The 57,671-nt window shown below is 61.7% G+C and carries 32 protein-coding genes (2 of these 32 cut by a window edge); 14 read left to right on the forward strand and 18 right to left on the reverse strand.

Annotated elements, in window-relative coordinates; translation table 11 throughout:
- A protein-coding gene (locus tag ACM1ZW_RS30855) for a MacB family efflux pump subunit (RefSeq protein ID WP_416739957.1) crosses the window boundary here: on the forward strand, positions 1–1,943 show its 3' portion. The gene continues 31 nt to the left of window position 1, outside the view; the window shows 1,943 of its 1,974 coding nt (coding positions 32–1,974); its start codon lies off the left edge, out of view; it ends in the stop codon at positions 1,941–1,943.
- 7 nt (positions 1,944–1,950) lie between these two features.
- Entirely contained in the window at positions 1,951–3,345 is a 1,395-nt protein-coding gene (locus ACM1ZW_RS30860; protein WP_416739958.1) for an efflux transporter outer membrane subunit, read from the forward strand.
- Between the two features lie 137 nt (positions 3,346–3,482).
- Here the strand turns inward: ACM1ZW_RS30860 and ACM1ZW_RS30865 are convergent, their stop codons facing one another.
- On the reverse strand, positions 3,483–5,111 hold the full coding sequence (locus ACM1ZW_RS30865; protein WP_416739959.1) for a PvdJ/PvdD/PvdP-like protein: 1,629 nt from the start codon (positions 5,109–5,111) through the stop codon (positions 3,483–3,485).
- A gap of 251 nt (positions 5,112–5,362) precedes the next feature.
- On the opposite strand from ACM1ZW_RS30865, the gene pvdM reads away from it, so the two are divergent.
- From pvdM to ACM1ZW_RS30890, 5 genes are all read left to right on the forward strand, one after another.
- A complete protein-coding gene (gene pvdM, locus ACM1ZW_RS30870; RefSeq protein ID WP_017337604.1) occupies positions 5,363–6,712 on the forward strand; it encodes a pyoverdine-tailoring dipeptidase-like protein PvdM in 1,350 nt (449 codons plus the stop codon).
- Between the two features lie 29 nt (positions 6,713–6,741).
- Positions 6,742–8,022 carry an aminotransferase class V-fold PLP-dependent enzyme gene (locus ACM1ZW_RS30875; protein WP_416739960.1) on the forward strand — a complete coding sequence of 427 codons (1,281 nt, stop codon included), beginning with the start codon at positions 6,742–6,744 and terminating at the stop codon, positions 8,020–8,022.
- A gap of 29 nt (positions 8,023–8,051) precedes the next feature.
- Positions 8,052–8,957 (forward strand): formylglycine-generating enzyme family protein, encoded by a 906-nt coding sequence (locus ACM1ZW_RS30880; protein ID WP_416739961.1) that lies wholly within the window; start codon positions 8,052–8,054, stop codon positions 8,955–8,957.
- 103 nt (positions 8,958–9,060) lie between these two features.
- Positions 9,061–10,722 carry a cyclic peptide export ABC transporter gene (locus ACM1ZW_RS30885; protein ID WP_017337601.1) on the forward strand — a complete coding sequence of 554 codons (1,662 nt, stop codon included), beginning with the start codon at positions 9,061–9,063 and terminating at the stop codon, positions 10,720–10,722.
- A 124-nt stretch (positions 10,723–10,846) separates the two neighbouring features.
- Complete coding sequence (locus tag ACM1ZW_RS30890) at positions 10,847–13,264, forward strand: TonB-dependent siderophore receptor (protein ID WP_017337600.1); 2,418 nt, start codon at positions 10,847–10,849, stop codon at positions 13,262–13,264.
- A gap of 125 nt (positions 13,265–13,389) precedes the next feature.
- Here ACM1ZW_RS30890 and ACM1ZW_RS30895 read toward each other — a convergent pair whose 3' ends face one another.
- The 3 genes from ACM1ZW_RS30895 to ACM1ZW_RS30905 are packed head-to-tail and all read right to left on the reverse strand — an operon-like array spanning position 13,390 to position 15,038.
- Positions 13,390–14,280 carry a DUF5677 domain-containing protein gene (locus ACM1ZW_RS30895; RefSeq protein ID WP_416739962.1) on the reverse strand — a complete coding sequence of 297 codons (891 nt, stop codon included), beginning with the start codon at positions 14,278–14,280 and terminating at the stop codon, positions 13,390–13,392.
- A gap of 57 nt (positions 14,281–14,337) precedes the next feature.
- A complete protein-coding gene (locus tag ACM1ZW_RS30900; protein WP_414879173.1) occupies positions 14,338–14,793 on the reverse strand; it encodes a GNAT family N-acetyltransferase in 456 nt (151 codons plus the stop codon).
- A 56-nt stretch (positions 14,794–14,849) separates the two neighbouring features.
- Entirely contained in the window at positions 14,850–15,038 is a 189-nt protein-coding gene (locus ACM1ZW_RS30905; protein WP_416740864.1) for an antitoxin, read from the reverse strand.
- Between the two features lie 513 nt (positions 15,039–15,551).
- Here ACM1ZW_RS30905 and ACM1ZW_RS30910 point away from each other — a divergent pair.
- Entirely contained in the window at positions 15,552–15,905 is a 354-nt protein-coding gene (locus tag ACM1ZW_RS30910; protein ID WP_017337595.1) for a DUF6124 family protein, read from the forward strand.
- 49 nt (positions 15,906–15,954) lie between these two features.
- Here ACM1ZW_RS30910 and ACM1ZW_RS30915 read toward each other — a convergent pair whose 3' ends face one another.
- The 7 genes from ACM1ZW_RS30915 to ACM1ZW_RS30945 form a co-directional block, all read right to left on the reverse strand.
- Entirely contained in the window at positions 15,955–16,920 is a 966-nt protein-coding gene (locus tag ACM1ZW_RS30915) for an alpha/beta hydrolase (protein ID WP_416739963.1), read from the reverse strand.
- A gap of 212 nt (positions 16,921–17,132) precedes the next feature.
- The gene (locus ACM1ZW_RS30920; protein WP_416739964.1) at positions 17,133–28,940 is read right to left on the reverse strand and encodes an amino acid adenylation domain-containing protein; all 11,808 of its coding nucleotides are present in this window, start codon (positions 28,938–28,940) and stop codon (positions 17,133–17,135) included.
- Positions 28,937–32,035: a non-ribosomal peptide synthetase gene (locus tag ACM1ZW_RS30925; RefSeq protein WP_416739965.1), complete on the reverse strand. Its 3,099-nt coding sequence runs from the start codon at positions 32,033–32,035 to the stop codon at positions 28,937–28,939. The genes ACM1ZW_RS30920 and ACM1ZW_RS30925 overlap by 4 nt, the downstream gene beginning before the upstream one ends.
- Before the next feature lie 11 nt (positions 32,036–32,046).
- Positions 32,047–33,105: a TauD/TfdA family dioxygenase gene (locus ACM1ZW_RS30930; protein WP_414879169.1), complete on the reverse strand. Its 1,059-nt coding sequence runs from the start codon at positions 33,103–33,105 to the stop codon at positions 32,047–32,049.
- A 54-nt stretch (positions 33,106–33,159) separates the two neighbouring features.
- A complete protein-coding gene (locus ACM1ZW_RS30935) occupies positions 33,160–42,402 on the reverse strand; it encodes an amino acid adenylation domain-containing protein (protein WP_416739966.1) in 9,243 nt (3,080 codons plus the stop codon).
- A gap of 238 nt (positions 42,403–42,640) precedes the next feature.
- Positions 42,641–43,375, reverse strand: a complete 735-nt coding sequence (locus ACM1ZW_RS30940) for a thioesterase II family protein (protein ID WP_416739967.1) — start codon at positions 43,373–43,375, stop codon at positions 42,641–42,643.
- 220 nt (positions 43,376–43,595) lie between these two features.
- Positions 43,596–44,768: an MFS transporter gene (locus ACM1ZW_RS30945; RefSeq protein ID WP_416739968.1), complete on the reverse strand. Its 1,173-nt coding sequence runs from the start codon at positions 44,766–44,768 to the stop codon at positions 43,596–43,598.
- 202 nt (positions 44,769–44,970) lie between these two features.
- Between ACM1ZW_RS30945 and ACM1ZW_RS30950 the strand changes: the two genes are divergently transcribed.
- Positions 44,971–46,797 (forward strand): glycoside hydrolase family 15 protein, encoded by a 1,827-nt coding sequence (locus ACM1ZW_RS30950; protein ID WP_416739969.1) that lies wholly within the window; start codon positions 44,971–44,973, stop codon positions 46,795–46,797.
- A gap of 320 nt (positions 46,798–47,117) precedes the next feature.
- Positions 47,118–47,507, forward strand: a complete 390-nt coding sequence (locus tag ACM1ZW_RS30955; protein ID WP_017337586.1) for a hypothetical protein — start codon at positions 47,118–47,120, stop codon at positions 47,505–47,507.
- Positions 47,508–47,592: 85 nt separating this feature from the next.
- On the opposite strand, the gene ACM1ZW_RS30960 is transcribed toward ACM1ZW_RS30955, so the two are convergent.
- Entirely contained in the window at positions 47,593–48,576 is a 984-nt protein-coding gene (locus tag ACM1ZW_RS30960) for a GlxA family transcriptional regulator (protein WP_017337585.1), read from the reverse strand.
- 90 nt (positions 48,577–48,666) lie between these two features.
- On the opposite strand from ACM1ZW_RS30960, the gene inhA reads away from it, so the two are divergent.
- Positions 48,667–49,362, forward strand: coding sequence for an isonitrile hydratase (gene inhA / locus ACM1ZW_RS30965; protein ID WP_416739970.1), 696 nt, complete (start codon positions 48,667–48,669; stop codon positions 49,360–49,362).
- A gap of 682 nt (positions 49,363–50,044) precedes the next feature.
- Here inhA and ACM1ZW_RS30970 read toward each other — a convergent pair.
- Positions 50,045–50,533, reverse strand: coding sequence for an SRPBCC family protein (locus tag ACM1ZW_RS30970; protein WP_017339910.1), 489 nt, complete (start codon positions 50,531–50,533; stop codon positions 50,045–50,047).
- 266 nt (positions 50,534–50,799) lie between these two features.
- On the opposite strand from ACM1ZW_RS30970, the gene ACM1ZW_RS30975 reads away from it, so the two are divergent.
- Positions 50,800–51,201, forward strand: a complete 402-nt coding sequence (locus ACM1ZW_RS30975; protein WP_017339911.1) for a lysozyme inhibitor LprI family protein — start codon at positions 50,800–50,802, stop codon at positions 51,199–51,201.
- 70 nt (positions 51,202–51,271) lie between these two features.
- Here the strand turns inward: ACM1ZW_RS30975 and peaD are convergent, their stop codons facing one another.
- From peaD to peaA, 4 genes are all read right to left on the reverse strand, one after another.
- Positions 51,272–52,390 (reverse strand): quinohemoprotein amine dehydrogenase subunit beta, encoded by a 1,119-nt coding sequence (peaD, locus tag ACM1ZW_RS30980; protein ID WP_416739971.1) that lies wholly within the window; start codon positions 52,388–52,390, stop codon positions 51,272–51,274.
- 23 nt (positions 52,391–52,413) lie between these two features.
- Entirely contained in the window at positions 52,414–52,737 is a 324-nt protein-coding gene (gene qhpC, locus ACM1ZW_RS30985) for a quinohemoprotein amine dehydrogenase subunit gamma (RefSeq protein WP_008027961.1), read from the reverse strand.
- Between the two features lies 1 nt (position 52,738).
- Entirely contained in the window at positions 52,739–54,169 is a 1,431-nt protein-coding gene (peaB, locus tag ACM1ZW_RS30990) for a quinohemoprotein amine dehydrogenase maturation protein (RefSeq protein WP_416739972.1), read from the reverse strand.
- An 82-nt stretch (positions 54,170–54,251) separates the two neighbouring features.
- On the reverse strand, positions 54,252–55,832 hold the full coding sequence (gene peaA / locus ACM1ZW_RS30995; protein WP_414879164.1) for a quinohemoprotein amine dehydrogenase subunit alpha: 1,581 nt from the start codon (positions 55,830–55,832) through the stop codon (positions 54,252–54,254).
- A 344-nt stretch (positions 55,833–56,176) separates the two neighbouring features.
- Between peaA and ACM1ZW_RS31000 the strand changes: the two genes are divergently transcribed.
- Positions 56,177–56,533, forward strand: a complete 357-nt coding sequence (locus tag ACM1ZW_RS31000) for a hypothetical protein (protein WP_017339916.1) — start codon at positions 56,177–56,179, stop codon at positions 56,531–56,533.
- A gap of 48 nt (positions 56,534–56,581) precedes the next feature.
- On the opposite strand, the gene ACM1ZW_RS31005 is transcribed toward ACM1ZW_RS31000, so the two are convergent.
- Complete coding sequence (locus ACM1ZW_RS31005; RefSeq protein ID WP_017339917.1) at positions 56,582–56,836, reverse strand: DUF1652 domain-containing protein; 255 nt, start codon at positions 56,834–56,836, stop codon at positions 56,582–56,584.
- A gap of 187 nt (positions 56,837–57,023) precedes the next feature.
- On the opposite strand from ACM1ZW_RS31005, the gene ACM1ZW_RS31010 reads away from it, so the two are divergent.
- On the forward strand, positions 57,024–57,671 hold the 5' portion of the coding sequence (locus ACM1ZW_RS31010) for a hypothetical protein (protein WP_017339918.1). 81 nt of this gene lie beyond the right edge of the window; only the first 648 of its 729 coding nucleotides appear in the window; its start codon is at positions 57,024–57,026; its stop codon lies beyond the right edge, outside the window.

Genomic DNA, 57,671 nt, shown 5'->3' on the forward strand with positions numbered 1-57,671 from the left:
TCCGCAAATCCTACGGCGGCGGCGATTCACCGCAGGTTCACGTGTTGCGCGGCATCGACCTGTCGATCCATGCCGGTGAATTCGTCGCGATTGTCGGCGCGTCCGGCTCCGGCAAGTCGACGCTGATGAACATCCTCGGCTGCCTCGACCGCCCGACTTCGGGCGAATACCGCTTCGCCGGGGAAAACGTCGCCGCACTCGACAGCGACGAACTGGCCTGGCTGCGTCGCGAAGCCTTTGGCTTTGTGTTCCAGGGCTACCACCTGATCCCGTCCGGCTCGGCCCAGGAAAACGTCGAGATGCCGGCCATCTACGCGGGCCTGCCGGCCGCCGAGCGCCATGCCCGCGCCGCCGCCCTGCTCGATCGCCTCGGCCTCGCCTCGCGTACCGGCAACCGCCCGCATCAACTCTCCGGCGGCCAACAGCAACGCGTCTCCATCGCCCGCGCCTTGATGAACGGCGGGCACATCATCCTCGCAGACGAGCCCACCGGCGCCCTCGACAGCCACAGCGGCGCCGAGGTCATGACGCTGCTCGATGAACTGGCGAGCCAGGGCCACGTGGTCATCCTCATCACCCACGACCGCGAAGTCGCGGCCCGGGCCAAACGCATCATCGAAATCCGCGACGGGCTGATCATCAGCGACAGCGCCCATGACAACCCGGACGTGCACACCTCGGCCAACCCCGGCGCACTGCAAGCTGTCGATCTGCGTAAGCGCCTGAGCGAAGGCGCTGAAGCCACCGGTGCCTGGAAAGGCGAATTGGTGGACGCGGTGCACGCCGCGTGGCGGGTGATGTGGATCAACAGGTTTCGCACCGCCCTGACGCTGCTCGGGATCATCATCGGCGTCGCGTCGGTGGTGGTGATGCTGGCCGTCGGTGAAGGCAGCAAGCGTCAGGTGATGGCGCAAATGGGCGCGTTCGGCTCGAACATCATTTACCTCAGCGGCTCGGCCCCGAACCCGCGAACGCCGCCGGGCATCATCACCCTCGATGACGTCGCGGCGGTGGGCAGCCTGCCGCAAGTGACGCGCATCATGCCGGTCAACGGCGAGGAAGCCGGGGTGCGTTTCGGCAACCTCGATCACTTGAGCTACGTCGGCGGCAACGACACCCACTTTCCGGCGATCTTCAACTGGCCCGTGGTGGAAGGCAGCTATTTCACCCAGGAAGATGAACGCAACGCAGCGGCTGTCGCGGTGATCGGCCACAAGGTGCGGACCAAATTGCTCAAGGACGTGGCCAACCCGATCGGCCAATACATCCTGATCGAAAACGTGCCGTTCCAGGTGGTCGGCGTGCTTGCGGAAAAAGGCGCCAGCTCCGGCGACACCGACAGCGACGACCGCATCGCCATCCCGTATTCCGCCGCCAGCGTCCGGTTGTTCGGCACTCACAATCCGGAATACGTGGCCATCGCGGCAGCTGATGCACGCAAGGTCAACGAAACAGAAATGGCCATCGAGCAGCTGATGTTGCGTCTGCACGACGGCAAAAAGGATTTCGAGCTGACCAACAACGCGGCGATGATCCAGGCCGAAGCACGCACGCAAAATACTCTGTCGCTGATGCTCGGTTCGATCGCCGCGATTTCGCTGTTGGTGGGCGGGATTGGCGTGATGAACATCATGCTCATGACCGTGCGCGAACGTACCCGCGAGATCGGCATCCGCATGGCCACCGGCGCCCGGCAACGCGACATCCTGCGGCAGTTCCTCACCGAAGCGGTGATGCTATCGGTGGTTGGCGGCCTCGCCGGGATTGCCCTGGCGCTGATCGTCGGTGGTGTGCTGATCCTCAGCGAAGTCGCGGTCGCGTTCTCCTTGATAGCGGTACTCGGTGCCTTCGGCTGCGCCCTGGTCACCGGTGTTGTCTTCGGCTTCATGCCGGCCCGCAAAGCTGCCCGGCTCGACCCGGTCACGGCCCTTACCAGTGAATGATCGATCTATGAAAGCGCCACTCAGCCTGTTGACCCTCTGCGTGTTGCTCAGCGCGTGCGCCAGCCCGGACCCGCGTCAGGACAGTGGCCTGCAGGCGCCGCCCGCCTGGCAGTCGGCGCACCGTGAAAACGCTGTGTTGAGCAACGCCCGGTGGTGGACGCACTTTGGCAGCCCGCAGCTCGATCAACTGATCGAACAGGCCCGCGTCGGCAGCTATGACCTGGCGGCGGCACTGACGCGGGTTCGTCAGGCCCGGGCGACGACGGTGATTGCGGGCGGCTCGCTGCTGCCGGAAGTGAAGGGAGCGATGAACGCCAATCGCCAGAAGCTGATGCGCGGCAACGGCTATAGCCAACTGGATGCCGACGACAGTAACAAGGCGGTGGATTACTTCGACGCCAGCCTCAGCGCCAGTTATGAAATCGATTTCTGGGGCGGCCAGCGCGCCTCCCGCGACAGTGCGCAATTCGGCCTGCGGGCCAGTGAGTTCGATCGCGACACGGTGGAATTGACGCTGCTCAGCGCGGTCGCCAGCACCTATGCGCAAGCCCTGTCGCTGCAAGAGCAGCACCGTATCGCGCAGCTCAATCTGGCGAATGCGCAAAAGGTGTTGAGCCTGGTACAAACCCGCTTCGACTCAGGCTCGGCCACCGCCCTGGAGCTGGCCCAGCAAAAGAGCCTGGTGGCCGCGCAACAACGGCAGTTGCCGCTGGTTCAGCAACAAGCCGACGAAGCGCGGATCACCCTCGCTGCCCTCCTCGGCCGTCCGGTTCAGGAGTTGAAGCTCGACGATCAGCGCTTCGAACAGCTCTGTTGGCCGGCCATCGGCGCGGGCGTGCCCAGCGACTTGCTCAATCGGCGCCCGGACATTGCCCGTGCCGAGGCGCAGTTGGCGGCGGCCCGGGCCGACGTGACCGTGGCCCGGGCGAAAATGCTGCCCACGGTGACATTGAGCGCCCAGATCGGCTCTGGCGCCGACACCTTCAACGATGTGCTGCGCAGCCCGTTCTACAACCTCACCGCCGGATTGGTCGCGCCGATTTTCAACAATGGCCGCCTCGGCGCCGAACGCGACAAAGCCACGGCGCGCCAGGAAGAACTGCTGGAAACCTACCGTGGTGCAATCATCAACGGCTTTGCCGACGTGGAAAAAGCCCTGACCGGTATCCGCGGACTGGATGCCCAGCGCCAATGGCAAAGTGAAGAGTTGAGCCAGGCACAAACGGCGTTCGACATTGCGCAAAGCCGCTATCAGGCCGGGGCCGAGGATTTGCTGACGGTGCTGGAGACGCAGCGCACGTTGTATGCGGCGCAGGATTTGAATGTGCAACTGCGGTTGTCGAGGTTGCAGGCGAGTATTGCGCTGTACAAGGCGCTTGGGGGTGGGTGGCAGGTTTTGTGAATTGCAGCGCCAGTGAGTCCGCCATCGCGAGCAGGCTCGCTCCCACAGGTTATGTGCCATGCCCCAATCATGCGGCACATCGAAATCCTGCGGGAGCGAGCCTGCTCGCGATTGAACGATAACGCGGTATCTCTGGCTTAACTGGTCATCGGCTTGGCCTTCAGGTTTCGCGCATACCACGGCCGTTGCGGCACCTTTCTAAACAGATCCTCCAGCTTCTTCTCATCTTCACCAAAGGTAATCCGCAGTGCCAGCTTCATGGTTTCCGGGTCCATTTCCACCGACTTGCCCGCCTGCAACCCCGGCGTGGTGTTGCAACCGTGGGTGCTCGGACCCAGCCAAGGATCGTCGATTTCGACCCAGCGACCGGGCGCAAACCAAGGCACGCCATTGACTTCCAGGCGACTCACTTCCCCCGGATGAAAGCGCTCATGCGCCCGGAACCAGTCCTCGAGACGGTCGTCGATCCAGCCGTGAAAATGCCAGAACACCGGGTTTACATGGGAGGAAAACGGGTCGCCAAGGAAGTCGTTTTCCGCCGCGAACCAACGGGCGGAGAAGTCCGCCGTGTCGCGGGCAAATGGCACGGGCTGGCCGTTGGACGGATCGCGAGGCACCGATGCCCAGCGCATGTGCAGCCAGTCATGCAGGCCCAGTTCGACCTCGGAACCGAACTGCCCCAAGGTCAGTTTCGACAAGTAACGCGGGTCACGGTAGCGCGATTCCCAGACCTGAAAATTGCTGTGATAGGTCTCGGCGGTCTTGAGATCGGCGACCCACTGCGAGTACTCGTCATCGTCTTCGGCGCGCCAGGCCGGTGGCAGCGCGGTGCCGTCGTGGTTGTCGAAGTAACGGGCAAAACCCTGGCGATCACGCACCAACTCCGGTTGCGGCAACGGAAACTGCTGCCAGGATGGCAGGTCCTGCAAGGAGCGCGCGGTGCCGAGCATATGCCGGTGCATGAAGAAAAAGTCGATGCCCGAGCCATTGCGGTCCTTGCGCGGCCCCCGCGCATCGCGCTCCTTGTCCCGCCGCCCCGGCTGCCAGCCGATACCACGCAAGGCGTTGCGTTTGTCCTCGGGCAAGGTGTGCCATTTGTCTCGCGAAGCGTGCCAGAGCTGGTGAAACAAGCGGTGCTCGGGCGAAATCAGCCACCCCAGCAACGCCGGACCCAGGCCTGTGCGTTCGCGCGCCTCAGGGAACACTTGTTTGACTGCGACGAAGCGATTGTCCTGAGCGGTCAAGGCCAGCGGACGATCCAGACGCAGCACGCGCCCACTCAATGTGCCGCTGCCGGCATTGCCGAACGCGGCCCAGACTTCGTCCAGCGTGAAGGTGAATTCATAGTCCGGCGTCCCCGTCGGGGATCGGCTATCGATCAGGCGCCAGCTCAACTCGGTGGTGTTCGTGCCGGCCAGATCGCCGAGGACGCGATAGCGCGGTGTCGGTTCGCCGCGCAGCGCATCAAAGGTATCGAGAAAGCCATTGAGCCCACGGCCCTTGTGGCCGATATCGAGCAACACCTGCAGCCCCTCGCGAGGCAACCCATCGAGGCCGGCGTCACGGCCTTCGAAACGAATGTTCCAGACACCCTGCAGCGAGTTGGCCAACCGCTGCCCGGCCACATCCGCGACATCGAATGACGCTTCGCCGGGGGTAATCGTCGGGTCCGGTTTTGTCAGTTCGCGATGCCCGTAATACGCCGCAGGCACGGCGGCGCCGGTCAGTGCCAGACCCGCCAGGAACCATCGTCGAGAAATCGTCATTGCCCTACCTGTGTCAGCCATGGAGCAGGCTTTATCCAAGCTAGAACGTTTGTTGACTCGACAAATTTAGAAGCATCGCGAGCTGCCTCGCTCCCACAGGTGATCTTGCGTTCACTCAATCAGTGTGGGAGCGAGCCTGCTCGCGATGACGCTCGCACAAACGACTAAATTCTGGCCTTGGCCACTCGTTCTTCCCAGATAGCAAAGGCTCCGCGCCTGCACCCTCGACGGCGAACCTGACTGAGATGGCAATGACAAAACCTCGTTCGAAAAAGGCTCTTTTCATTGGCCTGCCCCTGGCGCTGGCCATCGCCGGCGCGGCAGGATTTGCGGCCTGGGACTATTGGCTCAACGACAACCCCGGCTACCCGGTCGCGGTAATGAAACAGGCCGATGAACTGCAAGAGCGCATCCTCTCGTTCGACAGCCACATCACCGTTCCGATGGATTTCGGCACCGCCGAAAACGAGGCCGACAAGGACGGCAGCGGCCAGTTCGACCTGGTCAAGGCCGCACGCGGTCGCCTGTCAGGCGCGGCGCTGACCATTTTCGGCTGGCCGGAAATCTGGAACGGCGATAACGCCCCGCATCGTCCAACGGCCGGGTTCATCGACGAAGCCCGTCACGAGCAGGAAACCCGCTACAAAATCATCAACACCCTGGTGCGCGACTTCCCCAATCAGGTCGCCATCGCCTACACCCCGGACGATTTCCGGCGCCTGCACGGCGAGGGCAAGTTCGCCGTGTTCATCAGCATGCTCAACGCCTACCCGCTGGGTAACGACGTCAACGCGCTGGACAAGTGGGCCGCCCGCGGGATGCGCATGTTCGGCTTCAGTTACGTGGGCAATAACGCCTGGGCCGATTCGTCCCGGCCGCTGCCGTTTTTCAATGATTCCCGTGACGCCCTGGGCGGTTTGTCGGCGCTGGGCAAGCAAGCGGTGCATCGCCTGAACGACCTCGGCGTGATCATTGACGTGTCGCAAATGTCGACCAAAGCGCTTGAGCAAGTCAGTCAATTGAGCCGCGCGCCGATGGTCGCCTCGCACTCGGCGCCACGGGCGCTGGTGGACATCCCGCGCAACCTCAGCGACCAGGAAATGCAGTTGATCAAGAACAGCGGCGGCGTGGTGCAGATCGTCGGCTTCCCGACCTACATCAAGCCGTTGAGCCAAGACACTCAAGACAAACTCAACGCCCTGCGCGCCCGTTTCGACCTGCAACCGCTGCAAGGCCTGGAGATGGCGCTGATGCCGGGCGACCCGGTGATCACCGTGTGGTCGGAACAGCGTTTCGGCGAATACGCCAGTCAGCTCTACGGCATCATCGATGAAGAACCCAAGGCCACGCTCAAGGATTACGGCGACGCCATCGACTATGCGGTAAAGAAAATCGGCATCGATCACGTCGGCATCAGCTCCGACTTCAACGACGGTGGCGGCCTGAACGGCTGGAAAGACGTAAGCGAGGCACGCAACGTGACCGCCGAGTTGATCAGTCGCGGCTACAGCGAGGCCGACATTGCCAAGCTCTGGGGCGGCAATTTCCTGCGGGTCTGGGACCAGGTGCAGAAGTCTTCCCGGCCTGTCGCCAAACACTGACATTCACCTTTGCCAAGCGAACCGAATTCATGACCAACCGTCGTACCTTCCTCAAGCAGGCTGGCGTTATCGCGGCCGGCATCCCCCTGAGCTCCGCCGTCAGCCTGCCCGCGCTGGCCGCCATGCCGGCGCCGCTGCCCAAAGACAAATGGGCGCAGTTCCGTCAGCTGTTCGACCAGGACCCCGATTACCTGCACTTCGCCAACTTTCTGGTGACCTCACACCCCCGGCCGGTGCGCGAGGCGATCGAGATGCACCGCGCCAACCTCGACCGTAACCCGGGCCTGGCGATGGACTGGCATCGCGGCGAGACCGAACGCCGCGAAGAAGAAGTCCGCGTGTGGGCCGGCCGTTACCTGAAAGCCAAGCCGTCGCAGATCGCCCTGACCGGCAGCACCACCGAAGGTCTGGCAATGATTTACGCCGGCATCCATGTGCGCCCGGATCAGGAAATCCTGACCAGCGAACATGAGCACTACGCCGCCAACAGCGTGTTTGAATTCCGCACACAAAAGGACGGCACCCAGGTTCGCAAAATCAAATTGTTCGAAGACCCGTCCAAGGTTTCGACCGACGAAATATTGGCTTCGATTGCCCGCAACATCCGCCCCGAAACCCGCGTGCTCGGCATGACCTGGGTGCACTCCGGCAGCGGTGTGAAGCTGCCCATCGGCGAGATCGGCAAACTGGTCGCCGAGAAAAACCGCGACCGTGAGGAAAAGGATCGCATCCTTTATGTGGTCGATGGCGTCCACGGTTTCGGCGTGGAAAACCTCGACTTCCCGGACATGCATTGCGACTACTTCATCGCCGGCACCCACAAATGGATGTTCGGCCCACGGGGCACCGGGATCATTTGCGCGCGCTCGGACGAGATGAAGGACATCACGCCGACCATTCCGACGTTCTCCGAAGCCACCACGTTTTCGACCGTGATGACCTACGGCGGCTATCACTCGTTTGAACACCGCTGGGCGCTGACCGAAGCGTTCAAATTGCATCTGGACCTGGGCAAGGCCGAGGTTCAGGCGCGCATTCACGAGATCAACAGCTACCTGAAAAGGCGCTTGCAGGAACATTCGTCGGTGGAGCTCGTCACGCCGCTGTCGCTCGAGTATTCCGCCGGCTTCACGTTCTTCCGGATCAAGAACCGCGACTGCGAGGAAGTCGCCAACTTCCTGATGGACCAGCGCGTGGTCTGTGATGCCGTCGACCGCGATGTCGGCCCGATCATTCGTCTGTCCCCAGGTCTGCTCAACACCGAGGCGCACATCGATCGCGTCATGGCGCTGTTGGGCAGCACACTCTGAAACGCAGATTTCCTTTAGCGAGAATGCTCATGAAAAACATCCTGCACAGACTCGGAGCGCCGAACCCGCAATGGCGGGCGCTGACCCTGCTGGCATTGCTCGGCCCCGCGTTGCCCGGCGCAGCCCTGGCTTCCACTGCGCCGCTGCCGGGCACAGTGTTCAAGGACTGCCGCAACTGCCCGGAAATGGTGGTGCTGCCCGCCGGCACCTTCACCATGGGCACGCCGGAAGGTGAAGTCGGTCGCGAGCCCGATGAAGGCCCGATGCACGAAGTGACGTTCGCCAAGCCGTTCGCCATGAGCCGTTACCAGATCACCGCCGGTGAATGGGACCAATACATGAAGGAAACCGGGATCACCCTTCCCGGTGGCGACACCCGCCCCGGCCGCGAGTGCATCAACAGCAAGCCACGTTATCCACAGGGCCCGCGTCAGCCGGCGGTGTGCATGAACTTCGCCGAGGTCAGCGCGTATGTCGCGTGGCTGTCGCTCAAGACCGGCCAGCATTACCACATCGTCAGCGAGGCCCAGCGCGAGTACGCCGCCCGAGCCGGTTCAACGGGGCCGTTCCCGTTCCCGTTCGACGAAGGCACCGAGTACAGCATCGCCACCCATGCCAATACTTACGGGCCAACCGACGGCTACAGCTACACCTCCCCGGCCGGCAGCTTCCCACCCAACGCCTTCGGCCTGTACGACATGCACGGCAACGTCTACGAGTGGATCGCCGACTGCGAACACAGCGATTACGTCGGCGCCCCCACCGATGGCAGCGCGTGGGTCGAACCCAACTGCGAAGCCCTGCAGATTCGCGGCAACGACTGGGGCGAAGCGCCGGTGTTCTCGCGTTCCGGCAACCGCAACAACATCTACCCGCAAACCCGTGGCGACTGGATCGGTTTCCGTGTGGTGCGCGAGCTGCCGTCCAAAGGCTGAGCCCCCTCCCCCTGCGGCCGCCGCCAGTCGGCGGCCGTCTAAATTAAACGCCTGACCACACGTTCTACTGGGTATGCCTCACGACCCAAGGGACCGTCCTCAAATGCATTTCCTCAAGACCCAGCCTGCGCGCGGTGCAATTCATGAATTGTTCACCCTCCTGAAACCGTTCCGGCTGGTGGTCAGCCTGTCGATCATTCTGGGCATGGTGGGCGGTCTGAGCGTGACGGTGCTGCTGGCCACGATCAACAACGCGCTGCATTCGCAAAGCGGCCTGACCCAAGGCGTGGTTGCGCTGTTCGGCGGCCTTTGCCTGCTGGCCCTGGCGAGTTCGATCTGCTCGGACATCGGCACCAACTATGTCGGCCAGCACATCATTGCCAAGCTGCGCAAAGAGCTGGGGGAAAAGGTTCTTTCGGCCCCCATCGAACAGATCGAACGCTATCGCAGCCACCGCTTGATCCCGGTGCTGACCCATGACGTCGACACCATCAGCGACTTCGCCTTCGCCTTCGCGCCGCTGGCCATTTCCCTGACCGTAACCCTCGGTTGCATGGGCTACCTTGCGCTGCTGTCGTGGCCGATGTTCCTGATGATGGTGCTGGCGATTGCCATCGGCACCGGCATCCAGTTCTACGCACAGGCCAAGGGCATCAAAGGCTTCATGGCCGCCCGCGACGCCGAAGACGAATTGCAAAAGCACTACAACGCCATCGCCGGCGGCGCCAAGGAACTGCGCATTCACCGTCCGCGCCGCCAGCGCATGTTCACCTCGGGTATCCAGGGCACGGCCGACTTCATCTGCAACACCCAAGTGCGCTCGATCAATACCTTCGTGATCGCCAAGACCCTGGGGTCGATGCTGTTCTTCGTGGTCATCGGCCTGGCGCTGGCCCTGCAATCGTTCTGGCCGAGCGCCGACAAGTCGGTGATGAGCGGCTTCGTCCTGGTGCTGCTGTACATGAAAGGCCCGATCGAGCATCTGGTGGGCACCTTGCCGGTGGTCAGCCGGGCGCGGATTGCCTTCCGCCGCATCGCCGAACTGTCGAACCAGTTCTCTTCGCCCGAACCGCACCTGCTGCTCAACGATACCGGCAAGAAACCTGCCGTGGTCAACAGCCTGCAACTGGACAACGTCAGCTATGCCTTCCCCGCCGCACCAGGCAGCGAAGCGTTCCGCCTCGGGCCGGTGAACCTGACCATCGAACAGGGCGACATCATTTTCATCGTCGGCGAAAACGGCTGCGGCAAGACCACGCTGATCAAATTGCTGCTCGGCCTGTATGCGCCGCAACAGGGCGCCATCCTGCTCAACGGCGACAGCATCGACGCGCAGAACCGTGACGACTACCGCCAATTGTTCACCACGATTTTTGCCGACTACTACCTGTTCGATGACGTGGTGCAGGGCGACCAGCACATCCCCGAAGACGCCAACACCTACCTGCAACGTCTGGAAATCGCGCACAAGGTCAGCGTCAAGGACGGCAGTTTCACCACCACCGACCTGTCCACCGGCCAGCGTAAACGCCTGGCGCTGGTCAATGCCTGGCTGGAGGAACGGCCGGTGCTGGTGTTCGACGAATGGGCGGCCGACCAGGACCCGACCTTCCGCCGGATCTTCTACACAGAGCTGCTTCCGGACCTCAAGCGCCTGGGCAAAACCATCATCGTCATCTCCCACGACGATCGCTATTTCGACATGGCCGATCAGCTGGTGCGCATGGAGTCGGGCCGCGTGGTGACTGAGCGGGCAACCGCCTGAGTTCGGCTGAAATCGCATCGCCTGACGATTTTTCGGAGTTTGTTTTCCGGTTTCACCGCGGCGACGCGTCTAATAATAATTATCATTAACTAAAAAACTGCACACCTCAGGAGCGATTTGAGCAATGCAAAGCCCTACCCTGTCCCGCGCGCCGTTGGCAATGGCCATCGCGTCGCAAAAGAAATTCCGAACAGTCGTACCGGGTGCGTTGCTGACCCTGTTGCTGCTGGGCACGTCTGAAGTCCAGGCAGCGCCGGTGAACGTCAACGTTCCTTCGCAGTCGCTGGCCAGCGCCCTGCAGCAACTGGGTCAACAGACCGACCTGCAAATCCTGTACAGCCAGGACATGGTCAACGGCCTCAAATCGACGGCGGTCTCCGGCAATCTGGAGCCGGAACAGGCATTGAACACATTGCTGCTGGGGAGCGGCATTACGTTTCAACTGACTGGCAACACTGTCTCGCTGGTTCCAATTGCGGGAAACTCCAGCGCGCTGCAACTGGGCGCGACCGCGATTTCCGGCGTGGCACCGGGGCCGACGACTGAAGGCACGCATTCCTACACGTCCGATGAAGTCAGCATCGGCAAGGGCAATATCAAGCTCAAGGACATCCCGCAGTCGGTGTCCGTCGTCACGCGCCAGCGCATGGACGACCAGAACATGAACAGCCTGCAAGACGCGATGCGCCAGGTCACCGGTGTCACCATCAAGACGTACAACTCCGGTTCCAGCCTGAACGACGTCTACATGCGCGGCTTCCTCGTCGACCAGGTGCAGGTTGACGGCGTGTCGCAACCGACCGGCCAGGGCGACATGGGCACCAGCTTCGACCTCGCCATGTACGACCGCGTCGAAGTGCTGCGTGGCCCGTCGGGCCTGTATCAAGGCGCTGGCGAACCTGGGGGCACCATCAACGTGGTGCGCAAGCGCGCCCTGAACAAATTCGCCCTCGGCGGCGAACTGGGCGCAGGTTCCTATGACCACTACCGCTCCATGGTGGACGTCACCGGCCCGTTGAACGATCAGGGCACCGTGCGCGGTCGCTTCATCACCGCTTACGAGAACAACAAATCCTTCGTCGACTCCGCCCAGAACGAACGCCCGATGGTCTATGGTCGCCTGGAATTCGACCTCGACCCGTCCACTACCCTGTCGGTCGGCGGCGCCTACCAGCAAAACCACTCCACGCCAGCGTTCGGTTTGCCAGCCTTTGCCGACGGCAAGTTGCTGGACGTGTCGCGCTCGACCTTCGTCGATGCCAAGTGGAACACCCTGAACGAGAAAGTCTGGGAATCCTTCGCCGAGGTCGATCACGCGCTGGACAACGGCGGTCAGTTCAAGACCACCGTCACCTACCGCGACGCTGAAACGCCGCAGCGAAACTTCACCTGGGCCGACGGTACGGTCGATCCGGCTACGGGTGATAGCTCGGCCGTGGCGTACGACTACTACACCCACATCAAGACCATCGGCGTCGACAGCTTCGTGACCACGCCATTCGAGTTTGCTGATCGCCAGCACGAGTTCACCGTGGGCGCCGAGTATCAGCACTTGGACAAAGACTTCGAATACGGTGGCGGCGAGTACTTCCCGATCAACGTCTACAACCCGGGCAGTATCGATATTCCCAAGAACGACTATGAGCGGGTCAACGGTAACTGGTCCAAATCCGACCAGTACGGCCTCTACACCCGCGCCAAGTTCAACGTCACCGACTGGCTCGACGTGATCGGTGGCAGCCGCGTGACCTGGTACGAAAGCGACGCCAAGAACGCCAACGCCTTCTTCAACAATTTCGGCGAGGCCCACACCAGCATCAACCGCAAGGTCGTGCCATACGGCGCCATCATCGCCAAGCTGACCCCGGAACTGTCGGCCTACGCCAGCTACACCGGTGTGTTCAAGCCACAAAGCGAACTCGGCAGCGACAACACGCCCATCGGACCGCGAAAAGGCAAGCAATATGAAATCGGCCTCAAGCGCGAATTCTACGACGGCCGCCTGAACGCCAGCATCGCGATGTTCCGCATCTACGATGAAAACCGCGCCGAGTTCAACGCCGATACAGGAGGAAACGAAGCACAAGGCAAGGCACGCAGCCAGGGCTGGGAAACCGAGTTGAGCGGTAACCTGACCGACAACTGGAGCATCGTCACCGGCTACGCCTTCACCAGCACCAAATTGGTGAAATCTGACGACGCCACCGAAGGCAACACCTTCAGCACCATCACGCCTAAACACAACTTCAACCTGTGGACCAAATACGACTTCACCGATGGCGCGCTCAAAGACTTCAGCGTCGGCGGCGGCGTGCGCGTTGTCAGCAAGACCTGGTACCAGCGTGATGTGCGCTTCGAACAAAGCGGCTACGGCATCGCCACCGCGCAGGTGGGCTACAAGTTCAACGAGAACCTGTCGGCGACACTGACTGGCAACAACCTGTTTGATCGCAAGTACTATGATCGCGTGGATGGGTCGTGGGGGACTAACTTCTATGGGGATCCGCGGAATTTGACGTTGACGTTGCGGGCTCAGTACTGAGTTTCGGGATCGTCAAAAACCTACATACCACCGGGCCGCTTGCGGCCCGGTTTTGTTTTTGAGGTTGGATATGTTGGAGCGGGATAAATTCTGGTGGAGGGAAAGTGTTTTTCTTTCGACGGCAATCAATTAGTTGCTGGAGCGTTTTTATCTATCTTTCCGTAGTAAGCAGCAGTCAGCTCTTCATGCTCGCTGATTAGCTTGAACAATTTCTCTCGAACATCAAAAAGTTTTCCCGCCACGTCTTCGTTCTCCATTTTCAATGACAACTTGAACACTGCCTCACAATAAAGAAGAATCGCGTTTGTAGCCAAATAATAGGCAAACGATGTTTTTTCAGCATTGTAACTGTTAAACATTTTCTGCCTGAATTGAACTGGCACGAACTCAACGTACGTAAGATTGTAAACATCTTCAGAAAACCCGTGCACGGCATTAGACGAAGGTGCGAATAACACATGATAAAGATTTTCGATTCCGACAGCTCTGAAGCGAGCACGCGCGTCGGGCCACCCTTTCACATTCGGGTCGTTGAAGAACGTCAGAAAGGTTTTGGCTGTCTTTAGCGTTTCGAGAAAAGTGTTTGCCCGGTCTTCGGCAACGCTATCCCTCTCAATAACTGAATACTTAAGCCATTTCTCTCCTCTTTCCCGAGAAGATGTCACATAACTTTTTAGCAGGGATTTGGCTCTGAACGTATCGTCCTCGCCACAGATATACATGACATTTATTGCGTTTTCGATAGCAACCCTGGACAAGGCTTCCACTGAAGAATATAAGCCTTTCGACAACGACGATATTAGGCTGCTATTAAGGTCTTCTAAAATCCCCAGAAGGCTTTGCGCCTGAATTTTAATCAGGAATGGAAGCGAATTATCATGTCCCACATGTAAATCCTCGACACTACCTGCAACTTCCCTGAAGTACACTCCCAGGTTTTCAAGGTGCTTTTTATGTTCAAGATGTTCTTCTGAAAATTTTTGCAGGTGCTCGATAAAGGTTTGTTCTTCATTCATCATTAACTCCCCACGCAACGGTTTTCAAACTGATTGTTTGCAGAGCAGAAGCGTGAACTACTGCTCCAACCCCTTTTCCATGATGATCGTGCGCTCGGTGCCGTGAAATTCGTCCCGCACTTTTTTGAAGCCAAGCGATGCGTAAAAGCCTTCTGCGGTGATTGAAGAAGGAACGCGCAGAAATTTGACTTCACCGCTGGCGGCGGTTGACTGAATCATCACCATCAACTGTTTTCCGATACCCTGCCTCTGATAGAGCGGGTCGACGAATACGCTTCGAACAACGTCCTTATTAAGGCTGGCGGTTGCAACAACGTGATGGTCGACTGTTGCCACGTAAACCTGGCGTTGAGTCAGTAAGCGAAGAATGGCCTCCGGGGAGAAGCTTTGTTCCACTTGTTCGATGATTGCTGCCGTGTAGTCCTGGGCGTTGGTTTCGCGTAGCGCGTCAATAATGACTCGGCTTATGGCGGTTGCATCTTCGCTTGTGGCGATTCGAATCAGGCAGTCCATATGAGTGCGTCTTTCCGTGTATTTGCTGATCGTAAAGGGAGGTGGCGAACCGATATTCAACCATCATCACGCTTGTGGCGCTTTGATTCGATCAGCGCTCGCATCTCAGTCATCACCTGTGCGGGGACGTTCAAGCGTGGATCATCGAGCGAAGCTTGCACCCTGGCACGGAACCAACGGTTATAGCTGACGGCTTGCTCTTTGGTTTCGAACGCTGAAACGATGGGGGAAAAGTCGGCGCTAATATTCACCTCCGGTGAGACGAAGTACACCTCTACCCGCGAATAGGGGAGCCACCACGCTACACGCCGAACTTCCGACCGCCAAGCCTAAAAACATGTCGGAAATTTCCCCGATATTTACGCGATTTACCTTGGGTGTAGGAACCGTGCAGCCGCTTATTAATGCTGTTCGGCATAGTTTGTTTAAGCGGCCTACAGGTTACTTCGTGAAAGCTACATCACCTTGCGTCGTTGCCTACAGGTACGCCAGAATCCGCCGGCTTGTGCGTCATGGGTCCTCTCTATAACTTTATTCCTGTCACTGCCCATCAGTGATCGGGTTTAGTAGCCCGAGGCTTAATCTAAGACGTACAACGCGCTATCAATCAGGTTTACTCCTGCATTTTGATGGTAGCTGTACGCAGGGTGCCCTCGGGCACGCCGGCTTCTTAGATTCCCCGGTCTACTAACCTGCGTACAGCTGCCACCCCTTCTTTTAGTAGAGAAGAGGTTCCGGCCCACAACAGGAATCTAAATATGCCCAAGGTCACACCAAACCCGCCGGAAACCGATCCGGCCTCCCCCAAAGAAAACCTCGACTCACCCACCGCCCCCACTCCTGATTTCCAACCCTCAATCGCCGACATCAAACCCACCCCGCGCACACTCAGCACAATGTTCATCGTCAATCCGGAATTCGATATCGAAACCCTGCTGGGTTATGCGTGTGAATCGTTGGCCTCGGCCGAGGTGATGGCCAATGATCTGGCTGATCATATGACGGGGTCGTCGCGCAATTCACTGCTGGGCATTTCGCAGGTGATCATGCTGGCGGAGTTGACGGTGAATCGGGCATTGGACCATCTGGATCCGATAGAGGACACGCATTAGTCCGGTGACATGATCGTTCCCACCAGAGCGTGGGAACGATTCCTGCCCATCAACCCAGACTTTCAGTAATCTGCCCCGCCAGTTGCTCCAGCATCCCCGGCACTTCCTGAACCATCTCCCCCATCCGCGCGAAGTCGTGGGTCATGCCCGCTTTCACGTCCAGCACCACAGGCTGCCCCGCCGCACGCAATTTTTCGGCCCAGGCCAGGCCTTCGTCGAGCAGCGGGTCGTATTCGGCCAGCCACAACACCGTCGGCGTCAGACCTTGCAAGGTCTCGGCAAACAACGGTGAAAAGCGCCAGTCGCGGCGATCATCGGCGTTGCGTTGATACTGCTGGTAGAACCATTCCAGCGTGGTTGCTTCCAGCAGATAGCCATCGGCAAAACGTGCGAGGGACGGGCGTTTTTCCACGGCGTCGATCACCGGGTACAACAACGCTTGCAGCCGTGGCGTCAGCGGCCAGGCTTGTGGATTCTGCGCGATGGCGATCGACAACGAGGCCACCAGGCTGCCACCGACGCTGTCCCCCGCCAATGCGATGCGCATGGCGTCCAGCCCCAAAGCACTGGCGCCGGTAGTCGCAAGCCAGCGTGTCACGTCCTCGGCATCGTGGTAAGCGGTAGGGAAACGGTGTTCCGGGGCCAGTCGATAATCCGCCGACAGCACTGCAAAACCACCCGCCAATGCCAGGCGCCGGCACAGGGTGTCATGGGAATCGAGGCTGCCGACCACGTATCCGCCGCCATGGAAATACAGCAGCACCGGACGCTCCTGCGTGCCCAGCGACGGGCGAGCGTAGAGGCGCGCGTTGAGCAGATGGCCGTCGCGGGCCGGAATGCTCACCGCAGTCACGGTCAGCGCGCCCATCGGTGCAGCATCGAGCAGCTGCGAGGTTTGCTCGAACTGCTGGCGCGCGTCGGTCGGACTCAGCTCGTGCATGGGCAGGCTTTTTCCGGTGAGGCGGCCGAACTCGGCCAGTTCAAGAAACCCTTCGATGTCCGGGTGCAGTGCCATGGGCAGTCGTCTCCAAAAAATAAAAAGCTCGCCCTATAAACGAACGGTGAAGGCCGTTCATTAGGGCACACAAGCACAATGCTCTTCTGTGGCGAGGGAGCTTGCTCCCGCTGGGCTGCGCAGCAGTCCTTTTTTGGGGCCGCTTCGCGACCCAGCGGGAGCAAGCTCCCTCGCCACATGTTTTTTGCATGCCTCGGTATTTTTCTTGAGCGTTACGGCTGTGACACCACCTCCCGATCAAGTACCGCGACCACGGCGCTCAGGCATTCCTCCCGTTGCAGGATATCGAAGTGGCTCGCGGTGACGGTTTGCACCTTGCGCAGCCGCGGTTGCTGACGTTCCAGCGTCGCCCGTTCGGCGGTCGGGTTGCCATCGGCCCACCAGCAGCACAGTTCGGCGTGCGGCAGCGGCAAGCTCTCGACCTGCCGTGACAACGCCTTCAAGCGGGTGCTGACCATGAACGTCTGCGCCAGCTCATCGGCACCGAGCAACGCGTAGCCGCTGGCCTGCTCGCCCTCGGTGTCGATCACGGTGCGAATGATCCGTGCAACCGCGTCCTGATCACCCGCAGTTTCGACACTCAATGCCCGGGCTACGACATCACTGTCCATGCTCAAGGTTGCGCCAAGGAACTCGCTCAGGTCCGCGCGCCACTCATCGACACTGGCGACGGCGTTGGCCTGGGTCGGCACAAAGCTGTCCACCAGACCGACGAACGCCACCCGCTGGCCCTGTTGCTCAAGCAGGTCGCCGACCAGCAACGCCAGCGCCCCGCCCAACGACCAGCCCAGCAAGTGATACGGGCCTTGTGCCTGTTTGCGGCAGATTGCTCCAACGTAGTCCGCGGCCATCTGATGCAGCGAGGTGTCGTGCCACTGGCGGTCGAGCAGCATGCGGCATTGCACGCCGTACACCGTGCGCTGGCCTTCGAGTCGACGGGCCAAAGGCTCGTAGTCGAACACCGTGCCGAAACCGGCGTGCAGGCAGAACAGCGCCGGCAAACCGTCCACGGGCTGGTTCAACAGCAACAGTGGTTCAGGGCTCTGTTTGACCGTTTGCTCATCGACACCGGACAACCCGGCGATGGTCGGCTTGGCCATCATGTCGCGCAGTTTCAGCTGGAAGTCCGGCTCATTCAGCGCACGCACTTTCGAGATCACCTTGAGGGTACGCAGCGAATCGCCGCCCAACTCAAAGAAATTGTCAGTGATGCCGACTTTGTCGACGCCGAGCACTTGCTGCCAAATTTCGGCCAGCGCCCATTCCAGCGGCGTGCGCGGGGCCACGTAGTCGGGGCCTTCGAAGGTCGGATCGGGCAATGCCTTGCGATCGAGTTTGCCGTTGGGTGTCAGCGGGAAGCGCGGCAACACCACGATCTGCGTCGGCACCATGTAATCCGGCAGGCTTTCACGCAAGGCTGCCTGGCAACGCAGGCCCAGACCGTCGTCTTCGGCCGCAACCACATAACCCACCAGTTGCGGACCCAGGCCGCTGTCACGCACCACCACCAGCGCGTCATTGACTCCGACTTGCTCACGCAAACGGGCTTCGATTTCACCCAGTTCGATACGGAAGCCGCGCACTTTGACCTGATGGTCGATGCGCCCCACGTAATCGAACACGCCATCCTCGCGGCGGCGCACCAGGTCACCGGTGCGATACAGGCGACCACCGTCGCGACTGAACGGGTCGGCGACGAAACGCTCGGCGGTTTGCCACGGGTGACGGTGGTAGCCACGCGCAACGCCACGACCGCCGATGTACAACTCGCCGACCATGCCCGCCGGCAATGGGTTGAGGTCCATGTCCAGCACATGCAGGCTGCGAGTGCCGACGCGGTGACCGATCGGCGCGTACATCGCCTCGCAGTGGCCGTCGGCAGCGATTTTCCACAGCAACGGCGTGACCACGGTTTCCGTCGGCCCGTAACCGTTCACCAGATACTGCGGCTTGAGCGTGTGCTTGACCCGCTCGAACGTGGCGTCCGGCACCGCATCGCCACCGAAGCAGTAGATGCGCACCGGCGGCGGATCACCGCCCTGCAACTCGGCGTGTTCGGCCAGTTGCAACAGGTACGCCGGCGGGAAGCAGGCGACGCTGATGCGTTGACGGTGCAACACCGCCAGGGTCTGCTCGGCGGTCCACAAGGTATTGTCGCGCACCACCAGGGTCGAGCCGCTGATCAGCGCGGTGATCCAGCGCTCATGGGCGCCGTCGAAGGCGAACGACATGAAATGCAGCTCGCGATTGCCCGGGTCCATTTCGTACAGCTCGGCAATCGCCTGCACGTGCATGCTCAACGGCCCGTGGGCCACGGCGACGCTTTTCGGTTTGCCGGTGGAGCCCGAGGTGTAAATCAGGTAGGCCAGTTGCTCGGCGTGGACGTTGCTTTGAGGTGCCGACACTTCGACGTCGAGGTTCAAGCGATCCACGGCGACCATCGGCGTGCCCGGATTGAGTTGCGCGGTGTCACGCAAACGCTCCTGGGTCAGCAGTAAACGCATGTCACTGTCGGCCATCATGTAGCGCAGGCGTTCCTGCGGGTATTGCGGGTCCAGCGGCACGTAAGCGGCGCCGCACTTCATCACCGCCAACAGCGACACCACCAGTTCCAGCGAGCGTTCCATGAACACGCCGATCACGTCTTCGGCCTGCACGCCCTGCTCCAGCAGGTGCACCGCGAGTGCGTCGGAACGACGATCCAGCTCGGCATAACTCAAGCGTTCAGCGTCGTGGTCGGCGTAGCTGAGCACCAATGCGGTGTGCTCCGGTTGCAGGCGCGCCCGCTCGCGTATCAGTTCGTGCACCGGCCGTTCGTGGTCGTCGGCCAGCGTCGGCAGTTCGCCGTCCAGTTGCCGGCCTTCGTCCAGCGTCAGCAAGCCCAATTCGCCCACTGCGCGCTCGGCGTTGTCGCACAGACGCTGCATCAGGCTTTCCATGTGACTGCGCAAAACCTCCACGGTGGCCAGGTCGAACTGATCGCGCGGGTGCATGTACTCGATGCGCAGCCCTTCATCGAGGCTGACCATCAAGTCCATGGCGAAGCTGGTCAGGCCGAAGTCGGAGACGTCTTCGAAGCGCAGCGAATCGCCGTTCCACTCACGCAACGTGCGGTCCACCGGCTGGTTTTCGAAGACGATGATGCTGTCGAACAGCGACTGCCCGCCCTGCCCGGCCCAGCGTTGAATATCGCTGAGCGGGGTTTGCTGGAAGTCACGGATGTCGAGGTTGTAGGCCTGGATTTCGCGCAGCCAATCACCGACGCTCGCTTCGGTCGGCACGCTGTTGACCACCGGCAAAGTGTTGATGAACAGCCCCAACATGTTCTCCGAACCGTTGAGGGTTTCCGGGCGGCCCGACACCGTGGCGCCGAACGTCACCGTGCGTTGACCGGTGTAGCGCTGCAACAGCAACAGCCACGCGGCTTGCACCAGGGTGTTGAGCGTCACTTGCTGTTGCTGGGCAAACGCCTGCAAACGCGCGGTTTGCTGCGCATTCAGGTGCGTGTAGATCGCGTGATAACCCGCTTGCGGCGCCTTCACCGGCAATGCGCGGGCCAGGTGCGTGGCGCCTTCGAGGGCGGTGAGTTTGCCTTTCCAGAACGCCTCGCTGGCCTCGGCCACCTGTTGGCCGAGCCAGTCGATGTAGTCGCGATACGCGGCCACCGGTTCCTGCGCGTCGCCGCTGTAATGCCTCAGCACTTCACCGATCAGGCGCGATACGCTCCAGCCATCCATGAGGATGTGATGGTAGGTCCAGATCAGCCGATAGCGGTCGTCTTCCAGGCGTACCAGCAGCAAACGCAACAACGGCGCACGGTTCAGCGAGAAGCCACGTTCACGTTCATCGCTGGCCAATTGGCGCATACGTTCGACCTGGTTATCCACACCGCGCCAGTCCAGCTCGGTCAGCAGCGCCGGCGCCTGGCGCAGCACCACTTGCAGCGGCTCCTTGTCGCCCTCCCAGAGGAACGCGGTACGCAGGATCGCGTGGCGCTGCGCGGCGTCGGCCCAGGCTTCGCGGAAGCGCGGACCGTCAACGCCACGCACGCCCACTTCGATCTGGTTGACGTACAGCTCCGAATCACCGTCCTGCACCGAGTGGAACAGCATGCCCTGCTGCATCGGCGACAGGGGATAAACGTCGTCCACTTCGTCTGCCGTCAATTCCAGCGCCTGATATTGCGCTTGGCTCAGTTCGAGTTTCAGCGCTGGAGCAACCACCACCAGCGCCGCTTCAACGGCGTCGACAGCCTGGGCAACCGTCGCCAGTTCAGCGATGGTCGGGTGGCTGAACACGTGTTTCGGCGAAATGCTCAGGCCGGCCTTGCGTGCACGGCTGACCGCCTGGATCGATACGATGGAATCGCCGCCCAGTTCGAAGAAGTTGTCCTGAATGCCGACCGGCACTTCGAACAAGGCCTGCCACACGTCCTGCAGCGTCGCCTCCACGGCATTGCGCGGCGCGACGTATTCGCGCACCTGCTGATCGGGTTGCGGCAAGGCGCGGCGATCGAGCTTGCCGTTTGGTGTCACGGGCAGTTGCTCAAGCAACAACACATGGCTCGGTTGCATGTGCTCGGGCAACGCGTTGCGCAGGTGCTGCTTCAACGTATCGAGCACCAACGACTGGCCCACCACGTAAGCCACCAACTGCTTGGATTTACCGACATCCAGCGCGATCACCACCGCCTCGCGCACCTGTGGATGTTCCAGCAGGCAGGCTTCGATTTCGCCCAGTTCGATGCGCAAGCCGCGGATCTTCACTTGATGGTCGATGCGGCCGACGTACTCGATCACGCCGTCCTCGCGATAACGCGCCAGGTCGCCGGTGCGGTACAGGCGCTCGCCCTTTCCGCCGAACGGGCTGGCGACGAAACGCTCGGCAGTGAGGTCCGGACGACGGTGGTAACCCCGCGCCAGGCCGATACCGCCCAAATACAGTTCACCGACACAACCCGGCACTTGCGGTTGCAGGCTGTCGTCGAGGATGTAGGTCACCAGGTTGGCGATCGGGCAACCGATCGGCACGCTGATCGAACCGTCATCGACGCACGTCCAGTGAGTCACGTCGATGGCGGCTTCAGTCGGCCCGTACAGGTTGTACAAACCGACGCCGGGCAGCACGCGGAACAGGCTGTTCTGCAAATCCGCCGACAGCGCTTCACCGCTGCACAGGATCTGCCGCAGGCTGGCGCAACGTTCAAAGCCTTCGCCCTGGACAAACGCCTGCAACATCGACGGCACGAAATGCAGGGTGCTGACCTGATACTGCTCGATCAGACGCACCAGTTGCGCCGGGTCGCGATGGGCGCCGGGCTCGGCGACTGCAAGGCGTGCACCGACCATCAGCGGCCAGAAGAACTCCCACACCGACACGTCAAAACTGAGCGGCGTCTTTTGCAGCACGGTGTCGCGTCCGTCCAGCGGATACGCGCCCTGCATCCACTCGATGCGGTTGTACAACGCATCGTGACGGTTGGCCGCGCCCTTGGGTTTGCCGGTGGAGCCGGAGGTGTAAATCATGTACGCCAGCGATTGCAACTCGACCACGCACGGCAGGTTTTCGTCGCTCAAGCCTTCGACCAGTTGGGCACTGTCGTCCAGGCAAATTGCCGTGGTGCCGGCCGGAATCGGCAATTGCGCCAGCAGATGACGCTGGGTCAACAGCACGCGCACGCCGCTGTCTTCGAACATGTGCTCCAGGCGCTCGCGCGGGTAATCCGGGTCCAGCGGCACATAGGCACCGCCGGCCTTCATGATCGCCAGCAAACCGATCACCAGTTCCAGCGAACGCTCGGCGGCAATCCCCACCAGCACTTCGGCGCCGACGCCTTGGGCACGCAGGTAGTGCGCGAGGCGGTTGGCCTGTTGGTTGAGTTCGCCATACGTCAGGGTCTGACCGGCGAACACCAACGCCGCAGCGTCCGGAGTTTTCAGCACCTGGGCCTCGAAGCACTGGTTGACCGGACGTACGTCGGGCCAGGTCACGGCGGTGTCGTTGAAGCCTTGCACTTGCTGCTCGGTCTGCGTGGCGTCGAGCAGGCTCAGACGGCCCAGGGCTTGTTGCGGCTCACGAACCATCGCATCGAGCAACGCCACCAGACGAGTGCTCAGGCTGTCGATGGCCTCAGCAGTAAACAGCGCCGTGTCGAAATTGAAGCGCAGGTCCAGGCACTCGCCAAGCTCGGCGGCGATGGCGAGCGGGAAACTGGTCTGATCGTGATGGCTGATACCGGAAAACTTCAGCGTGCTTGGATTTCCGCCCTCCAGCGCCTCGGCGACCGGGTAGTTTTCGAACACCAGCAGCGTGTCGAACAGCGCCTCGCCGGAATGCCCGGCCCAGCGCTGCACATCCGCCAGCGGCGTGTATTCGACATCGCGCAATTTGAGGTTGAGCGCCTGCACCTCGTCCACCCATTGGCTGACCGTGCGCTCGGGGTGCGGCGTGGCGATCACCGGCAAGGTGTTGATGAACAGACCGACTTGCTGCTCGATGCCCTGCAACTCGCTCGGACGCCCCGACACCGTGGCGCCGAACGCCACCGTGCGCTGACCGGTGTAGCGCTGCAACAGCAACAGCCACGCCGCTTGCAGCAAGGTGTTCGGCGTGACGCGGGCCTGACGGGCAAACCCGCTCAGGCGCTCGGTGGCCGCCCGGTCCAGGCTCAGATGAACGGTGCGATGACCGTCGCCCTGCCCTGCGACCGCTCCCGGCATCGCGCCGGCCAATCGCGTCGGTTCGTTGAACGCTTGCAACTGCTCCAGCCAGAACGCTTCGCACGCGGCGCGATCACGCCCGCCCAGCCACGTCATGTAATCGCGATAACGACCGCCACTCGCCACTGGCATCACACCGGAATAACGCTGCAGCACTTCGCCGAACAACTGCGAGGTGCTCCAGCCATCCAGCAGAATGTGGTGGTTGGTGAAGATCAGGTGATGGGTGTCGTTCGCGGTCTGCACCAGGGTCAGGCGCAGCAACGGCGCCGCCGTCAGGTCGAAACCGCGCAGGCGATCGTCCTCGGCCAGACGTTCCAGGGCCTGCCTCTGATCCGCTTCACTGCGCCAGTCGAGCACGGTCAACGGCAACGTGGCGTGGGCCAGAATCACTTGCAGCGGTCGCGAGCCATTGCTCTCGCTGAAGAACGCGGCGCGCAGCACTTCATGGTTTTCCAGCGTCTGCTGCCAGGCGCTGCGGAACGCCTCGACCTCAATGCCCTGCACATCCACGCGCATTTGCGGAATGTAAGCGCCGGCATCAGGGGCGAACAGACTGTGGAACAGCATGCCTTCCTGCATCGGCGACAGCGGGAAGATGTTTTCGATTTCACGCGTCGCCAGCGGCAGTGCATCGAGCTGTGCCTGATCGACACTGACCAGCGGCACATCACTCGGCGTCAGGCCGCCGGCACCGCTGAGGCAGTGTTCGATCAGCTGTTGCAGCTCGGCGGCATAGGCCTCGGCCAGACGCTGCACGGTGTGCTCGGCGAAGACTTCGCGGCTGAAGGTCCAGCTCAGGCGCAGTTGCCCCGCGTAGACCTGACCGTTGATGCTCAGGCCACGGTCCAGCGAGGCGGAAGCACCTTGCTCGACGCCACCGCTTTCCCGGGCCGGACGCCACGGTGCCTGCTCATCGAAGCTGGCATCGAACTGGCCCATGTAGTTGAAGGTGATTTGCGGCTGCGGCAACGCCTCAAGACCGGCCTGAGCCAGATAGCGCAGGATGCCGAAGCCGATGCCTTTGTCCGGCACCGCGCGCAGCTGTTCCTTGACCGCTTTGATGCTCCCAGCCAGATCGCCCGTCGGGGTCAACTTGACCGGGAAGATCGAGGTGAACCAGCCCACGGTGCGGGTCAGGTCGATGTCATCGAACAGGTCTTCGCGGCCGTGGCCTTCCAGTTTGACCAGGGTTGATGGCTGGCCAATCCAGGCCCCCAGGACCCGCGACAACGCCGTCAGCAACAGGTCGTTGACCTGCGTGCGATACGCCGCCGGAGCGTCTTGCAGCAGTTGGCGGGTGAAGGTGCTGTCGAGCACGGTTTCCACGCTCACGGCATGTTGGCTGGCCAGGCTGCCCTGTGGATTATCGGCGGGCAGGTCCACCACCACGTCGTGGTATTGGCGCTGCCAGTAAGCCGCTTGGCGCGCTAGTTCGGGACTTTGCGCATGGGTTTGCAAACGCGCCGCCCAGGCCTGATAGGCGCTGGATTTGGCCGGCAGGCGCAGAGGCTGCGCCTGACGCGCCTGGTCGTAGGCTGTTTGCAAATCTTCGAGTAGCAGACGCCAGGACACGCCGTCCACCGCCAGGTGATGCACCACCAACAGTAAGCGTTGGCCGTCCGCGGCCATGTCCACCAGCAAGGCGCGCAACAGTGGGCCGTCGTGCAAACTCAGGCTGGCTTGTGCGGCGTTGCAGTGATCAAGCAGCTCATCGGCGTTCGTGGCCTGCCGCTGCCACAACAGTTCGGCGCTGTTCCAGTGCTCGGCCTGGGCCTGCTGCCACACGCCATCCACCTGATGCAAACGCAGGCGCAACGCGTCGTGATGCTCCAGCAGCGCGGTCAATGCCTGTTGCAGGCAGGCGCTGTCCAGAGGCTCGCGAAGCTCCAGCAGCACCGACTGGTTCCAGTGGTCCCGGGTTTCGATGGTCTGCTCGAAAAACCAGTGCTGGATCGGTGTCAGCAGCACATCGCCGCACACCGGGCCCTGGTCGATGACCAGCCCGGCACTGCGCTGGGCGACCTTCGCCAGACTTTCCACGGTCTGGTGTTGAAACAGATCACGCGGGGTGATGCGGATCCCGGCCTGACGCGCACGGCTGACCACCTGAATCGAGATGATCGAGTCGCCACCCAGTTCGAAGAAATTGTCGTCGATGCCCACGCGTTCAAGCTTGAGCACGTCTTGCCAGATCGCCGCCAACGCGGTTTGCATCTCGTCCGCTGGCGCCGTGTAAACCTGCTGCGCCAGCGTGCCGTCAGGCTTGGGCAACGCGTTGCGATCAAGCTTGCCGTTGCTGGTCAGCGGCCAGTGGTCGAGCTTGAGCAAATGCGCCGGCACCATGTAATCCGGCAGGCCCGCTTGCAAGTGCTCGCGCAACGCCTGGCGCAAATCGGCGACGTCCTGGGTGACGGTAAACCACGCGACCAATTGCTGGCTGCCATTGATCTCGGGCGCCAGCACCAGCGCTTGCTCGATGGCCGGATGGCTTTGCAGGCGGTCCTGGATTTCTCCCAGTTCGATGCGGAAGCCACGAATCTTCACTTGATGGTCGATGCGTCCGGCGTACTCGATGCTGCCGTCGGTGCAATAGCGCGCCAGATCGCCGGTGCGATACAGGCGCGCCCCCGCCTCGCTGGCAAACAGGTCCGGGACAAACCGCGTGGCGGTCAAATCGGCGCGCTGGTGATAACCCCGCGCCAGGCCGGCACCGCCGACGTAGAGCTCACCGACGCAACCCTTGGCCACCGGGTTCAGGCGCGGATCGAGCACGTACCAGCGCAGGTCGGCAATCGGCTCGCCCAACGGCGAACTGTTGGCGCCGTCAAGGTCGGCGCGGGACAACGGCCGGTACGTCACGTGCACGGTGGTTTCGGTGATGCCGTACATGTTGATCAGCAATGGCTGTCGGTCGTCGAACACGTCGTACCACGGACGCAGGCTCGCGACGTCCAGTGCCTCGCCGCCAAACACCACGTAACGCAGGGCCATGCCCTGGGCATTGGCGCAGGCAAATGGCATCAACTGGCGGAACGCCGACGGTGTCTGGTTGAGCACCGTAACCTGTTCATCGCACAGCAGGCGGGCGAAATCTTCCGGGGATCGGCTGATGGCGTGCGGCACCACCACCAGCTTGCCGCCGTAGAACAGCGCGCCAAAGATTTCCCACACGGAAAAGTCGAAGGCATAGGAATGGAACAGGCTCCAGACATCGTCCGCGTTGAAACCGAACCCGTGCTCGGTGGCGCTGAACAGGCGGGTCAGGTTGCTGTGGGGCAGCAGCGTGCCCTTGGGTTTGCCGGTGGAGCCGGAGGTGTAGATGACGTACGCGAGGTTTTCCGGGCGGGTCAGGTTCGGCAGATTCTCACCAGATGCTTCGTTGAGCCAGTCACTGGCGTGATCCAGACAAATCACTTCGAGGCCTTCAGACAACGGCAGTCGCGGCAACAATGCGGAGTCGGTCAGCAACAGGCGCGTGCCGCTGTCGGCCAACATGTAGGCCAGACGGTCCTGCGGGTATTCCGGGTCCAGCGGCACATAAGCGCCACCCGCCTTGAGGATCGCCAGCACGCTGACGATCATCTCCAGCGAGCGCTCCAGCGCGATCCCCACCAACACGTCCGGACCAACACCGCGTTCGCGCAAACGATGGGCGATGCGGTTGGCCTGTTGGTTCAATTGCGCGTAGCTGAGGGTCACGCCGTCGCAGGTCACCGCGATGGTGTGCGGGTGCGCGGCAGCCTGGGCTTCGATCAGTTGATGCGCGCACAGCGTGTGCGATTGGCCGGCCACGTTTGCCGGGGCGCTGCGGTTCCAGTCCAGCAAAGTCGCTTGTTGCTCGGTTGGGGCGAGCATGCGCAGGTCGGCCAACGCGACCGAGCCGTCGGCGCAAATCGCCTGCAACAGGTTCAGCCAATGCCGCCCCAGACGCTCGATGGTCGCGGCGTCGAACAATTCGGTGGCATAGACAAACGAGGCGCGGATGCCATCGTCGCTCTCCACGGTGTCGAGCATCAGGTCGAACTTGGTGGTCTTTTCATCCCAGATCAGCGGTTCGACGCTAAGGCCCGGCAAGTCCCAGCGCTGCTGGCCACCGGCATCGCGCTGGTGGTTGAACATCACCTGGAACAGCGGCGTGTGACTCAGGCTGCGTTCGACATCGAGCCCGTCGACCAGTTGCTCGAAAGGCAGATCCTGATGCGCCTGCGCACCCAGTGCCGCGGTTTTGACCTCGGCCAGCAATTGCAGGAATGGCTGATCGGCATGGGGCTGGGTACGCAGCACTTGGGTGTTGACGAAAAAGCCCAGCAGGTTCTCCACGTCCTGACGGGTACGGTTGGCAATCGGCACGCCGACGCGAATGTCCTGTTCACCGCTGTAGCGATGCAACAGGGTTTGCAACGAAGCCATCAGCACCATGAACAGCGTGCAGCCTTCGCGACGAGCGAGATCCTTCAGGTTGATCGCTAGCTCGGCCGGCACCTCCAGTTCGACGCTCGCGCCCTGCTGGCTCGGGATCGCCGGGCGACGACGGTCCGCCGGCAGGTTCAGCGGCGGATGCTCACGGCCCAGTTGTTCACGCCAGTACGCCATCTGACGTTCGGCTTCGCCGGCCTCCAGCCACAGGCGCTGCCAACGGGCGAAATCGGCGTATTGAATCCCCTGCTCCGGCAGTTGCGGCGACTGCCCCGCGCTCAGTTGCGCATAGCGTTGAGTGAATTCCTGCAACAGGATTGGCAGCGAACCGCCGTCAGTGACGATGTGATGGAACGTCAGCACCAGCACATGCTGCTGCGCGTCGAGGCGGATCAACCGGCAGCGCATCAACGGACCGTGCTGCAAGTCGAACGGCTGCTCGGCGTTGAGACCGACCTGACGTTGCAGTTCGGTTTCGTCAGCGGCGTCGGCCTCGATCAGCGGTGCTTCCATCTGCGGATGGATTTTTTGCAGCACCTGCTGCTCGTCGAAGACGAAGGTGGTGCGCAACACTTCGTGGCGCTGCACCAGCGCGGCGAGGGTTTGTGCCAGCGCTGCACGGTTCAGCTCACCGTTCAGGCGAAAGGCACCGGTCAGGTTGTACGCGGTCGCCTGCGGCTGCATCTGCCACAGAAACCACAAGCGCTGCTGCGCGTACGACGCCGGTAACGTGTCGACCGCCGGGTCCCTGGGCGGGATCGGCAGCAGTTCCAGGGTAAGGCCCTGGGCGTGCATCTTTTCTTGCAAGGCACGCCGCGCCTCCAGGCTCAAGCCGCAGAAACGCTGGGCCAGGGTCATCATTCTGTCCGGTGCAGCACTCATCGCGTGTGTTCCTCATCCACTTCGTCGAACAACGCTTCCAGCGCGTCTACATCGTTTTCTTTGTGTTCACTGTGCTGACGGAACCGCTCGATTTCCGCCGCCAGGCGCTCCAGCGTGTCGCCCTCGAAGAACAGCTTCAGCGGGATCGCCAGGTTCAGTTCTTCCTGAATCCGCGCGCGAATCCGCGTGGCCAGCAGCGAGTGGCCGCCCAGCTCGAAGAAGCTGTCGTGCACGCCGACCCGCTCCACGTGCAGCGCTTCGGCCCAGATCGCCGCCAGGACTTTTTCCAGGTCGGTGCGCGGGGCGACGAAGGCACTGCGGCGTACGTCGAGGTCGAGTAAGGCCTGGCGATTGAGTTTGCCGTTGGGCATCAGCGGGAAGCGTTCCAGCACCTGCAAGCGAACGGGCTGCATATGCTCGGGCAGTGCTTCGCCGAGATGGCTGCGCAATTCGTTGAGGCGGATGTCGGCGGTGTCGGCCGGGGAAATCACGAAGCCCAGCAGTTGCGGGCCGGTCGGCGTTTCACGGGCGATGACCGCGGCGTCTTCGATGCCGGGGGCGCTGCGCATGGCGGATTCGATCTCGCCCAGCTCGATGCGGAAACCGCGGATTTTCACTTGATGATCGACCCGCCCCAAATACTCCAACACACCATCGGCGCGGTAGCGTGCGAGGTCGCCGGTGCGGTACAGGCGTTGGCCGGCCTGCTTCGCAAACAGGTCGGGGATGAAGCGTTCGGCCGTCAATGTGGCGCGCTTGAGGTAGCCGCGGGCGATGCCGGCGCCGCCGACGTACAGTTCGCCTTCGACGCCCACGGCCACCGGCATCAGGTCCGGGCCGAGCACGTGAATGCGCATGCCCGGAATCGGCTGGCCAATCGGGATGGTGTCGTCATCCTGACCCAGCGGCAGTTCCCACGCCGAACACCAGACCGTGCCTTCCGTCGGGCCGTATTCGTTGACCAGCGCCACCTGCGGCAAGGCCTCGCGATGGCGTGCGACCAAGGCATTGCTGCACGCTTCGCCGGCGACGATCACACAGGCCAGGGCATGGCTGTCGAGGTGCTCCAGAATCTGCGCGTGGTAGGACGGCAAAGTCAGGTAATGGGAAACTTCTTCACGCTGGATCAGCGCCGCCAGCAGCGCCGGATCCTTGTAGCTGTCTTCGTCCGGCAGGCACAGGGTCGCGCCCTGCCCCAACGCCCAGAAAACCCCGGCCACGGAGCTGTCGAACGAGAACGATGAGAGCATCAGGAAGGCGCGCAACGGCTGACGATAGAACGCGCTGCGTGCGAGGGTCGAGGCCACCGCGTTGGCGTGACTGATCATCACGCCCTTGGGTTTGCCGGTGGAACCGGAGGTGTAAATGACGTAGGCCAGATGGGCGCTGTCGCCCAGCGGACATGGCTGCTCTTGTGACGCGGACCAGACCTCGGCCAGCGGCATCAGCGAAATCATCCGCTCGCTGTGCAACGCTTCCGGCAGCGGCTGGCAGGCCAGCACCTGACGCGCAGCGGCGTCCTGCAACATGAACGCCAGACGCTCGATCGGGTAGTTCGGATCGAGCGGCAGGTAAGCGGCGCCGGCCTTGAGCGTGCCGAGCAATGCAATGACGATTTCCAGCGAACGCTGACCGTAGACCGCAACGATTTCGTCCGGCGCCACACCTTGGGCGCGCAAGGTATTGGCCACCTGGTTGGAGCGTGCATCCAGCTCGGCATACGTCAGACGCTGGCCATTGACGCTCACAGCGATACGCTGCGGATGCAGGCGTGCCTGTTCGGTGAACAAGTCTTGCAGGTAGCGGCACGGCAATGCCTGCTCGGCGGACAGCGGGTTGAAGTCTTCGATCAAACGGGTCATTTGCACCGCGTTGACCTGAGTGGCCTGGCCCAGCGTCAGCTCCGGCGAAGTCAGCAACTGGCGGCTGAATTCGACAAACTGCTCCAGCCAGGCGGCGAGCATCGACTCAGGCACCGCGCCGGCCAGGCACGACAGCTGCAATTTCTCACCCTGAACCCGCAGGCGCAGGACTTCCGGGTTGGCGTCGTCCACTTCGATGTTCGTGTTCGCATCGGCCTGAAACACCAGGCCATAACGCAGTGGCGCCGTGCCTTCGGCGCTCAGCTCGAACTCGTTGAGGCAGTCGAGCCAGGACAGCGATTGCTCGACGCTGGCCGCAAACGAGGCCAGCGCTTGCGCCAGGGTCTCGTCGCGGCGATTGTCGAAGGCCACCGGCAAACGCCGGGCGAAACGTCCCAGGGTCGCTTCGGTCTGCTCGTTGCGCCCCGCCACTTCCCAGCCCATCAGCAACTTTTCCTGGTTGCCGATGCGCGCCACGAACGCACTCCACAGCAACAACGCCACGCGCTGCGCTTCGACACCCTGAGCGCCGGCCACGCGCTGCACATCCGCCAGCCATGCCGCGTCGTCGAGCGTGGCCTGATGGCGAGCCAGCGTCACTTCAACAGTTTTTTCAAACGGCAGATGATGGGCCAGCGCGAACTGCTGTTGCAGGTTGCGCCAGAACACGGCGCCTTGAAGGCCGATGTCTTCTTCGCGCAGTTCTTCCTGCCATGCGGTGTAATCCAGGTACTGCAGATCTTCCTGATTGTCGGCCAGTGTTTCGCCGCGCAACAGGCTCGCCAGCTCCGCCGACAGCACCCGCAGCGATACTTCATCAAGACTGCTGGCGGGCGCCAGCAGTGTGACGAAATGCTGACCTTCTGCGGTTTGTACGGGCGTCACCACCAACACTCGAGCCGGATCGTCAGCCAGGGTTTCACAGCCGCGGCGCAGGGCTTCGGCCACCGAAGACACGCTTCCCGACAACGTCACCGGCAGCTCATCGCACAGGCTTTGCACAGGCCACTTCATGCCCGGCAATCGGCGATAGACCGTGCGCAGGGTTTCATGGCGCAGACCCAGCTCGTCCAGTGCAAGGCGCAAGGCCTGCGCGTCCACAGCCTGGGCGACCGGAACGGTCAGGGCGGCGAACAAGCTCTGTCCGCCCAGCTCCTGAGCGCGCAAATAGAAGGCTTGCTGGGCCGAAGTCTGGAAAACGTCTACCGAAGGTTCGAGGGCGGTGGTGTTCATGTCGAGTGTCCTTATTCCTGATCCAGGTCGGCGCTTTTCTGCGCGATGGCCATGGCCGTGAGGATTTTTCTGTAGCCAGTGAATTCATTGCGCGCATGCACGCTGAGGATGTTGTCCAGCAGGACCACGTCGCCCTTCTCCCAGGCGAACTCGACCATCACGTCGCGATAGATGCCTTGCAGGTGACGGATGACGTCGTCGGGAATGGCCGTGCCGTCACCGAAGAAGGTGTTTTGCGGCAGGTCCAACGGGCCGAATTCACGCAGCAGGTTGTCGCGGATGCTGTCTGGCAGGGTCAGCGCGTTGAAGAAGGTGCCGTGGTTGAACCAGATGCGTTCGCCGGTCAGCGGATGGCGCACGATCGCCGGGCCGTTTTGCCGGGTGCGCAGGCGATTGCCCGACTTCCACTCCGCCTGAATGCCGATTCTGGCGCAGTAGGCTTCGACTTCTGCGCGGTCCTCGCTCTGGAACACGGTCTGCCACGGCAGCCCCATGCCGTCGCCGTAGTTGCGCACGTACATGATGCGTTTACGCTGAAACTCCTCGCGCACGGCCGGGTCGATTCGCGCGAGGATTTCGCGGGTATCGCCGAACGGGGTTTCGCCGCCGGTGGTCGAGGGCGTGTCACAGTAGAAGTACAGGTGACGCGGGAACACCGGCGAATAGGAATGCTCGTTGTGCGGGAAGATTTTCTCCGCTGCCGGGTAGTCGGTGGAGCTGTAGATCTTGAACTGGCCGGTGATCTGGGTCCGTGGCGAGGCGCGAAACAGGTACTCCAGGGCCCCGTCGGAAATCGCCGCCACGCAGCGGTTGAACTCGGCAATGTCGGCCACCTGGAAGCCACGGAAAAGAATTACCGCGTGGGCCAGCAGCTTGCTTTCGATCAGCGCGCGATTCTCCGTCGCCCACTCCACCAGGCTGACGCCGGGCACCGCCGGGCGGCACACCAGGGGCATGCTGGCACCGTCGAACATCGGCGCAAAACTCACCAGCCGGGTCGGGTCGGTGGACAGGCTCTTGCGTGCACCGCGACCGATTTTGGGAATGGACTTGGTGGTTGAAACAGTCATAAACCCCTCCAGAAAATGATGACGGCGGCGCCCGATTGGCGCCGCCGCAATGAATCAGTCCGCCGTGCTTTGCGTTGCCGGCGTGCCGCGACGGCGCTTGATCGCCATGCGCCCGCCCAGCAACGCCTTGCGCTGTTCGTTCAGGCGCGCATCGGCGCGGCGCTGCACATCGGTGGCCAGGTCCAGCAATTGGCTGACCGTCAGCTCGTCGGCGCGCAACAACGCTTGCAGTACCGCCTCGATTTGTTCGAACAGGCTTTGCAGCGTGCTCGGCAAGTACTGCCCGGCGGGTGTTTCGAAACTCAGGTGAATGTGTTCAGCCTCGTTGTAGAACGCAGCGACCATGCCGATCTCGGCGGCTTGCCGGCCCGACGGGAAGTCCTCGACCAGCAGGCCGTCCATGGAAGGCAAACGACCGACGCCTTCCTGGTAGATCAACTTGATGTCGAACAACGGCGACCGCCCGGCCCGACGCGGCAGCCGCAACGCTTCCACCAGTCGCTCGAACGGCAGGTCCTGATGGTCCGAAGCCTCCAGAACCGCGCGGCGACAGGCTTGCAGCAGTTGCCCGGCAGCCTCGTCAGCGTTCACCTCCACTTGCAGCACTAATTGGTTAACGAAGAAGCCGACCATTTGTTCAAGCTCAACTTGATTTCGGTTGGCGATATCGGTGCCGATGCGCACGCGACTGACCTCGGTGCGCTGACGCAACACCAGGGTGAAGCCGGCCAATAGCACCATGAACAGCGACAATCCACGCTGTTGAGCGAAGTCGCGCAACTGCTGACTCAAGGTCGCGTTCAAGGTGAAATGGTGGCTGGCACCTTCCTGCGCCTGACGCTGATCGCCGTCGCCCGGCAACTCCAGCACGGCTTGCGGCTGGCCAAGGCGCGCCTGCCAGTAATCGAGCTGACGCTGCAGCTCGCCGCCCTGCTCCAGCCACTGGCGCTGCCATCTGGCGAAGTCGGCGTATTGCACGACCTGTTCCGGCAACGGCGCGACGCCGCCCCGGTTGAGGGTCGGATACAGCGTCACGAACTCATTGATCAGAATCCGGAACGACCAGTCATCTGCCGCGATGTGGTGCACCGTGAGCAGCAACACATGCTCCTGATCCGCGACCTGCAACACCCGCACCCGCAGCAACGGGCCATGGCGCAAATCGAACGGCCGGGCGACTTCTTCTCGGGCCAGTTGCGCGGCTTCGGCGTCCGGGTCTGGCAAATGCCGCAGGTCGCTGGCAACGAAACTCAACGGCAGATCGGTGTGCACCCGCTGCCAGGCGTGACCGTCGTCCTCATGGAACGTGGTGCGTAACACGGCGTGGCGTTGCACCAGGGTTTCAAAGGTTTGCTGCAACGCCGACAGGTTCAACTCGCCGCGCAACCGCAAGGCGCCGGGCATGTTGTACATCGAACTGTCGGGCTCAAGGTTCCAGAGGAACCACAACCGCTGCTGGGCAAAGGACAACGGCTGGCGTTCGCCGGAAGGCTCCGCCACCAGTGCCGGGCGTTCGCAGACATTGGCGTCGTGCCGCAGGCCTTGCACCTGAGCGGCGAAATCCTGCAGGCGCGGGTGTTCGAACAGGCTGCGCAAACTCACCGACAGGCCCAGGCGCTGGCGAATCTGCGAGACGATCTGCGTGGCCAGCAACGAATGCCCGCCCAGCTCGAAGAAGCTGTTTTCGCGATCGACACGGGTGACGTGCAACACCTGCTGCCAGATCTGCGCCAGCTCGATTTCCAGCTCGCCTTGCGGTGCGGTGCCGGCCACCGTTTCCCAGACCTCAGGCGCAGGGAGCGCGGCGCGGTCGAGTTTGCCGTTGCGGTTGAGCGGCAGTGCGCTCATCACCACCAGTTGCGCCGGCAGCATGTAGTCCGGCAGACGCTCGCCCAAAGCCTGGCGCACGGTTTCGGTGAGCTGACGCGAGTCGGCGTCCGACAACGTTGGCACGACGTAGCCGATCAACTGCTTGCCACCGATGCCTTCCTGCACCAGCACCACCGCTTCGCTGATCATCGGCAAGCCTTGCAGGTGCGCTTCCAGTTCACCGAGCTCGACGCGGAAACCACGGATTTTCACCTGATGATCGATGCGTCCCAGGTATTCCAGCGCGCCGTCTTCGCGATACCGCGCCAGATCGCCGCTGCGGTACAAGCGTGCGCCCGGCGTGGTGGAAAACGGATCGGCGATGAAGCGCTCGGCACTCAGTCCCGGACGCTGGTGATAGTGCTGGGCAATGCCGGCGTCACCGCCGATGCACAACTCGCCCACGCAACCGGTGGGCAGTAGATGGCCCTCGGTATCCAGCACGTACAAGGCCCGACCGGGCAACGCGCGGCCAATCGGCACGCCGATCAGGTTTTGCGTGTCGGCCAAGGTGCACAGGTGCGTGCTGGAGACCACGGTGGCCTCGGTCGGCCCGTAGGTGTTGAGCAGGCGCACATCACCAAGACCGGCGGCATGCCAGAGCTTCAGGCCTTCCAGCGACATGGCTTCGCCACCGACGTGGACCTGACGCAGCCGACCTTTGTCGCGCTGAGGCTGCGCCGCCCATTCCTGGGCCAGCAAGTACCAATAGGCTGCAGGCAAGTCCGCCAGGGTCACGCCCTGTTCGATGATTTGCCGGTACAAGGTGTCGGTATCCCACAGTTCATCACCGCGCAACACCAGCGCCGCACCCACGCACAACGGCGGGTAGCACTGTTCGACAAAGCCGTCGAAGCTGAACGTGGCGAATTGCAGCACGCGGTCATCGGCGCTGAGTTGCGAATAGTCCGCCGCAATCACGCAGAATTCGCGCAACGCGGCGTGGGCCAGGCACACACCTTTCGGCCGGCCGGTGGAGCCGGAGGTGTAAATCAGGTACGCGAGGTCTTCGGCGCAGGCGAGGTTGACCGGGTTGCTCATGGAGTAGCCGGCCAGCGACGCCGCCGTCAGTGCCAGACGCGGCAGGCCTTCGGGCAATGCGACATCCGCCAGCAGTTCCGGTTGCGCCAACAGCAGGTCCATCCCGCTGTCTTCGATCATGTAGGCCAGGCGTTCGGCCGGGTAGTCCGGGTCCAGCGGTACATAACCGGCGCCGGACTTGAGGATCGCCATGAGGCTGACGATCATCTGCGCATTACGCCGCACCGACAGGCCGACCCGCTGCCCCGGCGCCACACCGTGCTCGCGCAGGCGATGGGCAAGCTGGTTGGCCTGGGCGTTGAGCTGTGCATAAGTCAGTCGCTCTTCACCGACGATCACGGCCAATGCGTCGGGGGTGCGTGCGGCTTGTTGCTCGAAGCGTTGATGCGCCAGCAATGGACTGTCCAGCAGCGGCGCGGCGGGACGCGAGCCCAGCAACACCTGGGCTTTTTGCTTGGCATCCAGAAGGCTCACGGCCCCCAGAACCTGTTGCGGCTGTGCGACGAATTGCTCCAGCACCTGCAGCAGGTTCGCGCCCAGCCGCTCGATCTGCACGGTGCTGAACAAGGCCTGATCGAAACTGAATTCCAGGCGCAGGCTGGCGCCGACTTCGATGCCGAGGGTCAGCGGGTAGCTGGTGATTTCGTGATTGCGCAATGCGCCGAAGGTCAGTCCCGCCGGCGCGCCTTGCTTCAGCGCTTCGGCCACCGGGAAGTTTTCAAACACCAGCAGACTGTCGAACAGCGCGCTGCCCTGCTGTCCGGCCCAGCCCTGGATGTCGTAGAGCGGCACATGCTCGAACTCACGCAAGCTCAGGTTCAGCGCTTGCAGCTCGTTGAGCCATTGGCTGACCGGCTGCGTCGAGTATGGCGTAGCAATGATCGGCAAGGTGTTGATGAACAGGCCCAACTGTTGCTCGATGCCCGGCAACGGCGCGGATCGCCCGGCAATCGTCGCGCCGAACGCCACGCAGGATTGACCGGTGTAGCGCTGCAACAGCAGACCCCACGCGCCCTGCAACAAGGTGTTGAGAGTGATCTTCTGATGCCGGGCAAACTCGGTCAGACGCTGCATGGCGGCGCTTTCCAGCGTCAGGTGATGCTCGCCCATGCCGCGCCCCTCGACCGGCGTCGGCAAGGCTTGCGCCAGCAGCGTCGGCGTCTCGAGGGCAGCCAGCGCCTGTTTCCAGAACTGTTCGCCCGCCGCCAGTGGCTGTTGCTGAATCCAGCCCAGGTAGTCGCGGTATTGCCCCAGGGGTTTGGCCAGTGCCTGCCCGGCGTAATGCTGAATCACTTCGCCGAGCAACTGCGCGTTGCTCCAGCCGTCCATGAGGATGTGATGACTGGTGTAGATCAGGTGCCACGCGTCGCTGCCCTGACGCACCAGCATCAGGCGCAGCAGCGGCGCGGCGCTGAGTTCGAAACCACGGCTGCGCTGTTCGGCGGCCAGCGCATCGAGGTCGATATCGGCGGCCTCGATCACCTGCAATTGCAGGTCGATCTGACGATGAATGACCTGATGCGCAGACTCCAGACCCAACCAATGGAAGCTGCTGCGCAAAATGTCGTGGCGGTTGATCGCCGCTTGCCATGCCCGACCGAACGCCGCCAAGTCCAGCCCCTGAATATCGAGGCGCAGTTGATTGATATAGGCCTCAGCCTGTGGCTCATACAAGGTGTGGAACAACATGCCCTGCTGCATCGGTGTTAGCGGATACATGTCCTCGATGGCCGGGGCCGCGACAGGCAACGCGTCCAGCTGCGCCTGGTTGATCCGTGCCAGCGGGAAGTCCGATGGCATGACCTGCCCCGTCGGGGTTGCACAGCAATGTTCGATCAGCGCGGTGAGTTCTTCGGTGTAGGCATCGGCCAGTTGCTGAACGGTGCTGTCGGCAAACATGTCGCGACTGAAGCCCCATTGCAACGAGAGTTGACCGCCATAGACCTGGCTTTCCAGGGTCAGCCAGTTGGCCAGCGGCGCATCGTCACCCTGGGCATGACCGCCGCTTTCCAGCGCCGGTTCAAACAGCGCGCCCTCATCGAACTGACGGTCGAACTGGCCGAGGTAGTTGAAGGTGATCCGTGGTGCCGGCAATCCTTGCAAGGACTGACGCTGAGCCGGCTCGCCGAGGTAGCGCAGCAAGCCGTAGCCGAGACCTTTATCGGGGATGGCGCGCAGTTGTTCCTTGATCGTCTTGATCGCGTTCGCCGTTTCCGCGTGAGGTTGCAGGCGTACCGGGAACAAACTGGTGAACCAGCCTACGGTGCGCGTCAGGTCGAGGGCGTCGAACAGGTCTTCACGGCCATGGCCTTCGAGCTGGATCAGCGTCGAGTGATGCCCGGTCCAACGGCAAATCACCCGCGCCAGCGCCGTCAGCAGCAAGTCATTGACCTGGGTGCGATAGGCCGCCGGGGCTGTTTGCAGCAGCTGCCGCGTCAACCCGGCGTCGAGCTTCGATTCGATCTTGTGGCCGTGGCGATGCTGCAGGCTGCCCAGCGGATTTTCACACGGCAGGTCGCGGGCATCGGCGTGTTGCGCCTGCCAGTACGGCAGTTGCTGATCCAGTGTGCGGGCATGTTCTTGCAGATGACGGGCCCAGCTTTGGTAAGCGCTGGTTTTGTCGGGCTGGGTTGCGGCACTGCCGGCGGCCAATTGGGTGTAGGCCTGCTGGAGGTCTTCGAGCAGCACCCGCCACGACACGCCGTCCACCGCCAAATGGTGCACAGCCAGCAACAGGCGTTGCGTACCGTCGTCGAGACTGACCAGCAAAGCGCGCAGCAACGGCCCATCGGCCAGATCAAGGCTGCGTTGCGCTTCGTCGCACAGCGCCGACAACGCCTCGCTCGAGGACGCCTGCCGCTGCCACAGTCCCGCCGTTTCGACGGGCGATCCGTGGCACTGCTGCCAGCCATCGACACCCTGGGTGAAACGCAAGCGCAAAGCATCGTGATGGTTGATCACCGCGACCAGCGCGGCTTCAAGGGCTTGAGGGTTCAGCGCCTCGCGCGGCGTCAGCAGCAAGGACTGGTTCCAGTGTTGCGGCTGCGCGATGGCTTGCTCGAAAAAGTAATGTTGCGCCGGGGTCAGCAGCACCTCGCCGCTGACCGGCCCTTGATCGATGGAACTGCGATTGTCGAACGCCGCCACCAGCGCCAGGCTGCGCACCGTCTGGTACTGGAACAGGTCGCGTGGACTGAGGCGGATGCCGGCCTGACGGGCGCGGCTGACCACTTGAATGGAGATAATCGAGTCGCCGCCCAGCTCGAAGAAGTTGTCTTCGAGTCCCACGCGCTCCAGACCCAACACGTCCTGCCAGATCTGCGCCAGCGCCGTTTGCATGGCGTCTTGCGGCGCGACGAACGCGTGTTGCGGCGCCGCATCCGGTTGCGGCAGGGCCTTGCGGTCCAGTTTGCCGTTGGCGGTCACTGGCAGGGCATCCAGTGGCATCAGGAAGGTCGGCACCATGTATTCCGGCAAGCTGCTCAACAGCCAGGCCTTGAGGGTTTCCGGCCACTGCGGCTCGACGTTTTCCAGCACCAGGTACGCCACCAGATGCTTGCCGCCCTGCACCAGCACCACGGCTTCGCGCACCAGCGGATGCTGCATCAGGCGGGTTTCGATTTCCCCCAACTCGATACGCAGGCCGCGCAACTTCACTTGATGGTCGAGACGACCGAGGTATTCGATCACCCCGTCGGCGCGCTGGCGCACCCGGTCGCCGGTACGGTACAGGCGTGCGCCATCATGGAACGGGCATGGCACAAAACGCTCGGCCGTCAGGCCCGGCCGGCGGTGATAACTGCGCGCAAGACCCGCGCCGCCCAGGTACAACTCCCCCGCTACACCCGCCGGCACCGGCAGCAACTGTGCGTCCAGAACATGGGTGCGCAGGTTGGCAATCGGCCGGCCGATCGGCACGCTGTCGGCGCCTTCATCAACGCAGGTCCAGTGGGTCACGTCGATGGCCGCTTCGGTCGGTCCGTACAGGTTGTACAACCCGGCGCCTGGCAACTTGGCGAACACCTGAAGTTGAGCGTCCAGTGGCAAGGCTTCACCGCTGCAGGCGATGCGTTTGAGGCTGGCACAGGCTTCAACGCCCGGCTCGTGGATAAACGCCTGAAGCATCGACGGCACAAAGTGCAAGGTGCTGATGCCGAACTCGCCGATGAGGCGGATCAGCCGCGTCGGTTCGCGGTGCGCCCCCGGCGGCGCCACCACCAGACGGGCGCCAGTCATCAGCGGCCAAAAGAACTCCCAGACCGACACGTCGAAACTGAACGGGGTTTTCTGCAACACCGAGTCGCTGCCGTCCAGCCCATACGCCTGTTGCATCCAGCACAAACGATTGACCAGCGCCGCATGGCTGTTCCCGGCGCCCTTGGGCTTGCCGGTTGAGCCGGAGGTGTAAATCACGTAGGCCAGGTTCAAAGGATGCACCGACACCGACAGGCAGGTTTCGCGGTAACCGTCCAGCCAAGCCTCGTCCTGATCCAGTGCAATGACCTTGATGCCCTCGGTCGGCAGCGTGCCGACCAGAGCGCTTTGGGTCAGCAACACGCCAATCGCACTGTCTTCGATCATGTAGGCCAGGCGCTCCGCCGGGTATTCCGGATCGAGCGGCACATAGGCGCCGCCGGCCTTGAGAATTGCCAACAGGCCAATGACCATTTCCAGCGAACGCTCGGCGGCGATCCCGACCAGCACATCGGGACCGACACCCTGCTCGCGCAGGTAGTGGGCCAATTGATTGGTGCGCGCATTGAGCTGTGCATAAGTCAGCTGGCGATTGCCAAACACCAGCGCGGGCGCCTCGGGCGTGCGCAAGGCCTGGGCGTGGATCAATTCGTGAACGCACTGCTCGACGGGATAAGTTTCGGCGGTGCGGTTCCAGTCATGCACCAGCACCTGCTGTTCCTCCGCCGCCAGCATCGGCAGCTCGCCGACCCGCTGATTCGAATCGACCACCATCGCCTGCAACAGGCGCGTCCAGTGCTGCGCCATGCGCGCGATGGTCGGTGCGTCGAACAAGTCGCTGGCGTAGGTCAGTGCGGCGTGCAGCTTGCCGCTCTTTTCATAGGTGTCGAGGGTCAGGTCGAACTGCGTGGTGCGCCCTTCCCACTCGATTGCGCCCAACACCAGACCGGAGGCGGTGCTGATGCTGGACATGTCCGCGACTTGCGGCTGGTGGTTGTACATCACCTGGAACAGCGGCGTGTGGCTGAGGCTGCGTTCCAGTTTCAGCGCTTCGACCAGACGCTCGAACGGCAGGTCCTGATGGGCCTGGGCGCCGAGGGCGGTCTCCTTGATGGCGCGCAACAAATCGTCGACGCGGGTCTGGCCGTCAAGCTGTGTGCGCAGCACCTGAGTGTTGACGAAGAAGCCGATCAGGCCTTCGATTTCCGCTCGGTTGCGGTTGGCAATCGGCACGCCGACACGGAGATCGGTTTGCCCGGTGTAGCGATGCAGCAGCACGTTGAACGCACCGAGCAACAGCATGAACAGGGTGATGTTGTGTTTCTGCGCAGTGGCACGCAGTTGCTCGGCCAGTTGCGGGTCGACAGCGAACTCGTAACGAGTGCCGCGATAGCTCGGCATTGCCGGGCGCGAGTGATCGGTGGGCAGTTCCAGCACCGGGTGTTCGTCGCCGAGCTGCGCCTGCCAGTAATCCAGTTGACGCGCCTGTTCACCCGCCTCCAGCCAGCGGCGTTGCCACAAGGCGTAGTCGCTGTACTGGATCGGCAACGGCGCGAGTTGCGGTTGTGCACCGGCCTCGAAGGCGTCGTAGCAGCGGATGAACTCATCAATCAGCACGTTCATCGACCAACCATCAGAAACGATGTGGTGCAGGGTCAGCAGCAGGACATGTTCCTGTTCGGCGAGTTTGAGCAAGGTCACGCGCAGCAACGGACCGACCGAAAGATCGAAGGGCAACACCGATTGCTGCTCCGCCGCCTGGGCGACGGCACGTTCGCGCTCAGTGGCCGGCAATGCGCTGAAATCCACCTGCTTGATGACCAGCGGCGCGCTGGCCGGCACTTGCAGCAAGCTGTCGTCGGCCTGACGCTGGAACACCGTGCGCAGGGTTTCGTGACGCTCCACAAGACTGGCAAAGGCCTGTTCCAGCGCAGGCAGGTTCAACTGCCCGGTCAGACGCACCGCGCCCGGCAGGTTGTAGGCGCCACTTTGCGCGTCCAGTTGCCAGAGAAACCACATGCGTTGCTGGGCGTACGACAACGCCTGGCGATCCTCGGCCTCGACGCCGGCAGGAATCGGGAACCGGGCGAAATCAATGCCTTCCTTTTGCAAGGCCGCAAGGAACATCTGGCGCTTTTCCAGGGGCAACCCGATAAACCGGCGAGCAAGTTTCAAGGAGTCTTCAGCATTCATTTCTAAGCATCCGGATCAGTGGCGGGAAGCACAAAGGCACGTCGTCCCTATAAAACGAATGCAGACCGGAAAAATTAGCGAATGAGAACAAGTGTCAGCGGAGGTGGATCGCGGGATGTCAGGTTGCGGCAAATCAAATGTAGGAGCGGGTTTGCTCGCGAAAGCGTCGGGTCAGCCAACATCAATGTTGAATGATGAACCGCTTTCGCGAGCAAGCCCGCTGCCAAATCTGGCCGTGTCAGGCAGTGGCAGCCATGGCGTGCCGGCGATGGTGAACATCGAGCTGGTCCTTGATCACCCGCAACACCTTGGCTTCGTGCTCATGGATGAAGAAGTGACCACCGGCCAGCATGTCCACGGAGAAGCTACCGTGGGTTTCCCTGCTCCAGCCGATCAGCTGTTCAGTGGTCGCGCGATCAGCCTTGCCGCCAAGCACGTGCACCGGGCATTTCAGCAACGGACGCTGGATCGGCTCGAAGCGTCCGCACAGCAGGAAGTCTGCACGCAGGATCGGCAGCGTCAGGCTCATCAGCTCTTCATTGGCCAACACTTCTTCACTGGTGCCATTGAGGGTGCGCAGTTGCTCGATCAGCTCGGCATCGGTTTTCGGATCGGCAAAACCCTGGTCGTAGTCGGCCCGCATCGTCGGCGCGGCGGTGCCTGAAGCGAACAGCGCCACCGGCTCAGGGCAACCCAGCGAGCGAAAGGCGTGGGCCATTTCGCAGGCCAGCAAAGCGCCGAGACTGTGGCCGAACAGCGCGTACGGCGCCTTGAGCGTGGCTTTCTGTTCCTGGGCGAGTTGCAGCGCCAGGTGCCGCATGTCGGTGTGCAAGGGCTCGCCGAACCGCGCGCCGCGCCCCGGCAGTTCCACCGGTTGCAGCCTGAGCCACTCCGGCAGTTTGCGCCGCCAGCGGCTGTAGACCATGGCGCTCGCGCCTGAATAGGGCAGGCACAGCAATGTCAGCTGGGTCACCGGGCTTACCTCGAAAAGTTGTCTGTAAAGAGAACGGATGAGCGCCGCGGGGAATTAGGTGGATACTGAATTGTGGCGAGGGAGCTTGCTCCCGCTGGGCTGCGAAGCGGCCCCAGAACCAGCCGCCTCTGTCATGCCAGGTAACACTTGGCTGAGGGGTTTACGACGGCTTCGCCGCCGAGCGGGAGCAAGCTCCCTCGCCACAGAATGGGTGAATGAATTACTTGAGGTGACGGAAACTTTGGATTGCGGAACCGAGGACGACAGCCCCCGCCACGATTGCCACCCAGAACCCGCTGCGCGCACCGAACGCATCCACCAGCCACCCCGAACTGGCCGCGCCAATCGCCACGCCAATGCTCAACCCGGTGACCAGCCAGGTCAGCCCTTCGGTGAGTTTGGCCGGCGGCACGATGCGCTCCACCAAGGCCATCGCCACAATCAGCGTCGGGGCAAAAAACAGCCCGGAGACGAATACCGCCAGCGACAACCCGAGAATGTTGCTCGCCAGCAACAACGGCAACGTAGTCACCGCCGTCGCCACCCCGCCATACAGAAACAATCGCGGCAACGGCACTTTCGAGCGCAACGCCCCGAACGCCAGCCCGGCCAGGCACGAGCCGATGGCATACACCGACAACACAATGCTCGCCGCCGCCGGCTGTCCCTGTTGCTGGGCGAACGCCACGCTGACCACATCGACCACGCCGACAATGGTGCCCATGGCAACCATCAACAGCATCAGCAACTGAATCTCGGCGGAACGAATGATCGAGCCCTGATGGTGTTCTTCATGGGGATGAATCGCCGGCTCCGTGTCCCGTTGCAGGACAAACGCCGTGACGCCAATCGCCAGCATCAGCAACGCCGCCAACGGCCCCGCTTCGGGGAACGCCACCACGCACAGGCCCACTGACAGTGGCGGTCCGACAATGAAGCAGACTTCGTCGAGCACCGATTCCAGGGCGTACGCGGTCTGCAATTGTGGCTGGCCGCGATAGACCTCGGTCCAGCGCGCCCGCACCATCGCCGACATGCTCGGCATGCAACCGGCCAGCGCGGCGAACAAAAACAACGTCCAGTTCGGCGCCTGCAAACGCGTGCACAGCAACACCAGCAGCAATGCCCCGCCACCGGTCAGCGCTGACACCGGCAAGATCCGGCGTTGCCCGAAACGGTCCACCAGACGCGAAACCTGTGGCGCGCAAAACGCCGTCGCGAGGGCAAACGTCGCCGCCACCGCACCGGCCAGCCCGTAACCACCTTGCAACTGGGAGAGCATGGTGATCAGGCCGATACCGGTCATGGAAATCGGCATGCGCGCGATCATCCCGGCCAGCACGAAAGCCCGGCTGCCTGGGGCTTTGAACAGTTCGCGGTAGGGGTTGGCCATGGTTCGGCTCTCGATAAGGGCCTGCAAGTTGCCATAAGGCGGGTGAAGGGGAAAGGGTCGAATTGTTGGTTGAATGTGAAGGCTGCGATCTTTTGAGCTTGCTGCTGAACTCTCCACCATCCAGACCAGTCTGCTGATTAAGCCCACATCTCAAGGCGCTAACCTTCCGGAGGCATGAGCCTTGATCCGGAGTGTCGCAACAATGGCTGATCATCATCCCGAACGACAAAGCGCTATCGACGCCCACGGCATCATTGGCGACATGCGCAGCGCGGCATTGGTCAACGATAAGGGCAGCGTGGATTTTTTCTGCTGGCCGGAATTCGACAGCCCGTCGATCTTCTGCTCGTTGCTGGACACGCCCGAGGCCGGCATTTTCCAACTGGCACCTTACCTGGCCGATGCCCGCCGCGAGCAGATCTACCTGCCCGACACCAACGTGCTGCAAACCCGCTGGCTCAGCGACAGCGCGGTGGTCGAAGTCACTGACCTGCTGCCCATCGGCGATAGCGAAGATGATCTGCCGGTGCTGATGCGCCGGGTTCGGGTGGTCAGCGGCCAGGCGACGTTTTACATGCGCTGCGCCGTGAGGCATGACTATGCTCGCGCCAAAACCCGCGCGCGCCTGGACGAAAAGGACGTGGTATTCGAGGCAGCCGATCAACCGTCCATGCGCCTGTCTTCGGATCAGGTGTTGCGTATCGACGGCAACACGGCGGTGGCCGAATTCACGCTGGAACAGGGCCAGGGTGCGCAATTCCTGCTGGGCGGCGTCGACGATCCCCGCTTCAAGGACGGGGCCGCAGACTTGTGCATGGAGCGCACACTGAAGTTCTGGCGCGACTGGACCGGCCAGTCCAACTACCGCGGTCGCTGGCGGGAAATGGTCAACCGCTCGGCCCTCGCGCTGAAGCTTTTGACCTCACGCAAACACGGCGCAATCCTCGCCGCCGCCACGTTCGGCCTGCCGGAAACGCCGGGCGGTGAACGCAACTGGGATTATCGCTACACCTGGATCCGCGACGCCTCGTTCACGGTCTATGCCTTCATGCGCCTGGGGTTTGTCCAGGAGGCCAACGATTACATGCGCTGGCTGCGCGGGCGGGTCAGCGACTGCCACGGCAAACCGATGAAACTCAACATTCTCTACGCCATCGATGGCCGTCAGGAACTGCCGGAAACCGAACTCTCGCACCTCAGCGGCCATGGCGGGGCCACGCCGGTTCGCATCGGCAATCAGGCTTACGACCAGATCCAGCTCGACATCTTCGGCGAGCTGATGGATGCGGTGTACCTGGTCAACAAGTACGGCGACGCCATCTCCCATGAAGGCTGGAAACACGCGGTGGACGTGGTCGATCAGGTCTGCGAAACCTGGCAGCAAAAAGACGTCGGCATCTGGGAAATGCGCGGCGAGCAGCATCATTTCCTGCACTCTCGATTGATGTGCTGGGTCGCGCTGGACCGGGCGATCCGCCTCGCCTCGAAACGCTCCCTGCCCGCCCCGTTTGCCCGCTGGGACCAGACCCGTCAGGCGATCTACGTCGACATCTGGGAAAATTTCTGGAACGAAGAGCGCGGGCATTTCGTCCAGCACATCGGCGGCACCGCGCTGGATGGTTCGATGTTGCTGATGCCGCTGGTGCGTTTTGTCAGCGCGAAAGATCCGCGGTGGCTATCGACCCTCGAAGCCATCCAGAAAACCCTGGTACGCGACGGCATGGTCTATCGCTACCGCAACGAAGACAGTCAGATCGACGGCCTCACCGGCACCGAAGGCGCCTTCGCTGCGTGTTCGTTCTGGTATGTCGAATGCCTGGCCCGGGCCGGCCAGGTGGAAAAGGCGCACCTGGAGTTTGAACAATTGCTGCGGTACGCCAATCCGCTGGGGTTGTACGCCGAAGAGTTCGACAGCCATGCGCGGCATCTGGGCAATACACCACAAGCGCTGACGCACCTGGCGCTGATCAGCGCGGCGAGTTTTCTGGACCGGAAACTGAGTGGGGAAAAAAACTACTGGCAGCCGTGAGACCGAGACGCTTTGCTGATCCCACCCATCAACTGTGGCGAGGGAGCTTGCTCCCGTTGGGCGGCGAAGCAGCCCCAAAACCATCCCACTCGGTGCATCAGGTAAAACGTAATCACAGGGTGTACGACGACTTCGTCGCCCCACGGGAGCAAGCTCCCTCGCCACAGGTTTCGTAAAGGGCAAAGTCCTACGCTTCATAAACAAGACCCGCTGCCAACCTCCCGAAATACCTTGTTGCCAGCCGCTACATCCCCACCTACCATCGACCGTCAACGGGCACAGCGGAGCTGTCCAACAAAACCCGAATTCAAGGAACCCGAATGACCCAGCGTATCCACCGCAGCATCGACACCCCACTCCGATCCGGCCTGAACCGCGACGAACTGTGGGAAGGCCCCGACAAAGGCCTGATCAAATGCTGGGAAATCGGCCGCCAACGCGCCGCCCGCTTCCCCGAACTCGCCCAACAATGCCGCGCCGGCGAACTGCCGGTGCTGGGCTGGAAAGGTGGTGTCAGCCGCAGCCTGAAGAAACTCGAAAAGTACGGCTCCCTCAAATACCTTGCTCAATGGCAGGGTTTGCGCGGGGAAGATCTGGAGGTTGACCTGGATGAAGAACGAGCATTGACGTGCTCGCGGACCGGGATGGTGGTGACGTTTACGCCGGATCGGGCGAAATATATCAATCAGGTGGCGGAAGCCGAAACTTGAGCCTCCACTGTGTGGCGAGGGAGCTTGCTCCCGTTCGACTGCGCAGCAGTCGCAAAGATTGGCGCGAAAACGCCAGGCGCAACGATCAGAGCGTCACCGAATCTACTTCAGAACTCACCGAAAACCGCTCGCGATAGGCTTGCGGCGTCACGCCCATGGCGCGCAGAAAACTGCGGCGCAGCGTCTCTTCGCTACCAAACCCGCACTGCACGGCGACCCGTTTTATCGGCACACCGGTATCACTGAGTAACCGCCGCGCCGTCTCGACCCGAATCAGTTCGATGGCCCGCGCAGGCGTCTGACCGGTGTCGGCGCGGTAGTGGCGGACGAAGCTGCGTTCGCTCATGCCGGCCTGTAGCGCCAAGGTGGGAATGCCCAGATCCATGGTGAGGTGTTCGCTGATCCAGGCGTGAAGGTCGTCGAATCGGCTGCCTTCTTTTTGCAATGACAGGGTCACGCTGAACTGCGACTGACCGCCCGGACGTTTAAGGAAAACCACCAACTGCTGCGCCACTTCCAACGCCATGTTACGACCCAGGTCTTCTTCGACCATGGCCAGCGCGAGGTCGATGCCAGCCGTGACCCCGGCCGAAGTCCACACCGGGCCGTCATTGATGAAAATCGGATTGGGCTCGACCCGCAGCCGTGGATGCCTCTGCGCCAGCTGATCGCAACGGGTCCAGTGCGTGACCACCCGACGGCCATCGAGCCAGCCACTGGCCGCCAGTAAAAACGCCCCGGTGCACACCGATGCCACCCGACGGCATCTCGCCGCATGCTCATGCACCCAGGCCACCAGTGCCGCATCCTCCGCTGCCGCGTATACGCCCCAGCCGCCGGCAATGATCAAGGTATCGCTGCCTTGTGCGGGCAACGGGTCGGCCAACAACGCCAGCCCCGCCGACGACATCACCGCCCCGCCGCCGCTGGCAATTACTGTCGGTGCATAAGGCGGCGGCAAACCTTTCTGGCGGGCAATATCGTTGGCAGAGGCGAACACCTGCAGTGGCCCGGTAACGTCGAGCAGTTGCACATTGGCGAACGCGAGCACATGAATGGTCTTGGGCATGTTTGGCGTAATTCGTGGGGTAATTGGCGTATGCGCCAAATCCTACGAGCCTAGAGTGAAGCCGTCCACCCACTTCACGAGAAAAACACCATGACGCTGCAGATCGGTTTTCTGTTGTTCCCGCAGGTTCAGCAACTGGACCTGACCGGCCCTTATGACGTGCTGGCCTCGTTGCCGGACGTGAAGGTGCATTTGATCTGGAAGGACTTGATGCCAGTCACCGCCAGCACCGGCCTGGTGCTGAAACCCACCGTCACCTTCGACGATTGCCCGGCACTGGATGTGATCTGCATTCCCGGCGGCAGCGGTGTCGGGCCGTTGATGGAAGATGAAAAAACATTGGCATTCATCAAGGCTCAGGCGGCCCATGCCCGGTATGTCACTTCGGTGTGCACGGGAGCGTTGGTGCTGGGTGCTGCGGGCCTGCTCAAGGGTAAACACGCGACCACTCATTGGGCGTATCACCAATTGCTCGCGCCATTGGGTGCGATTCCGGTGAAGGATCGGGTGGTGCGCGATGGCAATCTGTTGACCGGTGGCGGGATCACCGCGGGCATCGATTTCGCGCTGACATTGGCCGCTGAATTATTCGATAAGGACACGGCGCAGCTGGTGCAGTTGCAGCTGGAATATGCTCCGGCGCCGCCATTTGCTTCGGGCTGTCCTGAGACCGCTCCGGTCAGCGTGCTGGAGGAGGCGTGGAAACGGGCTGCCGGGTCGTTGAAATTGCGCTCGGAAATCACCGAGCGTGTTGCGGCGAAGCTCGATCAGGTGTCAGTACGCTGATCCATTCCTCGGTGCAGCCAGCGTCCGGCTCCACCGAGGACTTTCCATCGCCCACAAAAAAACCCGCCTAAGCGGGTTTCTCAAGACCATTTCGACATCCTGTCAGCAGCCATCCAGGCTTATGGTCGATCATCCGTGATCCTGAGTGCATCCTGCGACTCAGTTGATGGATCCAGATTAACGACATTGTTGAAGCGTAAACAGACGACATACCCGCGCTCTGGTGTAAGCCATTGACCATTCAGGACCCGAGTCCGCACAGTGTGGCGCGGGGGAATGTGTGGCGAGGGAGCTTGCTCCCGCTGGGTCGCGAAGCGAGCCCAAAAGCTTTGCGACTGCTTCGCAGGCGAGCGGGAGCACGCTCCCTCGCCACACAGGCTCGCTCGCACAAAGACATGGTCAACTTTTCAGCAGGCGAAAAAAAACCCGCCGAAGCGGGTTTTTCCCAAGACCATGTCGACTCCCTGTCGATAGCGTTCCTTGCTGATGGCCGATCATCCTTGATCCCGAAGCACTTCCTGTGTTCCGGTTGATGAGGCTAGATTACGCATCGGATCCAATCTGCAACAGGCGACATCGTTGCCACCGCGCGTAAGACATTCGCCATACCGCCCCTTCCGCAAACCCTTAGACGCCTCAGGCGTCGAGCCTGAAAGCCTTGAATTCAGGGGCCCGCGGGCCATTACTCTGGCTGATGCTCGCGAGCCTTGGTGTTGATCTTCAGAAATTCTTCGATGTTGTTCATCTGCTCATCCCAACCACGGCTGTCCATACGGAACGCCTTGAGCCGCCGCGACTGGGGAATGTGATCGAAGCCGGACTCGGTGACCTTGAGCAAGGTGCCGTTATCCATGTCTTCAAGCTCGAAGAGCACCAGGGTGGTGGGCTCCTGGGAGTAGTCGACTTCGGGCTTCACGGCATACGGGTGCCAGCGAAACGAAAACACGCGTTCCGGCTCGACTCGCTCCACCAGGACATTCCACAGCAAATGCTCATAACCTGGGTAGGTAATCTGTCCCTGAGTCCATTCGCCGGCGACAAAGCGCTTGCCTTCCAGTGCCACGCCAAACCACTGCCCGAACGCTTCGGCGTTGGCCAGCACGCGCCAGACCTGCGAACGCGGCACTTTAAGCAGGATCTTCCTTTCGATGCGATCTGATGCTGGGTTCATAAGTCACCTCCTGTACTTAACAGTAGGCCTGTAAGACCACAAGACCAACCTTAAAGTTGTATCAATCGGGTTTCTCATTCAACCCTGCCTGAAATATTCAGGCCGCACATCCGCACCAGAGTTCGGGGTTGAGAACGACAGAAGTGATACAGGCGCAAGGACATCCAAGCGTGCGCAGATCACTTACTAAGGGCTCCAGCGCCACCGCAAGCGAATGAGGCTTCGCTACACTGCACCTCACTTTTCCAGTCACAGCGAGAATCCCCATGCACCCACGCTTGCTCCTGGCGCTGACGCCATTGCTGTTCACCACCATTGCCCATGCCGTCGATTGCGACAACGCCACCGACCAGGCCACGATGAATCAATGTGCGGCGCAGCAGAACAAGGCGGCGGACAAGGAGTTGAATGCGCTTTACCGGCAGATCACCGAGCGCTTGAAGGACCATCCCGACAGCAAGAAGCTGTTGGTAGGCGCGCAGCGGGCATGGATCGGGTTTCGGGATGCCGAGTGCAAGTTTTCGGCGTCCGGGGTTGAGGGCGGGAGTGTCTATCCGTTGATTTACAGCAATTGCATCACGGACCTGACCAAGGCGCGGGTTGAGGCTTTCAAGATTTACTTGAAGTGTCAGGAGGGGGATCTGAGTTGTCCGGTGCCTGGGGTTTGAGGATCTGGTGCCTGTCAGGGCCTCATCGCGGACACGTCGGATCGCGATGACGCCCTGACAGGCGCCGCAATTACCGGACAAATATCTGCGCCGTGGTAATCGCCATATCCCCACCCGGCAACTTGATGCTGCCCACCTGTTTCAGGCTGTCGGCATCAAAAATCGCCACATCGTTAAACGTCCCCGCCAGGTAAATCTTGCTGCCGTCCTTGTTGAAGGAAATGCAGTAGTAGGAATGATCCAGCGTCGCCGCCTGCAGCATTTTCTTTTCCTTGATGTCGTACTTCGCCAGGCGATTGAGCACGCCGAACATCAGGTTCGGGTCCTTCGGCGAGCGCATGCCGCTGAAGTAGATTTCCGTCAGAGGCCCGAAGTCGGTGGTTTCGGTCTTGCCGGTTTTCAGGTCAATGCTGAACAACCCGTAGAGGTACTCGGCGGTAGCGGGATCCTGCTTCTTGTCCTTGAATTTCGCCGCGGTGTAGAGCAGCGAAAAGTCGTGACGATAGGTCTGCTGGTTCCACACGTAGAGCACGTCCGGTGCGCTGTAATTCGCCCGCTTCCAGTGACGGCTGGGGATCAGCACGTCGAACTTGCCGGTTTTCACATCGACCTTGTAGACGTCCGCCCCCGCGACATAAAGCGTGCCGTCGTCGCCACTCTGCATGATGGTGAGCTGCCGTGGTGCCGGGAAGCTGCGCACCGGTTTGGCGTCCATACCGGCGTCGGTGGCGTAGACGTCCAGCCGAGGCTGCTGCACTTCGTAGCGGTCATTGAGCATCAACGTCGGGTTGGCGATGGCGAACAGTTCCTTGCCGTCATGGCTGAGGGTGAAGGCGAACATCGACTTCGCTTTCTCCCCCGGTTTCTGGGTGATGCTGGCGTGGAACACCTGCTTGCAGCTGTCCAGTTCGACGCCGTAGACATCCGCGTAGTGATTGTTCAGCACATAAGCGGTCTTGCGATCCGGCGACAACTGAACCGTGCCCGGACCGAAGGCGTCCGGCATCTTGCAGGTCTTGAACAGTGTGTCCGTGGCCAGGTCGATCACGTGCAGGTTGTTCGGGTAATTGGTGGTCACCATGTACTCGTGACCGTGTTGCAGAGCGGAGTTTTCATCGGCCAGAACGTTGAACGAACAGACGCTCAGGACGGCAAACGCGGCCAGGCCGCAGGCTTTGATGCTGTGCATGCTGGAATCCTTCTTTTGTCCGATCACTTGTCTTTTGGAAAGACAGTGCCAAGGTTGCGCCAGTTGTCGTTGGACGCCTGGGCATCCTTGTTCCAGTCCGGGTAGGTGCTCATCATGTCGGGCACCTGGGCCGGCCACCAGCAAGGGTCGGAGCAGCCATAAAGGTCGGCTTCCATCGGCTGGCACAACGACGACACACCGCCAAACGCATCGATTTCCCAACCCGGGTCGGTGGTCGACGCACAGCCCGCGACAGAGCTCATCGCCACCACTTCTTCGATGCGGTTTTCGGCCGCGGCCTCATCGAGTTTCAACGCTTTATTATTGATTGCCTTGAGATGTTTCATATCAGTGAGCCTTGCGCGGAGTGATGTAGCTGCTGATAAACGCAGGGTTGTGGGCCATGATCCGGGTGTAGACCTCGATGCCGAAATCGACCCAGTCACGCATCAGTTCGCAGTAGTGATAGGTCGGGTGGGTCGGGTCGCCGTAACGGGCGTAGCTCTCGTGGTAGCAACCGCCGGAGCAGAGATTGCGGATCTGGCAGTCCTCGCAACCGGTGTTGGTACGGTCAAGGCGCTGGGACAGGAAGTCGTTCAGCTCGACCTGTTTCACACCGCTGTGCACGTTGCCGAAGGTCGGCAGCGATGAGCCGGTAAAGCGGTGGCACAGGTTCAGTTCACCCTTGTGATCCACCGCCAGCATCTTCAGGCCCGCGCCGCAGGGCAGGGCTTTTTTGTGGCCTTCGTGGATGTCGGTGATCAACTGGTGCAGGTTGGAGAAGCCGATGTTGCGGTGCTCCAGCGCCGCGTCCAGGTAACGCCGACCGAGGCGTTTCATACTGGCAAAGACCTCGATCAGTTCGTCACTGGTGAGGTTGAAGGTGCTGATGTCGCCGGAGGTCACCGGGGCAAAGCCGACTTCGGCAAACCCCAGTTCATTGAACAGGTGATCCCAGATGGTTTCGACGTCGGTGACGCCGGTGGTCAGGGTTACGCGGGCACCGACCGGACGACTGTTGTAGCGCGACAGCAGCATCTCGGCCTTGCGCCGCACCACGTCGTAAGTGCCCTGCCCGCCCACGGTGATGCGGTTGCGGTCGTGCACGGTTTTCGGCCCGTCGATACTGACTGACAGGCCGAAACGGTGGGCGTTGAGGTAGTCCACGGTGTCTTCGGTGAGCAGCGTCGCGTTGGTGGTCATGACGAACTCGACGAACTTGCCGGCCTCGCGGAAACGCTTCTCGCAATAGTCGACCATGTATTCGATCAGCTTGCGATTGCTCAGCGGCTCACCGCCGAAAAACACCACGGTAAAACGCTCTTCGTCCGGGGATTCACGCAGCAGCATTTCCACTGATGCAATAGCCGTTTCGACGTCCATTTTCTTGCCGGCCGATGGCTTGTCGAGGTCTTCCTTGTAGCAGTAGGTGCAGCTCAGGTTGCAGCCGGTGTTGACGTTGAGCACCACGGTATTGATCGCGGTGCGCTCGACCCGTTTGGTGCCGATGTCCGGGGTCAGCGGCGAGCCGTCGCTGACCAGCTCCAGGGACATCAGGTCGCGCAGGGTCTCGGTGATTTCGTCGCCGTTGAAGCGAGAAGACAAACGCTGGATCAGGTCGTCCGACGAACAGCCGGGACCGCGCAACGTATCAATGATGGTGCCCGTCAGCTCGTCGCTGGCGAACAGTGAACTGCTGGGAATGTGAAACAGCATGCGGTCGGCATCGACGTGCACTTCGTGCAGGTTCCGCTCAACCAGATTCAAAATAGCGCCCATTGCAACCTCCTGTGCAAACCCCGTTCTGCGGGGCCTGCGGTCATTCCGAAAAAAGTGTCTGAAGACTTGGGTTTCAGCCAACTCACGGAATGGGTGGATTGTTCCAGCGTTGCACGGTGACGATCATGTGGCCTTCGCCGGTCAGGGATTTCCCTGCGTCGTCGACGGCGGCGATCACCTTGAGGTTGCCGGCATTGTTGGTGGACATTTTGCGTTGCGGATTCGGCCCGGCATCGCCCGGGGTGAACACGCCGGTGTCGGCTTGCATGGTGCCGGCGAACTTGACGTCTTCGTCTTCCTTGGCGCGGTCGTCGAAGGCTTCGACCGACCACTGCGCCGGGAACACGCCGATGCGATACGGCTTGCCGTCAGCGCCCTTGCCCCACGCTTCAGCATCAAAACGCCCCTGGACTTTCGGCGTCGAACCACCGCCATCGCCGATCCGCGCCACCGAGAACTCGGGCACGACTTTGACTTCGGCAATTTTGCTGTAGACCGACAGGGTCGGGCCTTTCAGCGTGCCGACGGTGACGTTGCGCAGGCCCGGCTGGGCATTGGCGGCGGCTTTGAGTCTGACCTTGATACGATCTGCGTTTTGCTCGACAACCTCGACCACTTCCACGCCTTTGCCGAAGTTCGGTTTGCCGCTAAGACCGCTGCCGATCAGGGTCACTTCGGTCTCGACGCCAGCCTTCAGATAACCCGGCTGCACCGCCAGCAAACGACTGCTGCCCTGCTTGGCCGCGACGAAGTCCAGACCGCGTTCATCGTGCTCGGCCTCGAACATCCGGCCCTGCATGGCATTGCCCTGGGCGGCGAACACCTGACGCATGGTCACGCCGTCGATGGTCACGTTGCCACGCCATTCATAGCCGGTGTAGAGAATCGCGCTGCCGTCGCCATTGAACGGGGTGCCATCGGCGTATTGGCCTTTGACGCTGACCTTGAACGTGTCGTCGCCATCGGCGCTCACGCTCATCACCCCGGCCAGTTCACCTTTGCCTGGCAAGTGGCCGCTGAAGCTCCAGTCGCCCACCAGCGCCTCGGCTTTCGGCGCCGTGGCCTGCCATTTTTTCCAGGCCGGGTTGTCCAGCGGATAACGCTTGGCCAACAACGGCACCATGTCTTTTCGTGCCAGATCGAACCAGTCGCGGTCGCGAGACAGAGCCTGGTATTCCAGCGACGGCCACTGGCCGAGGTGGAAATTCACCAGACGCTCCCATTCCTGGGCCGGACGCCGTTGCAGGGCGACCCGCGCCCCGGAGTGGCAGCGGCCGCACATCTGGCTGGTCTGGTCGTCGAATTTCTCGACAGTATTGAGTCGCCGCTCCAGCGCATACCGAACGCCATCGGTCTCACTCGGCGCCAGGCCCTGAGTGTCGGCCAGGTACTTGACCAAGGTGCGGCGGTCGTCATCGCTGATCTGCAAACCGTGCATGGTCTGCATCCGGGCGATGCTCATCAGCCAGCCTTCCGGCGTTTTGCGCTGGTGACTGATGCGGCTCAGGGCATTATCGGCTTCAGGGGTGTGACAGCCCTGACAGGTTTCCTTGAGGATGGTCTGGGCGTCGCGGGCTGCCAGGCTATAAGGCGAATGCAGCGCCACACAGGCGGCCACGGCCAGCAGACTGACGCTCAGGCCTGATCGGAGTTTTCTCTTCATCAACGTCGAACCTCGCACGGTGCTTTCTTATTTTTGTGGCTTATCGTTTTTATGGTTTCTGCCGCCGGCGGCGCACCGCAGACGGAGGCAAGAGAAACGTCTGCGATGACCAATACACGGAGCGTGCCAGCTTGCCGATTAGCTTTTTAATCAAGCGGTTGCGTGAAGTTGACTGCGGTTGAGCCTGCCTGAGCCTGAGTACTTGCGTCTAATATCGCGACAGGTGTTGCAGTCTGAGACAAGCATAGTTGCCGTGGCGGCAACAGCTCATCGCCCGACGATTGACGGCAATCCCCTGCGGGGGCGAAATAAGTGTTCATCCATTGCCAGTCGGGGGTCCCAACATGGCAAGCGTCACTGTCCTGGCGGGGGACTTTCTGCAGGGTGACGGAGAGTACACAGACGGCGTTTTCACCCTGAGAACGTCGCTCCACCCGTGGCCCGGCATCACCCTGCCACTTTCCTCGTTCAAAAGCGTGGAAGTCGCCAACGAGGATTCGATCAATAACATCAAGGACGCCATCGGTTTCGGCGTCGCCGGCGCCATGCTGCTCGGCCCCATCGGCGCCATTGCCGGTTTCATGCTGGCCGGAAAGGAAACCGAAGTGACGTTCCTGGCCACGCTCAAGGACGACAGGAAATTACTGGTTGCCGTAGATGGCAACACGTTCGACGATATTTTTCGGAGAATCGCCGCCTGATTACTCAGCGCGAGCCGCACCGGTTACACGGTGCGGCTTGTCGCTGGTTCAGATCGAATAGGTGGGATGAATGCTTTTGTGCGCCTCGATTTCCTGACGCATGTCCGCCACCAGTGTGGCGATGGCATGGGGACTATCCAGTGTCCACACCGGAACGTGGGTGGCGATCAGGTCTACTTTGCCAGTCATGCAGTCACAGACCCGGATCGTCAGGGACTGGTCCGCTTCCATGTTGCAGGTGCAGACGGCGGGTAGAAAACTGTGTTCGATGATGCTTTGGATTTCCAGGGTTGAAAGGAACATCGCAACCTCCCTTACACCAGATGTGTGCCGGGTAAATGCTCCGTCATTTCACCCACCGAGCCTGAAAATTCTATTCCCCAAAAGTGGGGGGCTCAAGAGCGCAACCCGGTTGCTCGTCGTCTCGGCGTTCAAGCTTTCGCGCTACCCGTCGATAACCTGCTACACCAAACGTTAAGGGAATGACGACATGGCAATTTCTTTAAACTCAGCCTCGATCCAGCCATCGGCCGCTCAGCTCAGCCAGTCCAGCCAACCACTGACAGCGAAAACGCTGAGTGAAGAGCAGCAGAAAACGACGGTAAACATCAATCCCGCGGCGATTTATCATCCAAGCGATGAGGCGCCTGCCACCAGTCTGACCATCGAATCGATCGAGACCTGGATCGGCCGCAGCCAGTCGCCTGATTTCCCGCAGGTTGCCGAGCGGCACCAAAACGCCCATCAATCGCTGAAATCCTCTTTTGAAGAGTTCCAGTCGGCGTTGGCCCACGCCTATCCGGACCTCGCCGACAAAAAATTCGGCTTCACCATTCAAGCGGATGGAAGCCTCAAGGCCCTCAACACTTCTGGCGCGCTCAGTTCTTCCGACATGAATCGGCTGAACAATTTGCTGAATGCATCCAGTTCGCTCAAATCGGCAGCGAGCAGTTACCGCGACGCCTCCATCGAGCTGGTGGCCGCCGACTCCGTCTGGGGGGGCAGCTACGTGGGCGGGTACAACCTGAACAAGGAGAACTTCGCCAACACCATCGATCTGGGCGCCCTGTTCTTGAAGAAAGGCTCGGCGCCAAACGCTGAAACCCTGAACGGCTTCTTCTCCTCTCAGTTGTGGAGC

The organism is Pseudomonas sp. NFX71, from assembly GCF_048079215.1.
In the GTDB taxonomy this organism is placed as follows: domain Bacteria; phylum Pseudomonadota; class Gammaproteobacteria; order Pseudomonadales; family Pseudomonadaceae; genus Aquipseudomonas; species Aquipseudomonas fluorescens_B.

Bases quoted from the DNA above. Each gene is read 5' to 3' on its own strand.
- peaD (WP_416739971.1), bottom strand. From the start codon at position 52,390: ATGCACAGCATCAAAGCCTGCGGCCTGGCCGCGTTTGCCGTCCTGAGC.
- ACM1ZW_RS30895 (WP_416739962.1), bottom strand. From the start codon at position 14,280: ATGAATGAAGAACAAACCTTTATCGAGCACCTGCAAAAATTTTCAGAA.
- ACM1ZW_RS30975 (WP_017339911.1), top strand. From the start codon at position 50,800: ATGCACCCACGCTTGCTCCTGGCGCTGACGCCATTGCTGTTCACCACC.
- ACM1ZW_RS30950 (WP_416739969.1), top strand. From the start codon at position 44,971: ATGGCTGATCATCATCCCGAACGACAAAGCGCTATCGACGCCCACGGC.
- peaB (WP_416739972.1), bottom strand. From the start codon at position 54,169: ATGGGCGCTATTTTGAATCTGGTTGAGCGGAACCTGCACGAAGTGCAC.
- ACM1ZW_RS30875 (WP_416739960.1), top strand. From the start codon at position 6,742: ATGACCAACCGTCGTACCTTCCTCAAGCAGGCTGGCGTTATCGCGGCC.
- pvdM (WP_017337604.1), top strand. From the start codon at position 5,363: ATGACAAAACCTCGTTCGAAAAAGGCTCTTTTCATTGGCCTGCCCCTG.
- inhA (WP_416739970.1), top strand. From the start codon at position 48,667: ATGACGCTGCAGATCGGTTTTCTGTTGTTCCCGCAGGTTCAGCAACTG.
- qhpC (WP_008027961.1), bottom strand. From the start codon at position 52,737: ATGAAACATCTCAAGGCAATCAATAATAAAGCGTTGAAACTCGATGAG.
- ACM1ZW_RS30910 (WP_017337595.1), top strand. From the start codon at position 15,552: ATGCCCAAGGTCACACCAAACCCGCCGGAAACCGATCCGGCCTCCCCC.
- ACM1ZW_RS31005 (WP_017339917.1), bottom strand. From the start codon at position 56,836: ATGTTCCTTTCAACCCTGGAAATCCAAAGCATCATCGAACACAGTTTT.
- ACM1ZW_RS30935 (WP_416739966.1), bottom strand. From the start codon at position 42,402: ATGAATGCTGAAGACTCCTTGAAACTTGCTCGCCGGTTTATCGGGTTG.
- peaA (WP_414879164.1), bottom strand. From the start codon at position 55,832: ATGAAGAGAAAACTCCGATCAGGCCTGAGCGTCAGTCTGCTGGCCGTG.
- ACM1ZW_RS30900 (WP_414879173.1), bottom strand. From the start codon at position 14,793: ATGGACTGCCTGATTCGAATCGCCACAAGCGAAGATGCAACCGCCATA.
- ACM1ZW_RS30915 (WP_416739963.1), bottom strand. From the start codon at position 16,920: ATGGCACTGCACCCGGACATCGAAGGGTTTCTTGAACTGGCCGAGTTC.
- ACM1ZW_RS30860 (WP_416739958.1), top strand. From the start codon at position 1,951: ATGAAAGCGCCACTCAGCCTGTTGACCCTCTGCGTGTTGCTCAGCGCG.
- ACM1ZW_RS30920 (WP_416739964.1), bottom strand. From the start codon at position 28,940: ATGAGTGCTGCACCGGACAGAATGATGACCCTGGCCCAGCGTTTCTGC.
- ACM1ZW_RS30945 (WP_416739968.1), bottom strand. From the start codon at position 44,768: ATGGCCAACCCCTACCGCGAACTGTTCAAAGCCCCAGGCAGCCGGGCT.
- ACM1ZW_RS30925 (WP_416739965.1), bottom strand. From the start codon at position 32,035: ATGAACACCACCGCCCTCGAACCTTCGGTAGACGTTTTCCAGACTTCG.
- ACM1ZW_RS30880 (WP_416739961.1), top strand. From the start codon at position 8,052: ATGAAAAACATCCTGCACAGACTCGGAGCGCCGAACCCGCAATGGCGG.
- ACM1ZW_RS31000 (WP_017339916.1), top strand. From the start codon at position 56,177: ATGGCAAGCGTCACTGTCCTGGCGGGGGACTTTCTGCAGGGTGACGGA.
- ACM1ZW_RS30890 (WP_017337600.1), top strand. From the start codon at position 10,847: ATGCAAAGCCCTACCCTGTCCCGCGCGCCGTTGGCAATGGCCATCGCG.
- ACM1ZW_RS30970 (WP_017339910.1), bottom strand. From the start codon at position 50,533: ATGAACCCAGCATCAGATCGCATCGAAAGGAAGATCCTGCTTAAAGTG.
- ACM1ZW_RS30960 (WP_017337585.1), bottom strand. From the start codon at position 48,576: ATGCCCAAGACCATTCATGTGCTCGCGTTCGCCAATGTGCAACTGCTC.
- ACM1ZW_RS30885 (WP_017337601.1), top strand. From the start codon at position 9,061: ATGCATTTCCTCAAGACCCAGCCTGCGCGCGGTGCAATTCATGAATTG.
- ACM1ZW_RS30955 (WP_017337586.1), top strand. From the start codon at position 47,118: ATGACCCAGCGTATCCACCGCAGCATCGACACCCCACTCCGATCCGGC.
- ACM1ZW_RS30865 (WP_416739959.1), bottom strand. From the start codon at position 5,111: ATGACGATTTCTCGACGATGGTTCCTGGCGGGTCTGGCACTGACCGGC.
- ACM1ZW_RS30930 (WP_414879169.1), bottom strand. From the start codon at position 33,105: ATGACTGTTTCAACCACCAAGTCCATTCCCAAAATCGGTCGCGGTGCA.